The 50,378-nt window shown below is 30.4% G+C and carries 38 protein-coding genes, 1 tRNA gene, 2 rRNA genes and 1 pseudogene; 22 read left to right on the forward strand and 20 right to left on the reverse strand.

Annotation, left to right across the window (positions count from 1 at the left end):
• Nucleotides 1-149 precede the first annotated feature (149 nt).
• Both DRF75_RS02020 and DRF75_RS02025 read right to left on the reverse strand, forming a co-directional pair.
• Nucleotides 150-824, reverse strand: a complete 675-nt coding sequence (locus tag DRF75_RS02020) for a hypothetical protein (RefSeq protein ID WP_045170898.1) — start codon at nucleotides 822-824, stop codon at nucleotides 150-152.
• 345 nt (nucleotides 825-1,169) lie between these two features.
• Complete coding sequence (locus tag DRF75_RS02025; RefSeq protein WP_129992570.1) at nucleotides 1,170-1,484, reverse strand: hypothetical protein; 315 nt, start codon at nucleotides 1,482-1,484, stop codon at nucleotides 1,170-1,172.
• Between the two features lie 808 nt (nucleotides 1,485-2,292).
• On the opposite strand from DRF75_RS02025, the gene DRF75_RS02030 reads away from it, so the two are divergent.
• The 3 genes from DRF75_RS02030 (at nucleotide 2,293) to rsmD (ending at nucleotide 4,337) form a co-directional block, all read left to right on the forward strand.
• Nucleotides 2,293-2,365 (forward strand) — tRNA-His (locus DRF75_RS02030).
• 269 nt (nucleotides 2,366-2,634) lie between these two features.
• Nucleotides 2,635-3,783 carry a SurA N-terminal domain-containing protein gene (locus DRF75_RS02035; RefSeq protein ID WP_240729879.1) on the forward strand — a complete coding sequence of 383 codons (1,149 nt, stop codon included), beginning with the start codon at nucleotides 2,635-2,637 and terminating at the stop codon, nucleotides 3,781-3,783.
• Nucleotides 3,784-3,788: 5 nt separating this feature from the next.
• Nucleotides 3,789-4,337, forward strand: coding sequence for a 16S rRNA (guanine(966)-N(2))-methyltransferase RsmD (gene rsmD, locus DRF75_RS02040; protein ID WP_045170918.1), 549 nt, complete (start codon nucleotides 3,789-3,791; stop codon nucleotides 4,335-4,337).
• Between the two features lie 941 nt (nucleotides 4,338-5,278).
• Here the strand turns inward: rsmD and DRF75_RS02045 are convergent.
• Together DRF75_RS02045 and DRF75_RS02050 are read right to left on the reverse strand one after the other, a co-directional pair.
• The gene (locus tag DRF75_RS02045; RefSeq protein WP_045170917.1) at nucleotides 5,279-6,196 is read right to left on the reverse strand and encodes an AEC family transporter; all 918 of its coding nucleotides are present in this window, start codon (nucleotides 6,194-6,196) and stop codon (nucleotides 5,279-5,281) included.
• Nucleotides 6,197-7,049: 853 nt separating this feature from the next.
• Complete coding sequence (locus DRF75_RS02050) at nucleotides 7,050-7,343, reverse strand: ETC complex I subunit (RefSeq protein ID WP_045170916.1); 294 nt, start codon at nucleotides 7,341-7,343, stop codon at nucleotides 7,050-7,052.
• Nucleotides 7,344-7,409: 66 nt separating this feature from the next.
• Between DRF75_RS02050 and xseB the strand changes: the two genes are divergently transcribed.
• From xseB to DRF75_RS05190, 3 genes are all read left to right on the forward strand, one after another.
• The gene (gene xseB / locus DRF75_RS02055; protein ID WP_045170915.1) at nucleotides 7,410-7,598 is read left to right on the forward strand and encodes an exodeoxyribonuclease VII small subunit; all 189 of its coding nucleotides are present in this window, start codon (nucleotides 7,410-7,412) and stop codon (nucleotides 7,596-7,598) included.
• A gap of 525 nt (nucleotides 7,599-8,123) precedes the next feature.
• Nucleotides 8,124-9,359 (forward strand): tRNA (N(6)-L-threonylcarbamoyladenosine(37)-C(2))-methylthiotransferase MtaB, encoded by a 1,236-nt coding sequence (mtaB, locus tag DRF75_RS02060; RefSeq protein ID WP_045170914.1) that lies wholly within the window; start codon nucleotides 8,124-8,126, stop codon nucleotides 9,357-9,359.
• A gap of 642 nt (nucleotides 9,360-10,001) precedes the next feature.
• Nucleotides 10,002-10,127 (forward strand): hypothetical protein, encoded by a 126-nt coding sequence (locus tag DRF75_RS05190; RefSeq protein ID WP_276318947.1) that lies wholly within the window; start codon nucleotides 10,002-10,004, stop codon nucleotides 10,125-10,127.
• Nucleotides 10,128-11,349: 1,222 nt separating this feature from the next.
• Here DRF75_RS05190 and trxA read toward each other — a convergent pair.
• The 4 genes from trxA to DRF75_RS02090 all read right to left on the reverse strand — a co-directional run bounded on the left by trxA (nucleotide 11,350) and on the right by DRF75_RS02090 (nucleotide 15,743).
• The gene (gene trxA / locus DRF75_RS02075) at nucleotides 11,350-11,670 is read right to left on the reverse strand and encodes a thioredoxin (RefSeq protein WP_045170913.1); all 321 of its coding nucleotides are present in this window, start codon (nucleotides 11,668-11,670) and stop codon (nucleotides 11,350-11,352) included.
• A 453-nt stretch (nucleotides 11,671-12,123) separates the two neighbouring features.
• A complete protein-coding gene (locus DRF75_RS02080; RefSeq protein WP_129992573.1) occupies nucleotides 12,124-12,912 on the reverse strand; it encodes a TrbG/VirB9 family P-type conjugative transfer protein in 789 nt (262 codons plus the stop codon).
• A 776-nt stretch (nucleotides 12,913-13,688) separates the two neighbouring features.
• On the reverse strand, nucleotides 13,689-14,672 hold the full coding sequence (gene pdhA / locus DRF75_RS02085; protein ID WP_045170911.1) for a pyruvate dehydrogenase (acetyl-transferring) E1 component subunit alpha: 984 nt from the start codon (nucleotides 14,670-14,672) through the stop codon (nucleotides 13,689-13,691).
• 219 nt (nucleotides 14,673-14,891) lie between these two features.
• Nucleotides 14,892-15,743 (reverse strand): alpha/beta fold hydrolase, encoded by an 852-nt coding sequence (locus DRF75_RS02090; protein ID WP_045170910.1) that lies wholly within the window; start codon nucleotides 15,741-15,743, stop codon nucleotides 14,892-14,894.
• Nucleotides 15,744-16,017: 274 nt separating this feature from the next.
• Here DRF75_RS02090 and DRF75_RS02095 point away from each other — a divergent pair.
• Together DRF75_RS02095 and rrf are read left to right on the forward strand one after the other, a co-directional pair.
• Nucleotides 16,018-18,809 (forward strand): 23S ribosomal RNA (locus tag DRF75_RS02095).
• 71 nt (nucleotides 18,810-18,880) lie between these two features.
• A 5S ribosomal RNA gene (gene rrf / locus DRF75_RS02100) occupies nucleotides 18,881-18,996 on the forward strand.
• Between the two features lie 1,495 nt (nucleotides 18,997-20,491).
• On the opposite strand, the gene guaB is transcribed toward rrf, so the two are convergent.
• The 3 genes from guaB to rpmE all read right to left on the reverse strand — a co-directional run bounded on the left by guaB (nucleotide 20,492) and on the right by rpmE (nucleotide 23,177).
• The gene (gene guaB / locus DRF75_RS02105; protein WP_045170909.1) at nucleotides 20,492-21,949 is read right to left on the reverse strand and encodes an IMP dehydrogenase; all 1,458 of its coding nucleotides are present in this window, start codon (nucleotides 21,947-21,949) and stop codon (nucleotides 20,492-20,494) included.
• A gap of 172 nt (nucleotides 21,950-22,121) precedes the next feature.
• The gene (locus DRF75_RS02110; protein WP_045170908.1) at nucleotides 22,122-22,913 is read right to left on the reverse strand and encodes an NAD kinase; all 792 of its coding nucleotides are present in this window, start codon (nucleotides 22,911-22,913) and stop codon (nucleotides 22,122-22,124) included.
• Nucleotides 22,914-22,949: 36 nt separating this feature from the next.
• Entirely contained in the window at nucleotides 22,950-23,177 is a 228-nt protein-coding gene (gene rpmE, locus DRF75_RS02115) for a 50S ribosomal protein L31 (protein ID WP_045170907.1), read from the reverse strand.
• Nucleotides 23,178-23,347: 170 nt separating this feature from the next.
• Between rpmE and DRF75_RS02120 the strand changes: the two genes are divergently transcribed.
• From DRF75_RS02120 to DRF75_RS02130, 3 genes are all read left to right on the forward strand, one after another.
• Entirely contained in the window at nucleotides 23,348-24,319 is a 972-nt protein-coding gene (locus DRF75_RS02120; protein ID WP_045170906.1) for an ACP S-malonyltransferase, read from the forward strand.
• Nucleotides 24,320-24,568: 249 nt separating this feature from the next.
• Nucleotides 24,569-25,177 carry a dTMP kinase gene (gene tmk / locus DRF75_RS02125; protein ID WP_045170905.1) on the forward strand — a complete coding sequence of 203 codons (609 nt, stop codon included), beginning with the start codon at nucleotides 24,569-24,571 and terminating at the stop codon, nucleotides 25,175-25,177.
• Between the two features lie 78 nt (nucleotides 25,178-25,255).
• The gene (locus tag DRF75_RS02130) at nucleotides 25,256-26,479 is read left to right on the forward strand and encodes an MFS transporter (protein WP_240729880.1); all 1,224 of its coding nucleotides are present in this window, start codon (nucleotides 25,256-25,258) and stop codon (nucleotides 26,477-26,479) included.
• 1,014 nt (nucleotides 26,480-27,493) lie between these two features.
• Here DRF75_RS02130 and DRF75_RS02135 read toward each other — a convergent pair.
• Nucleotides 27,494-28,129: a Tim44/TimA family putative adaptor protein gene (locus DRF75_RS02135; protein WP_129992574.1), complete on the reverse strand. Its 636-nt coding sequence runs from the start codon at nucleotides 28,127-28,129 to the stop codon at nucleotides 27,494-27,496.
• Between the two features lie 114 nt (nucleotides 28,130-28,243).
• Here DRF75_RS02135 and secB point away from each other — a divergent pair, with 114 nt between their 5' ends.
• Nucleotides 28,244-28,777: a protein-export chaperone SecB gene (secB, locus tag DRF75_RS02140; RefSeq protein ID WP_045170919.1), complete on the forward strand. Its 534-nt coding sequence runs from the start codon at nucleotides 28,244-28,246 to the stop codon at nucleotides 28,775-28,777.
• A gap of 86 nt (nucleotides 28,778-28,863) precedes the next feature.
• Nucleotides 28,864-29,583, forward strand: coding sequence for a DsbA family protein (locus tag DRF75_RS02145; protein ID WP_045170903.1), 720 nt, complete (start codon nucleotides 28,864-28,866; stop codon nucleotides 29,581-29,583).
• A gap of 452 nt (nucleotides 29,584-30,035) precedes the next feature.
• On the opposite strand, the gene DRF75_RS02150 is transcribed toward DRF75_RS02145, so the two are convergent.
• A complete protein-coding gene (locus DRF75_RS02150) occupies nucleotides 30,036-31,301 on the reverse strand; it encodes a M16 family metallopeptidase (RefSeq protein ID WP_045170902.1) in 1,266 nt (421 codons plus the stop codon).
• A 549-nt stretch (nucleotides 31,302-31,850) separates the two neighbouring features.
• Between DRF75_RS02150 and DRF75_RS02155 the strand changes: the two genes are divergently transcribed.
• The gene (locus DRF75_RS02155) at nucleotides 31,851-33,254 is read left to right on the forward strand and encodes an NAD(P)H-dependent flavin oxidoreductase (protein WP_129992575.1); all 1,404 of its coding nucleotides are present in this window, start codon (nucleotides 31,851-31,853) and stop codon (nucleotides 33,252-33,254) included.
• A gap of 154 nt (nucleotides 33,255-33,408) precedes the next feature.
• Here the strand turns inward: DRF75_RS02155 and DRF75_RS02160 are convergent, their stop codons facing one another.
• Complete coding sequence (locus DRF75_RS02160; RefSeq protein ID WP_045170946.1) at nucleotides 33,409-34,017, reverse strand: riboflavin synthase; 609 nt, start codon at nucleotides 34,015-34,017, stop codon at nucleotides 33,409-33,411.
• Nucleotides 34,018-34,238: 221 nt separating this feature from the next.
• On the opposite strand from DRF75_RS02160, the gene DRF75_RS02165 reads away from it, so the two are divergent.
• From DRF75_RS02165 to DRF75_RS02195, 8 genes are all read left to right on the forward strand, one after another.
• The gene (locus DRF75_RS02165; RefSeq protein ID WP_045170945.1) at nucleotides 34,239-34,730 is read left to right on the forward strand and encodes a hypothetical protein; all 492 of its coding nucleotides are present in this window, start codon (nucleotides 34,239-34,241) and stop codon (nucleotides 34,728-34,730) included.
• Nucleotides 34,731-35,451: 721 nt separating this feature from the next.
• Nucleotides 35,452-36,153, forward strand: a complete 702-nt coding sequence (locus DRF75_RS02170; RefSeq protein WP_129992576.1) for a hypothetical protein — start codon at nucleotides 35,452-35,454, stop codon at nucleotides 36,151-36,153.
• A 529-nt stretch (nucleotides 36,154-36,682) separates the two neighbouring features.
• On the forward strand, nucleotides 36,683-36,808 hold the full coding sequence (locus DRF75_RS05195) for a hypothetical protein (protein ID WP_276318948.1): 126 nt from the start codon (nucleotides 36,683-36,685) through the stop codon (nucleotides 36,806-36,808).
• A 110-nt stretch (nucleotides 36,809-36,918) separates the two neighbouring features.
• Entirely contained in the window at nucleotides 36,919-37,230 is a 312-nt protein-coding gene (locus DRF75_RS02175) for a hypothetical protein (protein ID WP_129992577.1), read from the forward strand.
• A 313-nt stretch (nucleotides 37,231-37,543) separates the two neighbouring features.
• Nucleotides 37,544-37,873: a hypothetical protein gene (locus tag DRF75_RS02180; RefSeq protein WP_129992578.1), complete on the forward strand. Its 330-nt coding sequence runs from the start codon at nucleotides 37,544-37,546 to the stop codon at nucleotides 37,871-37,873.
• 554 nt (nucleotides 37,874-38,427) lie between these two features.
• Nucleotides 38,428-38,700 carry a hypothetical protein gene (locus DRF75_RS02185; protein ID WP_045170941.1) on the forward strand — a complete coding sequence of 91 codons (273 nt, stop codon included), beginning with the start codon at nucleotides 38,428-38,430 and terminating at the stop codon, nucleotides 38,698-38,700.
• A gap of 210 nt (nucleotides 38,701-38,910) precedes the next feature.
• Nucleotides 38,911-39,450 carry a hypothetical protein gene (locus tag DRF75_RS02190; protein ID WP_129992579.1) on the forward strand — a complete coding sequence of 180 codons (540 nt, stop codon included), beginning with the start codon at nucleotides 38,911-38,913 and terminating at the stop codon, nucleotides 39,448-39,450.
• 626 nt (nucleotides 39,451-40,076) lie between these two features.
• A complete protein-coding gene (locus DRF75_RS02195) occupies nucleotides 40,077-40,376 on the forward strand; it encodes a hypothetical protein (RefSeq protein WP_045170940.1) in 300 nt (99 codons plus the stop codon).
• Nucleotides 40,377-40,604: 228 nt separating this feature from the next.
• On the opposite strand, the gene mfd is transcribed toward DRF75_RS02195, so the two are convergent.
• The 6 genes and pseudogenes from mfd to DRF75_RS05040 form a co-directional block, all read right to left on the reverse strand.
• Nucleotides 40,605-43,976: a transcription-repair coupling factor gene (mfd, locus tag DRF75_RS02200; RefSeq protein WP_129992580.1), complete on the reverse strand. Its 3,372-nt coding sequence runs from the start codon at nucleotides 43,974-43,976 to the stop codon at nucleotides 40,605-40,607.
• An 857-nt stretch (nucleotides 43,977-44,833) separates the two neighbouring features.
• The gene (locus DRF75_RS02205) at nucleotides 44,834-45,112 is read right to left on the reverse strand and encodes a hypothetical protein (protein ID WP_129992581.1); all 279 of its coding nucleotides are present in this window, start codon (nucleotides 45,110-45,112) and stop codon (nucleotides 44,834-44,836) included.
• A 1,396-nt stretch (nucleotides 45,113-46,508) separates the two neighbouring features.
• The gene (locus tag DRF75_RS02210; protein ID WP_129992582.1) at nucleotides 46,509-47,165 is read right to left on the reverse strand and encodes a hypothetical protein; all 657 of its coding nucleotides are present in this window, start codon (nucleotides 47,163-47,165) and stop codon (nucleotides 46,509-46,511) included.
• A 484-nt stretch (nucleotides 47,166-47,649) separates the two neighbouring features.
• Nucleotides 47,650-48,318 (reverse strand): hypothetical protein, encoded by a 669-nt coding sequence (locus DRF75_RS02215; RefSeq protein ID WP_129992583.1) that lies wholly within the window; start codon nucleotides 48,316-48,318, stop codon nucleotides 47,650-47,652.
• A gap of 377 nt (nucleotides 48,319-48,695) precedes the next feature.
• On the reverse strand, nucleotides 48,696-49,283 hold the full coding sequence (locus DRF75_RS02220; protein ID WP_129992584.1) for a hypothetical protein: 588 nt from the start codon (nucleotides 49,281-49,283) through the stop codon (nucleotides 48,696-48,698).
• Nucleotides 49,284-49,697: 414 nt separating this feature from the next.
• Nucleotides 49,698-50,378 (reverse strand): annotated as a pseudogene (locus DRF75_RS05040) (hypothetical protein); the annotation flags it as partial.

Genomic DNA, 50,378 nt, shown 5'->3' on the forward strand with positions numbered 1-50,378 from the left:
GCTGTTGATGTAGTTGATATAAAGTAACGTGTATATACACTTCTATAATGCAGTAACTCTATTTTGTGACTTCAAGTGCAAAATAATTTGTTGATCACAGAAAGTACTTAATAACAGCATTAATGATAAAAGGCCGAATTAAATATAAATTACCTATCAAATACTCCATGTAATCTAAATCCGGGATTCTTCTGATGACGATTAGGATTTAGATGCTGGTGTATTAATAACAAATCAGTATTATCTGGTGTAGGCTCCTCATTTTGATTGCTGTTACTTTCTTGAGTTATTGAAACTAGATCTAATTCAGTGTGTTCAATATCAGGGGGAGGTCCATGCTCTCTCAAATATCTTGTCTGTGCTCTCCTGCGACGTCTATTTCTTTCCAAATGCTCGTTCATAATCAAAAAAGATATCCACAGAAATGCAAAGATAAAAAGAGCTGCAATTATCACCCCCACTGTAATAGCAGTACTGTCACTTTGCTGTGTAGTAGTATGAGTGGTTACAAGATTCGACGTTGTCTGTGTTGTAGCGTTATTATTACCTGTCACAGCATTTGTAATATAGTTGTAAACGCTTGTCGCTATACTAGTAGCACTGCTGCTATTTTGCTGTGTAGTAGCAGAAGTATCAGTAGTTGTATGAGTTGTTGTCTGTGTTGTAGTGCTATTATTACCTGTCACAGTATCTGCAATATAAGTGCAAGCTCTAGACAAAAGATTGTTTATAGTAGAAGTAAGAGGATTTGTTGTAGTGGTAATGTTATTTGTACTACTTGTTACATTGTTAGTATCAGGAGTAGAGCTAGGTGTAGTAGGCATAGTATTTGATTATTATAAATTTATATGGATGATAACACTGTGAGTCATGATAAACAAATATATTACAATAGGTTAAAAAAATAATTAAATGTATTATTGTCTATGACAACCAAAGGTTTTTTATATAGTGGTATAGGGTATCTTTTTTGTTGTAAGCATTGAGTAGATGTTTGTAGGAATGACGTATTACTGTGGTTGTTACTTCTGTGGTAAGGTAAATTGTGTATAAAGTTTTATAATGCAATCTATAACTGTAAAGTTAATATAGGATAAATGCATTAATGATGATAAAAAACTTAACAGAGTATAAATACTAAAAGTTTCTGTTAGGTTATTGAATGTAAATCACCTATCAAATACTCCATATAATCTAAATCCAGATGTCTTTTGACTTGTATTATCTTGTTGGACACTGTTATTGTCACTTTGGATTATTAAGTCTAATTCCATTTCAATATCAGGCCTTGGTCCATTTTGTTGCAAATATCTTGTATATTCTTTATTCGCTGTGAGACAATTTATCATAATATACAGAAATATAAAAACAAAAATAACACCTAACAATATTGTAGTCGACATGCTATTATCTACAGTAGAATTAAGAGAATCTAGATTATCTGTTACATTATCTCCAGTTACATTAAAAAAAGAGCCGTTCATATTAATATTATTATACATCATATTAAATTATTATAAGAATTATTAATATAGATATTAACACTATTAGTGCTAATGGTAAATATATTATTAATAAATTTAGGCATTATTAGTTTAAAAGTTAACAATTATTATCTAAATTTTAAAAAGAGTTTTTTATGTAATATATCTTTTCATTTTTATTGTGAACACTAACTTAGTCTCCTACATGATTAGGTTTGTACGTTATTACTATTTAATTGATAAGACAGAAGGTATACGTGTGTGTTGTTATCATGTAATACAGTCAATAATGTTATTGCATAATGTAGAATAATTAAGTGTGGCATGTAATATGTTTAGTAATAATGTTCTTTTTTATTGACGTTAGCTGTATTGCCACAGGTTTAAACTTGCTTAGCTGTAATCATTGATGGATTGTATATAAGTGTTGTTATATGATATAACATGTCAGTAAGACTGCCTGCAATATGAAATAGTTTGATGTTGCGTATTACATTGTTTTTGATCATTTTTGTACTTTCTTATAATTTGTGGTAACTTATTAGTATTTCAGGATGCTTGTATCGTAATATTCTATGATATAGTAATGATAAAAAACATAATTATAATATTATCAATTTGAAACATAACATTTATAAATCATGTAATTTTAGAAAGTTATATCTTTAAAGATTTTTATTAGATAATTAGATGTTGTACATGTAGAACTTTTTATTCTTTCGATTGTGTCATTTATAAATTATAAAGCATTTCTATGTTGTATTTGATCATTTATTATGATAAAAGTACAGGAGTTCTTTGTTATATGGCGGGTGTAGCTCAGTTGGTAGAGCATCAGTTTGTGGCACTGAGGGTCGCCAGTTCAATCCTGGTCACTCGCCCGTATCTTAAGACTTCATCTATTATATAAAAGGCAATAATATTTAATTTATTTTCACTTATTATGCACATTATATAGGAGATTTTTAGTCAAAGTTTTTATTATTGTAACGTATATGTTGGATTTATTTTTGAGATAACTTTTGTAAGAATGCTACACTGTTAAAGAGTCTTTGACATTGCTGTATTTTTATATAAAGTTGAAGGAAGAACTTGTTAAATGATAATTCATATGTTTAATCATGCAGTAAGGTTATTGATTTTGTGTGTTATGTTATTTAGTAATACTGTTTTTGCTGATGTAAAAATAGTTGCTGTAGTAAATGATGATTTGATTTCTAATTTAGATTTAGAAAAGCGTGTTGCTATAAACAAATTTTTTTATAAAGTTGATGGTGGTACAGCAGAAGAAATAGCATTAGATGCTTTAATTGATGAGTCTATATGGAGACAAGAGGCTAAAAAACTTAAAATTACAGTTACTGAAAGAGATGTTGCAGAAGCTATTAAACAATTTTTAGTGATGAAAAATTTAGGAAACATTGATTTTAAGTCTTATGTTGAAACACAAGGATTGGACTATAAAATGTTTATGGAACATATGAAATCTAAACTACTTTGGAATAAAATACTAATGCTCAAAGTAATACCTTATATTATTATTAGTGAGAAAGAAATACGTGATAGTAGGGATTGTACTGTTACTAATGGAGTAGATACATCTGTACATATTCAAGAAATAATAGTTCCAGCTAATGTGAGTGATAATGAATCTATAATAGATAGTATCATGACTGATTTGCAAAGTGGGGTAAGTGTTGAAAATATTAAGGCAGATAAAAAGGATGTATTAGTTGAAGAGGCTAGTATTAGTGTTAAAAGTATTGATGTGGATTTAGCAAATAAATTGCTTAATGCGGAAGTTGGAGATATAATAGGACCTATAAAAAACCAACATGGTAGTTTTGTTATAAAACTTCTACATAGAGCCGACATAAGTCGCGAGTTTGCAAGTAGTAATGTTGATTTAAAGCAAATACATTTAAATGTTGAAGAAGGTAAAGAATATTCAAATCAGATTAGCCAATTGAAGACTAAAGCTACATGTGAAAATTTTAATGATATTGCAAAAGAGTTTGGACTACCTGAGCCATTTAGTTTTGTAATGAAAGTGAAGGATTTGTCTGTAAAAATGCAAAATATGTTGCAATCTTGTGATGTTGGTAAGATAGTAGAAGTTACTGATAATAATGTAGTTGACATTATTATGTTATGTAATGTTACACCAGGTAAAGCTGATGATGTAATAGATAATGCTGATTTTATTAAGCAGAAGCTTTATATGGAAAAGTTAACTATGCAAAGTGAATATTTATTATCCAACTTAAAAAAGAATGCTTTAATAGAAAGATATAATTAATTATTATGTTACGTATAACATCAGGTAAATATCGTGGTAGGAGAATATTTTCTGATAAATTACTAAGTGCTCGTCCTGCTATGTCTATAATTAGAGAGTCTATTTTTAATATCATATTATCTCGTATGAATATTCAAGGCTGTAAAGTTCTTGATTTATTTTGTGGTAGTGGGTCATTATCATTTGAAGCGTTATCCAGAGGAGCAGGGAGTGCTTTATTGATTGATATAAACCACTATAATTTAAGCTTAGTAAAACGAACATCTGAACACTTAGGGGTTGTAAATAATGTCACACTTATGTGTTGTGATGTTGAGAAATTACCTGTTGCTACTGATCAATATGATATTATTTTTGTTGATCCTCCGTATACTAATCCTGCTTTAGTTGATGTAACACTTAGTGTATTAATGAAATTAAATTGGATTAAAAGTAGTAGTGTGGTTGTGGTTAGGATTAGAAAAAAAGTGACTTTTGTATGTCCAGTGGGATATAGAGTGATGGTTGAACGTGTCTATGGAATCTCTAAAGTAATCATATTACAGTGTGAGTAAAATAAAAATGTTTAGATGGTTTTAGTGAGTTTTATATTTTAAAGGTTTATATAGCTATAAGGTTAAGTTCATATTAAATGGTTAAATATGGCAAAGTATGAGAATTTTGTATTTAGCTTATAAAAGTCTTTTTGTATTTCAGTGAATATTAAATTGATACCTTCAAATAATGTTGAAATCATTATGTATAAGTCAGTGTAGTAGGAGTATTTGAATGGGTTGGGTACTTTTTGTATTTGCAATCTTGTGTTGCATAAGATGAGTTTGGTGCTAGGTAGTTAAGTATGAAAAGAATATTGCATTTCTTGTGAAAAGCTTCTTGATATTTCACAGATGTATTGAGATTCATATCTATTGATATTGTGATGTTGCAGTCATTATATTACAAGTAATTGCAATAAGAATATTTAAGTGTGTTTGATACTTTGTATATTTTGAAGACTTATATAGCTATAAAATTAAGTTCATATCAAATAGTTAAATATGTCAAAGTATGAGGATTTCGTATTTAGTTTGTAAAATTCTCTTTGTTTTTCAATGAATATTGAATTGATATCTTATGTACAAATAATGTTGAAACCGTTATATGCAAGTTAATGTAATGGAAATATTTGTAATAGGTTTGATACTCTTTATATTTTGGGAGCTTATGTGGCTATAGGATTAGATTAATGTTGAGTTAGATGTAAGAAGTATAAAGATTTTAGCTGTCAAAGCTCTCTAATAACAATAAATGTTAATATTGGGTTAGTGTATTATGCAATGCATTGTAAGTGAAATGTTATGAAAGTATTTGAATGGTTTTTTGTCTTGAAAAAACTATATGGTTATAATATGGATCTGATGTCAAATAATGAACTGTGAAAAAGTGCAAGGATCTTGAATTTGTTTATAAAAAGTCCTTTATGTTTCAGTAGGTTAATATATTAGATTCATGTCTTTTATTCATATAGTAATATTGAAATCATTAATGGTACATAAAATAGCCCTATAGTTGTGTTGACTAGTAACATAATTGCTGTCTTATCAGGGTTATTGTTTAGCATTGTTGCTAATATTATACCTGTACCTGACATTGGTATTATTGCTAATAGTATTAGTGCCCTATATATGTCGTTATTGTATAACTGTAAGGTTAACTTATCTAAAATGATGAATCCAAGTATTAATACTGGCCAAAATACATATTTTATTATTAATGTAATAAAAATGAATTTCCAATCAATAGTGAAGATTTTAATATTTGCAACTGCTATCCCTAATAACATCATGCCTAATGAAACATAAGCACCTCTAATATTAATTGCAACATCAGATACAAATGGTGGAACAGGTATTTTAAAGTAATTAACAGTTAATGCTATTATGGCAGCGTAAGCTGCAGGTAATGTTGTTAATTTTATTATACATTTTTTTGGAGTATATGCTCCTTGAGCAGCAATATAAAAACCAAAACTATTTTCAAACATTAACATTCCTACATAACAGAAAAGATATATTGATACTGTATGATTGTCAAACATTGCTAATGCAACTGGCAGTCCAAAAAAACCCATACTTGAGCTTCCTGAGCTAAATGCTAATATGTTTCTTGTACTGTCTCTAAAAATGAAAGAAGAAGTATAATATACTACAGCTGACATTATACAACATACAAACCATGTGAAAAAAGGAAGTGATAAAATTTCTGAATTAATGGTTATTTGTGAAATTCCGGAAAACACTACAATTGGGCCCATTATGTAAAAAAGTAATCTTGCTACGCTAGGGCTATCTATTTTAAGAAACTTTCCAGCAATAAATCCCAGAAGTACTGTGATATATAAAGGTAGGATCTTAAATAATAATATAAAAAACATAATTTCTTTAACGTACTACTAGTGTATCAAATACTGTAACATAAGTATGAATTGCTTTACAACTATAGAATCATGAAAAATATGTTTATAAATAGAATTAATAGTAAACAAATTATGTTGTTAAGTTATTATATGATAATCAAATTAGTAAATTTAATAATAGATTGTCATGCTTTTTTATGTATAAGATAGTGTAAAAACTTTTAAAAAAATATGTGTATAGTAGTTTTAGTATAAGATTTTTTAATATTTTAATTTTTGTAGTACATTTTTATATAAGACTTGGGGTATAAAAATGTAGCATCATATAAAGTTGATATGATTTTGTACAAGTAACTATTTGATAATCAAATTTTATTGCTAATATCCTTAGTTTAAGTTTGTATTTTGTACATAGTTAATTTTTTTTGCATGTACATAATTTTAACGTCTGTTAAAAAAGGTTAATTAATATTACTTTATATAAATAACCATTTTATAGTCAATGCTAGCGTTCTTAGTTTGATTATATATTTTATGTTCAATTAAATTTTATTTACATGTGCATGGTTTTAATATCTGTTATGTACTTTATGTATATATTAATCATATAATTAATATTTTCTTCATTTTTTATCAATTCAATGTTATGACTTAATAGATAATTTAAAACTTTTTAATATTGTCTGATTTATACAAGCATAGCTTGTATTAATGTAATATAAATAATTTTATGTCTGTGTGTGAATTTTAGTTAGTGTTTTCTATTAATTTAATACTGTGTGAGTGTTATAGTGACAAAAGTCTTATATTGTTTTATGTATGTTTTAACATGACGTATATTGATATATATAGCATGTCAGTACTTATATCTCTAAATACCTCTAAGCCTTGTAAAGTTACTAGCATAAGATTTTGGAGATGTAGTGCGTGAATTGTTTTGCAAAACAATATAGTCAATATTATGCGCTATTGCATATGCAATAGCTAATTCCTTGGTTTTAAAGAATAAGCGTATCTGTTGTCTTGTATCATGTGACCCTGTCCATTTCATTAATGGTTCTATGTATTGAGTACACGAAGGTTCAAATTCAAGTTTCCATATTTTTGATTTATTGTCACCGGACTGCATTGCACTTTTTGTTGGTTTATATATTCTTGCACGCATATTTGATACTTGTTCTTATCTAAGGAAGCAATTACTATATTAAATATATACAGTAAATAATGCCTTATGTCTATTGATGATGAGTATACTTTTGAAAGTGCTATAGAGCAATTAGAGCTAATAGTTAAAGAGTTGGAATCTAATCAGGTCAGTTTAGCTAGAAGTATTGAGTTATATAGTCTTGGTAAGAAGTTGTATGAGTATTGCAATAAAATTATTGAGGAGATAGAGCTTAAAATAGAAGTTGAAGAATAAAGCTGCTTTCTAAACGTTAGCGCTAATATAAATAATGTAGTGTCTATTTTTTGGATAAGGTTGATTCAAAAAGTAAATGTAATTTGAATAGTTCTCATGAAATTTAACTTAGTGCTGTGATTTTTTGATATGTATGAAAATTAATTGGATTATAAAAAAAATTTTGCTATTTTATAGGAAATAAATAGCTTAATTAATAAAAAGACTAATTAAATGCTTTAAACCTTCTTGTAATGCTGTGACAACTACAATGTAGTTTCTAATTGATAAATTTTACTTTGGTTTTACTTCCTGTTATCATAAGTCATGAAATTCGTGTGGAAAACTGCTTATTTTAAACATGTATGAATAAATTATTGTGCTGTGCAGGATTTATTGTGGTTTCAGTTGTAAGGTTGTGTTTCTATTCAGATAACCTGTGGTGTATGTTAGAAATGTTTGAAAAGAATTTTAATGAGTATTTTGATATTATAATTAAGAATAATTGTTGCAATAGTACTAATTAATGTGGATTAGAGAGTAGAGATGAGTGATGTGATTACTTTTGGGTGTAGGTTGAATTTTTATGAAAGTGAAGTTATCAAAAATAATTTAAGAAAAGCACAATTAGAAGATGTAATTGTTATCCATAGTTGTGCTGTCACTAATGAAGCTGAACGTCAGGTAAGGTCTAAAATACGTAAACTTTACAATAGTAATGCTAATGTAAAAATCATAGTGGCGGGGTGTGCTGCACAATTAAATCCGGACTTATACATTAATATGCCTGGGGTAATTAAAGTATTAGGTAATCAAGATAAATTAAAGTATGAAAGTTATGTTACTGAAGGTAAAGTTGTTGTAAGTAAAATAGAAGATTCAAAAGAAATTGTACAGGATTCAGTAAATAAATTTTCTGGAAAATCTAGGGCGTTAATTGAGATTCAAAATGGATGTAATCATGAATGTACATTTTGTGTTATTACAAAAGCAAGAGGGGATAATCGTTCTCTGAATATAGAAGATATTATCACTAAGGTAAGAGATTGTGTTAACAATGGATATAATGAAGTTGTCTTTACTGGTGTGGATATTAGTGATTTTGGGTTGGATATTTATGGTCAACGTGTACTTGGAAGAATGGTGAAGAGGGTATTAAGTGCGGTTCCACAATTACGTAGGTTAAGATTATCATCTATAGATGTAGCAGAGATAGAAGATGATCTTGTTGATATTATTATAAATGAGCCTAGGTTTATGCCACATTTGCATTTAAGTTTGCAATCAGGAAATAATTTGATTCTTAAGAGGATGAAACGTAGGCATAATAGGGAACAAGTGATAGATTTTTGTGATAAAATACTTAGTAAAAGAAAAGAAGTAGCATTTGGTGCAGATATTATAGTTGGTTTTCCTACAGAAACTGAAGAAATGTTTAGTGATACAGTTAAGTTGATAGAAGAGGCTAATATTTCTTATCTACATGTTTTCCCATACTCGAGGAGGGAAGGTACACCAGCTGCTAGAATGCCACAAGTTATACAAGAAGTAAAAAAAAGACGTGTAAAGTACTTGTTAGAGTTTGCTGAAAAGAGGTTGCATAATTTCTATAATACTCTATTGCATACGAAACAAAGTGTTATTGTTGAAAAGTCAGGTACTGGTAGAGCAGAGAATTTTGCTTTAGTAAAATTTGCTAATGATGATGTTAAGTTACAAAGTGTTGTTGAAGTAAGAATAACAAAAGTAGAAGGAAATTGTTTAATTGCTCAAGTGTTATAATCTTAGATTACTTAGTAGTTTTATATCTATATCTTTCTGAAAGCTTGTTATATATTTTTTAGTGTATGGAGTTCTAATATGGATTTTAAATACAATAAGTACTTTACTGACGCCTAATATTTGTAAAAATATTAAAGCTGCTAAGTTGAGCAAAAGGTATAGGCTATAATGTTTTTTTATTATGTATATGATTTGAGTTTAAAAGGCAGGTAATATGTTATCATACAACACTGTCTGCAAATTTTGAATAGTGCTGATGATTTTGTGGAACATGCTTTTCCTATTGTTGTTAAAAAAGGTGGAATGTTTGAGAAATCTGGATATACAGAAGCAAGTGTTGAAATTGCAAATACAGGATTAGCTCCAGTAGCTGTAGTGTATTAGTTAATGAATCTTGATGGTGCAATGTCAATGATATTTATAATTTTGTAACTGAGCATTAGACTAGAGATTTGCTAGTGCATTTATTATTGTTAATGTTTAATTTACTACCATCTCACAGATTAGTGATTAATTATGTATATGATTTGAGTTTAAAAGGCAGGTAATATGTTATCATGCAACGCTGTCTGCAAATTTTGAATAGTGCTGATGATTTTGTGGAACATACTTTTCCTATTGTTGTTAAAAAAGGTGGAATGTTTGAGAAATCTGGATATACAGAAGCAAGTGTTGAAATTGCAAAATACAGGATTAGCTCCAGTAGCTGTAGTGTATGAGTTAATGAATCCTGATGGTGCAATGTCAATGATATTTATAATTTTGTAACTGAGCATTAAACTAGAGATTTGCTAGTGCCTTATTATTGTTGATGCTTAGTTTGCTGCTGTCTCATGGATTAGTGATTAATTTAAAGAATTTGGTATATTGTAGGTTTCAGGTTTTACACTCTGCAATTGTGTAATTTTTTTACTTATATTGTGCTATTACCGTCTATGGCTACTATTTTAAAAGTATTCTGATTTTTAGTTATGAACCGCGCATATTCTATATTTGTTGTCATTACTCACAGTGTTTCTACTAACTTCCTTACACTGATATAGTAACAATTTGCTAATTGTCAGATGATCGGTGTTGTAATAGTACACTTTACTTAGTATTAGAAAACTATCTAAAATATTTTAATAGTAATGATTATGCTTTATTCTGAAATGCACTTGAACTGATGGTAGGATATTTGTATGTAGTATGCTAATTTTCAAGCAGTAACATATATTTGTGGTGATACGTTTTACTTTCATATTATTAAAAACTGTCTAAAAAATTTTAAATATACTGAGTGTGATTTGTTCTAAGACAAGTTTGAGTTTAAGAAGAGTAAATCCATATTTCTAGGTTATAACATATATACTCAATTTACTGGTAACCTGTATTGATGGTAATGTACTTGGGATTGAAGAATTATCTAAATTAAAGATATTATTTATGATTTATGCTATTACATACTTAAGCTTAAGATAGGTATATCATTTGCAGATTATTTGTATAAGTATTTTTCTGAGTTGTGAGTATCTGTGCAATTTTCTGATAAATTATATTGGAGATAATGAACTGTGATATTAAAAAACTATTTGAATTAAGGATATTACTTGTGATTTATGCTGGTGCATACTTAAGCGTAAGATAGATTTGTCATTTGATAAAAATTGTTTAATATAAATATTTGCTGCTACTTATAAATCTGTGGTCCTAATAAGATAGATAATGGATGTGAATGTCAAATTATTACATACTACACTTGCTAGCTTTGAATAGTGGCAGCGATGTTGTATAGAGCTTAAACAAAACACAATGTACCAGATTTTAGAAAAAATATTCTAATATTAGTAATATCTTATTATAGTGTACTCAAACAGGTTTAATCTTTGATTACTTAAAATCTTATTGCAATTAGTGATATTGATATATCAGTAAATATATACCTAATAAATAGATACAAAAGACGGCATGATGATAAAAAAATCAAATAAAACTTTTGACCTATAGCTCTTTAAATGTGACTGTTTAATTCATTTATTATCTTTGAAATGTCAGCTCCAATAACTTGTGATAGCTTTTTGCCTTTTTTAAACATCAAAATAGTTGGTACTGCACTGACTCCATACTGAATAGCAACATCTTGGTTATCTTCAATGCTCAACTTGTATATTTTTACCTGTTCGGCGTACTGCTGTGCTAACTTTTCAAGTTGTGGCTCTAAAGTCTTACAAGGTCCACACCATGGAGCCCAAAAATCCACTAAAATTAGCATATCTTTATTGCAAGATATAACCTTATTGTGGAAATCACTATCACTAATTTGCTCGATCATTACGATACCATGCTTATAAAATTTACCAATATTGTAAAACAGTTGTAAATTATCGCAAGAATAATGATAAAAAATATTGTTTAAAATATGTATTCTATAATTTATTGAGTTAATGTGCATGTGAAAATATTTTGTTGGGTTTTATATAAAGTATTTTTAAATGTTAAATAGCATAGTTTTGACAATTCAGATGTATATATTCTTATGCAAATAATCAACTTTCCTAATTTAACAAGTCATTACTTGATTTGAATAAATCTATTGTTGCTGCATTGAATAAGCATACATTATGTAAACATTTTAGAAGTTGTTCATAATATCTTAAGTGAGCATGTTATTTTATAATACAAATAAACAGATTTAGGGCAAATAAGTGGTTTTGATACTTATTTGATGATACTATTGTTACTGTATCACAATTACCTTAAATAATATTCTCAATATATTATATCCTTATTGTGAATCTCTACTTTTTCTCTTATATTTATTGTTAAATACACACACTGTATCTGAACCGTAACGTAAAGTGAATACATCACTAACTCGTTCAATAATCACATAATCGCCAGATACTCTAAAGTTAATCAATGACTCATATCCTTCAGAGTCTACAGTAAAGATTGAAGGTAGATCTGCATTAATATGTGCAAACTGCATGTAAGTAAACTGATTATCATCAAAAATCTTAAGTGGTACAATTCTCTGACTTCCTCTATTATGTGATACTAGATAATCAAAATTCAACCCTTTTTTGGCAACTTCAGTATCAGTTAAGTCTGGAATTGCAGGCTGACTAACTGGGAATATCATACCTGAACTATCTTCTCCAACAAGATTTTCAGTGGAAGAATATAGAAACCTAACTTCATAAGCTAATCTTGGATCATCCAATCCTTTTGCTTCTTCTGCAAAAAATTCGAAATAGTACACACGCTTGTTTGTAATAATAGTTGCATTTGTGTCTGCCTTATCGGCTACAGGTTTAATAAATAACCTATTACCTTTTGGCATTAATTGCCATCCAGTTGAATCGCCCATAGATATAGTATCTATGCTCTCGCCTTCTTCAAATAGTATGCTAGACTGATACCCGTAAAACCCTGTGTATTTATGTATAGCATGAGGATTGTAAGTCATAACTTTGATGTGATTGTCCTGTGCTATAGACCGTACTTCTTGTTTAGCAAAACAAATTGCGCTATTAAATAAAATCAAGACAAAAACTATTGCTGTGTTTCTCATCTGTGTATGTAGTAAAATATACAACGTCTCATTGTAACATTAATCTTACAACTTGCAACAAGTCTATGCAAATTTAGTATGTAAAATCATAAAATACGCATGTTAAAAATTGATAAAATTACTATGGAAGATTGTTTGTGTGTTAATCTTAGTGAAGTGTTTTGTATGATTAATAACCCTGTTTAGATAAACTTGCTGATTAAATTATTAATACTCTGTAATCTAGATTAGCAATGTGTTTAAAGGATTACTTTAAATTTGGTATTATGTTCATTATTCTACGTTTGACTAATTTTGAGTGAGTTATCTCAGACAATGTATTTAAAATGTTGCTGTTTTAAGCTGATAATATCATTGTTCTGTATTACTAAATAGTTAGTGACGGTTAGTATTAGGCAGTTTTCTATTAAGTTGTTACGAGTTAGTACTCTTAATTTAAGCTAACAATGTGTTATAAACCATGACTTACTTAAATGTTATATTAGCATTTTATAATTGTTAAAAATTAGTAATAAATGTGCATTAGATAAATTTTGTAATGAGTTGTTGAAAACAATATATTGTTGTGATTTAAGCTTATTGTTGCACTATTGCAAATTATTCAGCTTTATTAGTCTTCTAACCCACACTTACTTCAGTGATTTGTAGTAAAACAGTGCTTTACATTACTTGATAATCTATTTAAAAAGTTTTGAAATTATCAAAGAGTACAACAACCTTAGTTATACTTGTCTAATACATAGTATAATGCAAGTTGTAAATATATTTGACATATATTAGTTTTGATATATATCGGTATACAGCGTATTAATGTCAGGCTCACTACTATTCTGTGAAAAATCTACAGCTTCTTTGACTATATTGCGTATTTCTTTATCATATTTATTACATGCTTCATCAGATACAATATTGTTAGATATTAAATAATTTTTTAAGTGAGTAATTGGATCTTTATTTTCTTTTATTTCTTCTACTTCTTGCTTTGATCTATATTTTGCTGGGTCTGACATGGAATGTCCTCTGTAACGATAAGTTTTCATTTCTAATAGTATTGGACCATTGTTTGATCTGCAGTGGTTTGCTGCATCAATTGCAGCTTGTGTTACAGCAAATAAATTCATACCATCTACTTGATATCCTGGTATACCAAAACTTTCGCCTTTTTTATATAAATCTGTTATATAAGATGATCTAGATACAGATGTACCCATTGCATATTCATTGTTCTCTATAACATATATTACTGGTAGTTTCCATAGTGCAGCAATATTAAAAGCTTCGTAAACTTGGCCTTGGTTAACTGCACCATCTCCAAAACATGTAAATACAACGTTATTATTTTTCTTATATTTATTTGCAAGTGCAATACCTGTGCCTATTGGTACTTGTGCGGCAACAATGCCATGACCTCCAAAAAAATTCTTCTCTATATTGAACATATGCATTGATCCGCCTTTGCCTTTTGAGCACCCTGTGCTTTTGCCCATTAATTCTGCCATTACATATTTTGGATCTGTTCCTACGGAAAGCATGAATCCATGGTCTCTGTAACTAGTAATAATAGCATCTCCTTCTGTAATAGCATTTTGTATACCTGCTGCTATAGCTTCTTGCCCTATGTATAAGTGACAAAAACCTCCTATCAGACCCATACCATAGAGCTGACCAGACTTTTCTTCAAATCTACGCATTAATAGCATACTGTAATAGCAATTTATTAGCTGTTCATTTGTTAAGTTATTAGAATGTTTTTTTGTCATGTATTACCTAAAATGTGATGAACTTAATACGTGATATATTTATCAGTTTATTTTATATCAAAATATTGCTAACTTATTTATTAATACACCGCAACAACTAATTATGTGTTAAATGTGTATATTTATTAATGTAATTGCACTAATAATTTATGATAAGTGTTAATGATTAAAATAATTGTTAATCTACTTACAATATATTATATAATTTACTGTGTTACGCTAACTTAACAACCAATTTTTTATATCCTGTATTTGATAGTCATCCATTAATGCTGGTGCATGGCCTATGTCACGATACTCTATGGAATCAATATTTTGTTTTGAGAGTAGCATTTTTTTTAATGTACTATGTGTTAAAACACCTGACAAACTTCCGTGTATAACTAATATTTTGCTCTGTATTTTGTCCCATGTGTTCCATATATTCCATGTATCACTCTTTATCTTACTGATGTCTTCATTTAAAGCTAGACCTATTTTAGGATCTGATGCTAATGAGTAAGTATTATTAGTATTTTGTGTAATGCTATGCGTAATGATATGTTGCCAGTGATTTTCTTGCTTGATGCCAAAGTTAGTTAGTAAATTTTTTATATATACTGCTGCTTCGTCAATTGTGTTAAATGTTGGGTTAATATTTATGTGTTGAGAAATTTTTTTTAAAGTTGATGTTCTGATAGATGGTCCTACATCATTAATAATGAGTTTATTGATTAAATGAGGGAAGTACGCAGCTAAATACATTCCTATTATTCCACCCATTGATGTGCCTAAAAAGTCTACCCTATCAATTTTTAGATGTCTAAGTAGATAGACTATACTCTTACAGTAGGTTGAGTAAGTGTACAATTGGTAGTCTTGTAACCATGAACTTTTACCTCTTCCTACAATATCTGGACAGATGATTTTATAATTGGATGATAGAGCATTTGCTAAGTAATCAAAATCCCTAGCGTTTCTCGTTATGCCATGTACACATATTAAATAATTATTGCTAGTGCTATTAAAATGATAATAGCACATTGTAAATTTTTCTTTGAGTTGACTTATATTAAGTGTATAAGGTATCATAGTTTGTAAGTATAAATTGACATGTGGTTATGATATTTTTTTATTCATTTTTAAAATAAGATGCAAATAATAAAAAATAAGTGTTGACATAAGATGAATATGTCGTTAAAAATTATATCTCATGGGATACATATTGTGTTATGTATCTTGTTGGTTGACAAGTAAGCAAAAAGATTAATTAAATGGTAAGGTTGATGATATTAATCATCAATCAATTCAATTAGCTAAGAGTATAATAAATAAATGTAGTTTTAATACTGCATATATAGCAAATGAGTAAATAATAAAGAGCATTTGATGGATGCCTTGGCGTTAAGAGGCGATGAAAGACGTGGTAGGCTGCGATAAGCTGCGGGGAATTGTCAGACGAATTTTGATCCGCAGATTTCTGAATGGGGAAACCTAATCAATTTATTGATTATTGCATATTGAATACATAGATATGTAAAGCAAACCTGGTGAACTGAAATATCTCAGTAGCTAGAGGAAAGGAAATCAAAAGAGACTCCGTTAGTAGTGACGAGCGAACGCGGATCAGGCCAGTGGTTTATAGTTAAAAATTAGAATACTTTGGAAAGAGTAGCCATAGATGGTGATAGCCCAGTATAAGTAAAAAGATTATAGATCCTTGAGTAGGGCGGGACACGTGAAATCCTGTTTGAAGATGGGGGGACCATCCTCCAAGCCTAAGTACTCCTTAACGACCGATAGTGGACAAGTACCGTGAGGGAAAGGTGAAAAGAACCCCGGGAGGGGAGTGAAATAGACCCTGAAATCGAATGCTTACAACCAGTTGGAGCCTTATATTTATCTTTGGGAGCAATCTCATCTATATTTATTAGGGTGACAGCGTACCTTTTGCATAATGGGTCAGCGAGTTAATCTATTAAGCAAGCTTAAGCCGTTAGGTGTAGGCACAGCGAAAGCGAGTCTGAATAGGGCGTTTAGTTTAATGGATTAGACCCGAAACCAAGTGATCTAACCATGGCCAGGTTGAAGGTGTAGTAAAATACATTGGAGGACCGAACCTGTTACTGTTGCAATAGTATTGGATGAGTTGTGGTTAGGGGTGAAAGGCCAATCAAACTTGGAAATAGCTGGTTCTCCGCGAAATCTATTGAGGTAGAGCGTTGTACTATATACTTTTGGGGGTAGAGCACTGAATGGACTAGGGAGACTCATCCTCTTACCAAATCCAATCAAACTCCGAATACCAATAAGTAGTTATACAGCAGACACACTATGGGTGCTAAGTCCGTAGTGGAAAGGGAAACAGCCCAGATCGCCGTCTAAGGTCCCGAAATTATGGCTAAGTGTGGAAGGAAGTGAGAAGACCAATACAGCTAGTAGGTTGGCTTAGAAGCAGCCATCCTTTAAAGAAAGCGTAACAGCTCACTTGTCTAAATAAGTTTTCTTGCGCCGAAGATGTAACGGGGCTCAAGCCATATGCCGAAGACGCGAATTCCTAATGAAAGTTAGGTCTGGTAGCGGAGCGTTTTGTAAGCCTGTGAAGGTAGTCCGTGAGGGCTGCTGGAGGTATCAAAAGTGAGAATGCTGACATGAGTAGCGTAAAAGAGTGTGAAAGCCACTCTCGCCGAAAACCTAAGGTTTCCTGTGTTAAGTCAATCTGCGCAGGGTTAGTCGGATCCTAAGGCGAGGCCGTAAAGGAGTAGTCGATGGAAATCAGGTTAATATTCCTGAACCTTTTAAGCGTGACGGATTTTGTGTTAGTGTGGGCCTTATTGGATTGGCTCATGCTTTGAAGAGATCCCAGGAAATAGCGCTTAAGTTTATAAGTCCGTACCGTAAACCGACACTGGTAGGTAGGTAGAGTATACTAAGGCGATTGAGAGAACGATGTTGAAGGAACTCGGCAAATTACACCTGTAACTTAGGGAGAAGGGTGGCCTATATGTGGGCAACCATGTGTAGGTGGCACAGAATAGGGGGTAGCGACTGTTTACTAAAAACACAGGACTCTGCAAACACGTAAGTGGAAGTATAGGGTCTGACGCCTGCCCGGTGCTGGAAGGTTAACATGAGGGGTGCAAGCTCCAAGTCGAAGCCCCAGTAAACGGCGGCCGTAAAACTGACGGTCCTAAGGTAGCGAAATTCCTTGTCGGGTAAGTTCCGACCCGCACGAATGGCGTAACGATTTCCCCACTGTCTCCAACATCGACTCAGCGAAATTGAATTCCCCGTGCTGATGCGGGGTACCCGCGGGTAGACGAAGAGACCCCGTGCACCTTTACTATAGCTTTACATTGATGTTAGGGATGTGATGTGCAGGATAAGTGGGAAACTTTGAAGCTAGAGCGCCAGCTTTAGTGGAGTTGACCTTGAGATACCACTCTTTACATTTTTGATATCTAACTATGCCCCATAGAATCTGGGGTTAGGACATTGTATGGTGGGTAGTTTGACTGGGGCGGTCGCCTCCTAAAGAGTAACGGAGGCGTGCGATGGTAAGCTAGAGCTGGTCAGAAATCAGCTTTTATAGTACAATGGCATAAGCTTGCCTGACTGTGAGGCCGACAGGCCGAACAGAGACGAAAGTCGGTCATAGTGATCCGGTGATTCCGCATGGAAGGGTCATCGCTCAACGGATAAAAGGTACGCCGGGGATAACAGGCTTATGGTGTCTAAGAGTTCATATCGACGACACCGTTTGGCACCTCGATGTCGACTCATCACATCCTGGGGCTGAAGTAGGTCCCAAGGGTTCGGCTGTTCGCCGATTAAAGTGATACGTGAGTTGGGTTTAGAACGTCGTGAGACAGTTCGGTTTCTATCTTCCGTGGGCGTTTGGAAATTTGAGAGGATCTGACTCTAGTACGAGAGGACCGAGTTGGACATACCTCTGGTGTACCAGTTGTTGTGCCAACAGCATCGCTGGGTAGCTAAGTATGGATAGGATAATTACTGAAAGCATCTAAGTAAGAAACCTTCCTTAAGATTAGATTTCCCCATTAGGGCCGTGAAAGACCATCACGTTGATAGGCTGGGTGTGTAAGTATGGTAACATATGTAGCTAACCAGTACTAATAGCCCAATTGATTTACTTATTTTGTAAATATATGTAGTGTTAAAACTGCAAGCTCATCTTTTTGCTTATTTGTGGTTTATAGTTTAATTGGGTTGGTGGTAATAGCAGAAGTGGTACACCCAGCTTACATTTCGAACCTGGAAGTTAAGCCTTCTAGCGCTGATGGTACTTTGTCTTAAGGCATGGGAGAGTAAGTCACTGCCACCCTTGTTAAGCTATAAATCCTTTGTTGGCTTTTATGTAATTATCTTTTTTGCTTACTTCTCTATTCTTAATAATTATTTTACTATAGCTTAGTATTTTGCTTTTAAGGTGATGTTGTTAATGTTTACCTTATGTTATTTAATTTTAAATTTCATTTTATCATATGAGTACATAATTGTTGCTCGTATTTGATTTGTTACTTCTATTGTTTGTATTTTATTTTTGTGTTATGCCTTGTTATGGTATGTTTTGTTAAGCACGATTATAGGCTTTTATTACAATGATTCTTTTTGTAAAGGTGTGTTAGATAATATTCATTAGTATAGTTAAAAGTTTTTTATTTTAAGGTGTTGTAATAAATGTCATATACAGTTCATTTGTGAAATATGTTTTTTAAGAAAATCTTAGATTATAAAATTTAAAAACTTTTTTACTAATTTACTTAAGTTTTAGTTTTAATAAAGTTTGATTTTAAAATATTCTTCTAATCAATGCCAGGTAAAATTTAGTTTTCTAAAATCTTTGTTTGAAACTTATAAATAATTATAGTACATCCTAAACACTTTTTTCACTTGTTAATGTGTATGTTTGGTTTTTTATAGTGTTTAGAATGTTATAAGTAAATATAAGTTTTGTTAAAAAAATCTTTTTTGTGGTAATAATGAATTATATTATTTTGAGAGTTCAGTAATTCTTTATGTGCTTATCTAAAATATTTAATTTTTGTGAGTGTCTTGTATAGGTTGTGAAAAAAATAGTATAATTTACTTTTGAAAGATTTTTTGAATAAGAATTTGTAAACATCTAAAAATTTTTTTAACTTTTGTATTACACAGTAGAGGGTTAGGTGAAAACTATAGTTTAGCATTGCTGGTGTGTGATGTTATCAACAATAAGTTTTATTTCATTTGGGAGTAGGTTATTATACATTGATTATTATGTTTAGGGTTGTGATTTGATGTTTTTCTATGCATTTGCATTATGAAATTTCTGCTGGTGCGGCACTAATGGATGTATATTTATGCCCAAATATTTTTCACATTTTTTATTATCTGTAAGTTTTAATCATGATTTAGGATTAGTTATATCTTAATTGCAACGTGAAAGTTTGATATGTCTGTAGTGATGCTTTATAAATCAATTCCTAAATAATTTTGTAATGTTATTCTGTTGTGAAGGTTTAGTTAGCATATTCAATCTTTTGCATCAATTGGTGCTTTTCAATAGTGATTTTGATATCTTGACTATTCATATGAGTAGATAATGATTTCATGTTTTTGGATAGTTATTGAGTTGTGAATGTTATATTACTGATATAATAATAGTCACTTTGTTTAAATGTTTTTTGTATGTGCTCGTTAGCTTAAAGTTGTAGTATTTTGTTTGTGTGTAGTAAAGTCGTAGTAATAATGATTGTATTGTGAAAATGATGTTAATATGTAACAGTTAGTTTAGTTTCGATGTTTTTTCAGAATACATTGGGTTTGAATATTTATTGTTATGTTAGTGGATCATAGTTTGATGCCTCTCTAGTGATGATTACATCATGAACGTGGCTTTCGCGTAACCCTGCTGACGTGATACTAGTAAATTTACATTTTGTTTTCATATCACTTATATTTCTGTTGCCTGTGTATCCCATTGCAGATTTTAATCCGCCTACTAATTGATGTATTACTCCTGCAACTGGCCCTTTAAGAGGAACTCTGCCTTCTATGCCTTCTGGAATAAATTTATGATTATTTTCCTGAAAATAACGACTTGCGGATCCGTGTTTCATCGCTCCAACTGATCCCATGCCTCTGTATGACTTATATGCACGTCCATTGTAGATTATAATTTCACCTGGACTTTCATCTGTGCCAGCGAAAATAGAACCTATCATTACAACATCTGCTCCTGCTGCTATGGATTTTGCTATATCTCCAGAATATTTAATGCCTCCATCAGCAATGACTTTAATTTTTTTATTTTTACATGCATTTGCAGAATTTAGAATTGCTGAGAACTGTGGTACACCTACCCCAGTTACGATTCTTGTTGTACAAATTGAACCTGGCCCTATCCCTACTTTAACAGCATCTACTCCTGCTTCAATTAATGCTTGGGTTCCTTCTGCTGTTGCAACGTTCCCTCCAATTATTTGAGCATGTGGAAATACGGACCTGATCTCTTTGACTGTTGTTAAAACTCTCTCAGAATGTCCATGGGCTGTGTCTACAACTATTATGTCAACATCTTCTGCAATTAATGCTTCAGCTCTTTCTATTCCATCTTTTGTACCGGTTCCTACTGCAGCTGCTACTCTTAACCTTGCACCGCTGTCTTTGCATGAGTTTGGGAATTGATTGAATTTTTCTATGTCTTTTACTGTAATAAGACCAACGCAACAATAATTGTTGTCTACTACTATAAGTCTTTCTTTCCTGTATTGGTGTAGTAGTTTTATTGCATCTGATCGCTCTATGCCTTCTGGAACTGTGATCAAGTGGTCTTTAGTCATTATATCAGCTACTTTACAGCCTTTATCTTCAATAAACCTTACATCACGATTTGTTAATATGCCAACTAGAAGTTTACCATTTTCTGTATCTGTTACTACTGGTATTCCGGAATAGCTATATTCTTCCATTATTGAAAGTGCTACTGCTAAACTATCATCAGGAGAAACTGCAATTGGGTTGTATACTATCCAACTTTCATATTTTTTTACTTTCCTGACTTCAAGCAGCTGTTTATCTATAGATAGATTTTTATGTATGCAACCTATACCTCCGTGTTGTGCTAATGCTATAGCAAGTTTTGCTTCTGTCACTGTGTCCATTGCTGCAGAAATAAGAGGAATTTTTAGCTCTATTTCATTTGTTATGTAAGTTGTAACATCTGTTTCTGCAGGCAATATGTCGGACGCTGATGGAATGATTAATATATCGTCGAAGGAATAAGAGAGTTCCACTTTATTTGCCGTAAAAGATTTCTCATAGAGTATATTAATTTTTAATTATTCTTGCAATAATATTACTAAAAATCTAATTGTTACGTATTACCATATCTGGTTGTTGACATAATAAGTAAATCTGATATAAGAGTTTTCTTACTTAAAGTGCTTCCAATAGTTATCTATATACTTAAGCAGAGAATTGTTCATTAATAATTCTTTCCTCTAAATTGTGTCCTTTATCAAACAGTAGTGTAATAGTGATATCATTATCTTTTTTTATCTTGATGTTTGTAATATTATGAAATTCTGTATAGTCAGCAACTGCTGATACAGAACGTACTTTTGGGTTAATAACATCTATTTCTATTATTGTGGAATTTGTTAATATAGCCCCTCTCCAACGTCTTGGTCTGAATGAATTGATTGCAGTTAAGGATAAAACATTGGAACTTAAAGGTAATATAGATCCTCCTGCAGAAAAATTATAAGCTGTGCTGCCAGCTGGTGTTGACACTAATATACCATCTGATACTAGTTTTTCCATTACTAGTCTGCTATTGATTTTTATTTGTAGATTTGCAGCTTGATGAGTACTGCGAAATAAGGAAACTTCGTTTATAGCAATAGCATTATGCTGATTTTTATCAGTATCGATAGCAATCATGTTTAACACTGTTAATTGTGTTGAGACAGATTGATTAATACGATCTATAAGGTTATGATCTGAATATTGATTTAATAAAAAGCCTACAGTACCATAGTTGATACCATAAACTGGTATGTTATTATATTTATTGACTATGTAGTTATGTAAGCTATGAAGCATAAGTCCATCACCACCTATTACTACAAGTAAATCAATAATTGCATTTTCATTTTTTTTGATATCTATAAAACCATATTGCTTCTCTAAAGCAAGAGCTGCACTCTCATCAAAACCATCAAAGAACAGATATCCAATGTTTTTGTATTTACTCATGTGCAATTACAAGAAAAACACGCGTATGAATTAATTTTATAAATCTAGATCACCAAATTTACTCATAAATTTTGCAGCTTTACTATTTTTTTTGCTAACAGTCCTCAAACTTGGATTCCACGCTGGGTGGTTAAAGCAGTCACTTTCTAGGTGAATTTTTATTAATTCTCCCTTTTTACCTAAGGTGGACTTCATTTTTCTTTCTTCTCCGTTAGTGAATATAGTCAATATATCATTGACTTCTGGATGTATCCCTTTTTTCATTCTGTAAACCTTTTCAAATATTTGTAACTAAGTATTGTAACCTATGTTTGTAGCATTTATACGTGTCGTTTGTCAATTATATTGAGGGACTTTAATGATACGTAAATTCTTTTGACTAATTTACTATAACAGGATATTATATAGCTGGTAGATAATCGAGGATATATACGATGATTTTGATGTTCCCTGGTCAGGGCTCTCAGTTTGTATCTATGGGGAAAGATGTATATGACAACTTTGCTGTTGCTCGTTATGTCTTTCATGAAGTGGATGACATATTGAATAAAAAATTATCAAAAATAATGTTCGAAGGTTCTATCGAAAATTTAACTTCAACTGATAATGCGCAATTGGCATTAATGGTCACTTCTATAGCAACATTGCGTGCTATAGAGTATGTTCTAGGTAAGCCAATACATTTGTTTAATAAGGTAAAGTACATGGCAGGACATTCAGTAGGTGAATGTGTAGCATTATGTGCGTCTGGCGCATTAACTTTGTATGAGGTTACACAACTTCTGCTGGTAAGAAGCCAAGCTATGTATGATGCGGTACCCCTAGGATATGGTGGAATGTCTGCATTAATAGGTGGAAGCTTAAAGGATGTAGAAAATGTTGTAAAAATGGCGCAAGAGTATGGGGTTTGTGAAATTGCTAATGATAACTGTGATGGTCAAGTTGTTGTTAGTGGTGTTAAAGCAGCTCTTGAGCAATTACCAGACTTAATAAAAGATACTGGTATAAAAAAAGTTATAAAGTTACAAGTCAGTGGACCGTTCCATTCATCATTGATGAACTCTGCATGTGGTAAATTACAGGAATTTATTGAGCGTATTGAAGATATGAAAATGCCGTTAGTCAAAGTTGTATCTAATGTATCTGCGACAGAATATACTGATTGTCTCATGATTAAAGATTTAATAGCTAAACAGCTAGTAAATAGAGTTCGTTGGCGTGAAAGTATTTTGTATGTGATAAAGCAAGGATGTACGTGTTTTATTGAGGTTGGTGCTGGTACTACGCTATCTGGTTTGGTGAAAAGGATTAATCCAAATGTTTCTGCTGTTAGTGTTAACACGGCAAGTTGTATTGATTCCATAGTGCAGCATTTTGCTGTAAATGCCGATTTTGTTGATGCGTAGAATGTGGTATATGCTTGTAACTATCCTTTGTTATTTTTCATTGTAGTTTTTTGTGCATTGCTACCTTAGTTGATAGGTTTTTTTATATTGATAAAATCTTCTCTATGATGCTTGCAAGAATGTAGTAAAAAACTGGTATATTCATACTTAGCTTATATAAATGTAAATAACTTAGGTATTCTTACTTGCATATTACTCAATTAATAAAATAATAAAGTGTTTTTATCTAAATAAGGTTAATTGATTATTATGTTCATTACTTTTGAAGGTATAGATGGTTCTGGTAAAACTACTCAGTCACGATTGTTAACAGAGTATCTATCTAAGATATATGGTGTTAACAATGTTGTGTTGACTAGAGAACCGGGAGGCACTTTATTAAATGAGACAGTGCGTGACTTATTATTTCAAACTAAAGGTTTAGATAATCTATCGGAATTATTGTTTTTTATTGCTATGCGTAGAGAACATTTTATGAAAGTAATAAGACCTTCTTTAGTACAAAAAAAAATAGTCATTTGTGATAGATTTATTGATTCAACAATTGCATATCAAGGTTATGGCCAAGGAATTGATTGTAATTTGATATGTCAGTTGAATGATCTTGTTGTTGATATGTACCCTGATATTACATTTGTTATTGATGTTGATGTTCATGAGTCATTATCTAGATCTTGTAAGAATGGATATGAATTTGTTGAACTAGAGTTTTATTATAGGGTAAGGAGTGGTTTTTATAATATTGTTGAAAAGAATCCACATCGTTGCCATATAGTTACTGATAACAATGAGATTTGTGATGTTGATGGTATCAATCTTATACATCTGAAAATAATAAAGGTATTGCAAATGTCATAAATTGTGAATAGCATGTGAGTCTTGTTTTTTTATAGCTTTACTAAGTTTAACGTTTTTAAATTAATTATAGGTGATGTTTTGAGTAGAAAATTTTTAGCATGGTTTTTAGTATCAATATTTTATGCATATCAATATATATTGAGAGTACTTCCTAATGTTATTGCATCTATATCTATAGAAAAATTTAAAATTAGTGCTATAGCATTTGGTCAGTTCTCTGGATTGTATTATATTGGATACACGTTAGCACATATACCGATAGGTATTTTTTTAGATAAATATGGCCCCAGAATAGTATTACCAGTTTGTGCTGTTTTGACATTTATTGGGTTGGTACCATTGTTAATATCTGATGTGTGGCTATTTGCCCAAATTGGGAGAATAGTAACAGGTATCGGTTCAGCTGGATCTGCACTTGGCCTTTTTAAGGTTGCTAATATGTATTATAATAATAGATTTGCTAGAATGTCTGGTATTTCTATTATAATAGGACTATTAGGTGCAATGTATGGTGGATTGCCAGTTTTATCTTTATTGGATAAAGTGGGATGGGAAACTTTATTCCTCATATTTATTGCTATGGGTGCTGTGATGGCATTGCTGTTATACATCTTTATTTTGCCTTATGATAAGAGTGGTATTGATGAAGCTGGTAATAGCATCTTGAGTAATGTTAAGTTGGTTGTATGTAATAAGTACATTATTATAATCAGCTTGCTTGCTGGTTTCATGATAGGACCTTTGGAAGGTTTTGCTGATGGATGGGTAACTTCGTTTTTAAGAGTGGTAGGTAATATGGATAAAGAAACATCTGCTTTACTTCCATCTACAATATTCATTGGTGTGTGCTTCGGTGCATTTATTTTACCTTATATGTTAGAGAGCATGTCATTTAATGGCTGGAATTTGCTTATCATTTGCGGTTTTGGTATGCTGATCTCTTTCTTAATATTGTATATCAATAGCTCAAATGCTGTATTGGTAACATTATTATTCTTCCTTGTAGGCTTCTTTTCAGCATATCAGATCATTACAACTTGTAAGGTGTTAAGTTATGTTAATGATAGTGTAGTTGCGTTAGCTACTGCTGTAAATAACATGATAGCTATGGCTTTCGGTTATTTCTTCCATACTGCTATATCTTGTGTAATAGATATATTGTGGGATGGCAAAATTATAGATTCAGAGCCAGTGTATACTAAAGCATTGATGCTGAAATCTATGTTATTTATTCCTGGTGGTCTGTTAATAGGAATTGTAGGATTTGTATATCTTAAATATACAAGTAAGGAGAGTAGGTAACTATCTACAAATACAGTTGTATGTAATTTTGTCTATAATAAAATATAGGAGTTATGTATAACTGTGTTTTCCTACTTAAACTATAGAACTTGTTAACAGTACTTGAGCTGTGCTATTTAACATACGTATTAGTTATGATTTACTTAATTGATAGATAAAGCTAATAATGTCATGCTGTGACTTGAATTTGTTTGTTTATGCTCTTAGTTTTGCGTAGTGCAGTCTTAAGTGTAAATGTGGTATCTGTGTTGATCTAATAATGTATTGTAATTATTCTTTCCATTTATTGTGAATTAAATGTAGTTCTGAATACTTAATTTTGTATGTTTATGATCATGAAAGAAGTTGTTATTGCATATATGTTTTCATGTTATTTTGTAGTAATCTGTTATGAATTATTATCTATCTCTGCTGTGTATTTAAAACAGCATTTAATTATATGGGTACCTCAGTAATGTGAGTGTAGACAGTTTTGTATACTGTGTATTGCTTTGTTAACTTCAGGTTTTATAGGCAAATTGTATCGGTGTGTTGTTAAATTATTTTGTCATTAATATGTATCCTAATGTTACATTTATTATTGATATTAATGAATCATGATTTCTTTTTTTAAGGATAGTATAAATTTGGCTGTTTATTATAGTGTCAGAAATGATTTTTATGGTATTATTGGAAAAAATTCACATTGTTGCCATACCATATAATTAACAATTGTAAAATCTTAATGTCTGAAAATAATCAAGATATTGTAGGTGACATAAATTTGTGTGGATAGTGTGAGCTTAATAAATTAAAAAGATGGATTAATATTAGTCAGTTTTTGTGTGAACTATATGTCAGGTTTGTTTAAGATTATTCTGCTTGTTGAATGACAAAGGTGCTATTTTTAAAGGTATTTTAAGTTATATGAATTTGCAGCATGTGAGTCTTGTTTTTTATGTATTTGTAAACTTAACAAATTGATTAGTGATGTATAGATTTTTTATATAGACTGTTAAAGTCTAGTTGGAATTATTATGATTGAATAGCATTAAGGTACCATTTTTTATTGGAAAGTGTAATATCCTTCCTGAAAGTCCATACATCTTCAATCTTATTGATCTTTGATGTGCTGCCTTGTATTATATTATCATCTTTGTCTTTTACGAAGTTTATTTGTTCAGTGATAAACTTTACTGTGATGTATGCAATGTTTCCTGAAAGATCTAGTTTTATTATTTTATGAGATATTACTGATACAATGATATCTTCATATACATGATTGAGCTTTTTTCTATTTTCTATTTCTTCTGAAAATGAGTTATATAAATTGGCATCTAATAGCATAGACAATATATGTACATTACCTTCATTAAAGGCCTTTATTATGATTTCAAATGCCTTTATTGATCCGTTCATGAAATGTTTGAGTGAAAATTCTTTATCTTTCTTTTTGATTTGATTGATTATTGATTTTTCATTTTTATCACAAGTATCCATTACGGATTCTATTTCAACTTCAACATCATCGTATTCTTGTGTGTCTTCTACTACCATGCTTATAGTTTGTGAGTAGTTGTTTGGTTGTAGTCCTGAAGTTTTTCCAAGAGAGTTGTATAATCGGAAAAAAATGAATGCTGCTAACAATGCATATATTGCTAATTCAACCATATAATCCTAATTTTTATTGACAAAAGTATATACTATGTATACTCAATTAATATTATAGCTTAGTGTACGTTAATCAATAATTAATTACATTATTTTACTTTGGAGCTTATTAGTATGTCGTATAAATTGAAAGTTAAGGGTCAATATATTAAGGATCTTTCGTTTGAGAATCAAAATTCTCCTCAAATCTTTGTAATGATTAGTAAAACTCCACCTGAAATTAATATTTCTGTTAACGTTAGTTCTGTAAGTCTTCCAGTAAAAGCACAAGGTCAAGAAAATGAGCAATCTTTAGACAATAAAGTAGAACCATTGTATGAAGTTACGCTGCAAGTTAATGCTGAAGCTCGTGTTAGTACTACAGTAGCATTTATTTGTGAGGTTAAGTATTGTGGTGTGTTTTCTATTGAAAATAGTGATACAAACAATGAAGAGGAATTAAGCCAGCAAGATATGAGAGATATGTTATTAGTTTCTGCTCCAAGTATTTTGTTTCCATTTGTTAGAGAATTGATTTCTAGGGTTACTGCTACAGGTGGATTTCCTCCGTTAATGCTTGATGTTGTTGACTTTAAGGCAATGTATGAATCTCAAATAAAGCAGAATGCTGATGGACAAAATGATAATGGTCAACATACTGAAAAGTAGTTTTGTTAAGTATAATTTAATTTGTGATTTAAGACGACTTGTAGTAATTTGTAGTTAAATTAAATTAACTACAGGTTTTTTATATTATGAAATTTTTAATACTAGGGAAGCTATTTTGTTTGTTAGCAGTGGTGTCCTTTTTTAGTTTTGCTTTTTGTTCTGATAGTCAGAAAGAGCTTATAGAAGAGTTTTATTCTGATACTCTTGTTAAGTTAAGTGACGATATTACTGCTAAAGAATTATTAAGTTTATTACCTAATGATCGTTTTGTAGGTAATACAAAGGCTCCAGTTGTAATAATAGAATACGCCTCGTTTTCTTGTATGCATTGTGCATATTTTACATTGAATGTATTTCCAGAGTTAGAGCGTAAGTACATTAAAACAGGAAAAGTGCTGTATATTTTTAGGAATTTTCCATTAGATTATATTTCATTAAAGGCTGCTATGTTAGGTACGTGTTACAATACTGCTAATAGATTTTTTACTTATGCTAGAGCCGTATTTAGTTCAATAGAAGCACTAGTGACTAACTATAAGGATTTAGGTGTGTTATCCAATATTGCAAAGATTAGTAATATAAGTGATGAAAGGTTTGAGAAATGCATTAGTGATGAAGATATCATGAATTATATTATTCAAGAAAAATTTGTTGCAAATAGAAAATTACAAGTAAATGCTACTCCTGTATTTTTTATTAATGGAAAGAAGTATGATAAATCTCATGATATTGAAAGCTTTTCCGAAGTAATTGATGAATTAATAATGTTACATCCAAATTATTCTCTAGTTAGTGGGAGATCTTAACTATTAATAAAATTGATCAAGCACGTATCAAGGTGTACTTTTAACTATAAAAATTTTAAGTTAAGTATTTACAGATATATATGTATTGTGTGTGAAAGTCTTATATTAATATAATTTTATAGGATGCGTAGTGCATCTATTAGTAGTAAACCTTATACAAGTGTTTGCAATTATACATTATATTTTATATATGATAAACTTTGAGTTATATAATTACAATAAAGATGTGTGATGCGTTTGTGTTATAATTAATCTGTTAATATATTCTACTGTATAATTTAGTGCCATATAGTTCTTGCCACTTATTTTGAAGTAAAGATACATAATACAGCTATATAACCCTATGGTATTTCGAATTAATGTCTAAGAATAGATATACTCATGTATAAACTTTGTAATAATTTCTTAATAATAAGCCTATTTGGTTTTATAAGTATTAAATACTGCATCTGTTATATATGAAACATTTGCACTATATCACTATAAGAAGGTAAATTCTCAATCTGGCCTATAGCTGCTAATGTTATTTTATTATTGCTACCTAATAAGTTATGGATACAATTTTGAAGATCTATAAGTGTAATTGCAGAAATTTTCTTTATGAGTTCTTCTTTTAAAATGTATCTGTTATAGTGAGAGTAATAATATCCTAACGATTCAGCACGTGCAGTAGTGCTTTCTCTTGACATTAGTATCTCAGAAATTAATTTACCTTTTGCTCTTGTGATCTCATTTTCTTCTAGATTTATGGTAATGTTTTTTACTTCAGAAGCTATTGTAGTAAGTAATTGAATTAAGTTGTTTTTATCTGTTGCTGCGTATATGGAGAAAATACCATTATCACTGTAACTGGAATTGAAAGATGATATTGTGTATACTAATCCTAGTTGTTCACGGATTTTTTGAAAAAGACGTGATGACATGCCATTTCCTAATATTGAATCTAAAATTTGTACAGTATAAAACTGATCATCTTTATATGAAACACTAGGAAATCCTATGACTAAATGTACTTGCTCTAGGTTTCTTATTTCTCTATATTCTCCACTATAGTAAACTGATGGTGCTGCTGTTTTAGGTGCTGATTTTTTCATTTTAGAAAAATATTGGGATACTAAATCAATGACTTCTTCATGTGTGATGTTCCCAGCTACTGATAATAACATGTTTCCAGCATGATAATATTCACTCATATAAGTCTGGAGATCTTCTTTGGAAAGGTTAGTAACTGATTCTGGAGTACCTAGAATGGATTTCCCAAATATTTGATTAGGGTAAGCCGCCTCTATGTACTTATCAAAAATTATACTAGTAGGAGAATCATTAGTTTGATATATTTCCTGTAATACTACTCCTTTTTCTCTATCTATTTCTTCTTGTGGAAATTGTGAGTTTAGTATTATGTCTGCAAGAACTTCTATAGCTATTTTAATATCTCTTTTTAATGTTTTTACATGATAAACAGTATGTTCTCTATCTGTGTGTGCATTAAAATTTCCACCAATGTCATCAAAGGTTTGTGCTATATCAAGTGCAGTACGAGTTTTAGTCCCTTTGAAAGCCATGTGTTCTAAGAAATGTGATATGCCAGTTATGTTTGTATTTTCGTATCTGCTTCCAACATTGATCCAAATATTAATAGATACAGATTCTACATGTGGCATTGTATCAGTTATTATCGTAAAGTTATTTCTAAACTGTGTAATACTTGGTGACATGACTTTAAAAAAAATAAGAAATTAATGTGTTATAGTGTATACAGTTAATGATATAACAGCAACAAATATAATAAAATATTGGTATGTGGGAATTATGATTTGTAGTAACTTTGAAGAATTTTCAAAAAGTGTTTTTTCTAATAATTTTACAAATTTTGATTTACAAATATATTTTTCTGTACAGAAAAATATATTGGATAGCTTTTGTACAGTATGTTTGTTATAATATTTGTTGATTGAAAATATTATCTATGCGGTGTTTTTAACATTTAATACTCAGTAATAATATGCAATATTTATATTCTAGTAAAATAGTTTGGTATCATTGACTAATAGTAAGGATTTAGGATTTGCTAGTTCTTTTGTTAGGATATATGGAATTTATAATAAATATCTATCGTTTTTCGTATAAGAGAGGAGAAATTGAATGGTTTATTGTGATATTGATATTGCTTGTTAAATTATGAAAAAGGTGATAAAAGTAACAGATTAATTTTCTCACCTATAGTAGAAAGTATATAGTTATTGTTAATGGATTAAGGTTTAAATTTGCGTAAAAAAATTAATAAGGTATTAATTTCTGGAAAAAGTGTTTGGCCAATAATAGAAGGTGGTAAAGGTATAGGTGTGAGTGATGGTAAAAGTTCAGGTGCTTTTGCTGCTGCTTCTGCTGTGGGGACTTTTTCTGGGGCATGCGCTAGATTAATTGATGATAATGGGGAGCATATTCCTTTGATATATCGTGGTAAAACCAGATTAGAACGTCATAATGAATTAATAAACTATAGCATTGATGCAGCAGTTAGTCAGGCTAAGATGGCTCATGAGATATCGAAAGGGTTAGGAAGAATACATATGAATGTACTATGGGAAATGGGAGGTGTGCAGCGTGTACTTCATGGTGTGCTTGAAAAAGCAAGAGGGTTAATTCATGGTATTACTTGTGGTGCTGGTATGCCATATAAATTAGCTGAAATTGCTTCTCAATATCAAGTTTATTATTATCCAATTGTGTCGTCAATGAGGGCATTTAAAATTTTATGGCAGCGTTCTTATCAGAAATTTTCTAAAACACTTCTTGGTGGTGTTGTGTATGAGGATCCTTGGTTGGCAGGTGGGCATAATGGACTTAGTAATAGTGAGTCTCCTGATAGTCCGCAAGATCCTTTTGAAAGGGTTGCAGCAGTGCGTACATATATGAATGAAGTTGGGTTGTCTGATGTTGTGTTAATCATGGCAGGAGGTGTTTGGCATCTAAAGGATTGGGAAGCATGGTTGGACAATAGTGCAATTGGACCTATAGCATTTCAATTTGGAACAAGGCCTTTGTTGACTCAAGAAAGCCCAATCTCTGCTGAATGGAAGAAGAAATTAATGTCTTTAAAGCCTGGTGATGTATTTTTGAATAAGTTTAGCCCTACAGGGTTTTATTCTTCTGCAGTTAAAAATGAATTTATAAAAGAATTACAAGCACGTAATGAACGTCAGATTGCGTTTGAAAATGAAATGACTGAAGAGTGCAGCGCGGAACTCTCTATTGGTAGTAGAGGAAGAAAAGTGTATGTGCATCCGTGTGATAAGAAGTTATCAGAATCTTGGATTGCAATGGGTTATACAGATGCTTTGAAAACACCAGATAATACTTTGATATTTGTTACGCAAAGTAAGTCACGAAGCATTAGGGAAGATCAAATAAATTGTATGGGATGTTTAAGTCATTGTAAATTTAGTAATTGGAAAGATCATGGAGACTACAGCACTGGTATTAAACCAGATGTTCGTAGTTTTTGTATTCAGAAAACCTTACAAAATATTATTGCTGGTGCAGATCATGAACATGAGCTTATGTTTTCTGGCCATAACGCATATAAGTTTATACAGGATGAGTTTTATAAGGATGGTTATATTCCTACAGTACAGGAGCTTGTTGATAGAATTTTAACTGGATATTGAGTATTTATAGTTTTAGCATTTATAATTTTTATAACAATGTTATATGTAAAACTTTCATGCTTTATTATATTGGATAATTATCAGCATATGTCTTTCATTTAGTATTTATTAATAAAAGTTCATTTATAGGTTTATATTATAGTAAATAATATAGCTATGTTTTGGTATTATATGCATACAATTGTTCTAAGTGTTTTGCGAGTATATCTGCTTCTATGTTCACAATATCGTTTACTTGACTATATTGAAAAACTGTCTTTTCCCAGGTATGAGGAATAATGTTTACTGATAATACTCCATTAGATATAGCATTGATAGTCAATGATACTCCGTTTATTGCAATTGATCCTTTTACTATCATGTATTTTAGCAAAGTATCTGGCACATGGAACTCTATATTATGAGAGCTATTTACTTTAATGATTGATGTGATTTTTCCTACGCCATCAACATGCCCTTGTACAAGATGCCCATCTAGTCTATCAGTTATTCTTATCGGTAATTCTAGGTTAATCTTAGTTCCTTCTTCCCAATGTGTAGCATTGGTAATAGATAAAGTTGCATCTGAAACATCAGTAACAAAATAATTATCATTTAACTCTACTACACTTAAACAAATACCAGAACATCCTATAGAATCGCCTAGTTTTGTTTCACTTAAAAACCTAAAATTACTTGGTTTAATTGAAATTCTCCTATCACGGTTTTTTGTATTGCATACTTGGACAACAGTGCCGATATCCTCGACTATACCTTTAAACATATTGTATGTATAGAATGGTAGAATTCAACATCCTAATGTACTGAACAAAGAACGTCAATGATAAAAGTTTAAAAAGATTATGTGTTAAAAATAATTAAAAGATTAACTTGCTTTTTTATAAAGTTAGCAATATTGTAATAATTTATTAATAAATATATTTTTATTTATAAATGTATATTAATTTTTTTAATGATATTGTTTAATAGAAAAGGATTGTTTATATGTTCAGTGATTTAAAATCTTCAACCTTCAATGTTGTAAATTCTAGTGATGATTTTGGATTAAATTTCTTTGATCAACTTTTTAATGATACTGATGTCAATCGGACTGGTTTAATGGATAGTAGTGTTAATAGTAATGGAAGAACTCAAGATGATATAATTGCCATTGCTGTGATTATAGCTGGGATTTTGATTGCAGTTGCGATAGGAATATGTATGTTTTGGCTTAATCTTAATGAGACTGTGTTACGGGAAAGGTATATGAGGTGTTCTCGGAGTCCTAATGCATTAAAGATGGATCAATCTGCTGAACCTAGTACTTCTGGCACAGCTGCTTGTAATACTGTTACTGATGAAATAGAACTACAACAAATAGATGATGTTGAACTGCGAGAAAAAAGAATAGAAGAAGTACATTTTCCAAAAACATTAATTAGTTCTCCTAGTAATAATAGAGAGTGTGTAGTGTATTCTGCTAATGATCTTAATTAAGTATGGTAATATTTGTTAGAAAAAGATGGTTTATGTTAGTAGTATTTTTCTATTATAGCTTACATTTTTCTATGTTTTGTGGATGTTAGGCATAATTTTCTTAGTACAAGGGAATATATCATTTAATCTTGAATATGCATTGGTGCAAATCTTACTTTAATGATTATTTTGTCAATGCTGTTATGTGTGTTTAAGTCGATGATTCTCTTAGTACAAGAGAATATGTAATTTCATATTAAAATGAAATATTTAAATAATTTTGCTTAGTGTTTGGTAAATTTCTGTGGTTGCTTCATTTATCAGTTTTGTTGATATATGTTGTCTCAACAGTTCTTTTGATACAGGAGAGTTGTATAGTACCGATACTGATATGTACTATATACTGTATAGGTTGTTTATATCAATATTTAATAGATATTAATTGTTTCACATTTCTTCCTATAAAAGTATAAATGTTGATTATTGTGGAGAAAAATGTTTACGAATATGTATTAAGTATTGATAATATGTTTTTATATTTGTAGGTTGTTGATTAAGGTAATGATGTAGGTAGAATTCGTTAAATATGATACATGTTATTGTTTTACTGTGTTTATATATTGTATGAAAGTATTTTATAAAGAAGAGATGGGTTTTAACTTTGTAGTATTATTTAAACAAATGATCTCTTATAAATATTATGCTATAATCAATGATTGTTGTGTCATTATAATTTTTACTGATGTCATTCCTAGGTTCTGTAGGGAATATATTTTCTTCTATTACTTCAAGTCTTTTTAATAATGCTGCAAATAGTACACTAGAAGTAATACGTAGTAATGCAACAGTAGTATATAATGCTGTGGTTAATTATGTTATTCCTTTTTTCAGTAGTAATACACATGCAGTGACAGAATCTAGTACATTACATGATACATTAACTACAACCAATAGTTATACTACTTATGTTGCAAATAGTACTGTTGATAATGTGCTTATAAGTACTAATAATAGTGCAATTGATTCAAGTCATGGTTTGAATGTATTTATCTATTGTATGGTTGCTATTGGGTTTGTTTGTGTAATGCGTCATATTTGTTATCACTTTATGCGTGGTTTTCGAGAAGAAAGAAGTCGTGATCTCATGCTACGTAGATTTTTTAGTGAAATAGAAGGTCAGAATAATGGTATTAATTGTAAAAATGCATCAAAAGCTGTCTGTCGTAATGTTGTGAGAGATATAGTAAGGCAACAAACTAATATTGATATAGGAGAAGGTGGGAATTTTCCTGTTAGTAATATTAGTGAAGAATTACGTAGTGGGGTGGTACCTAATGTATGTGGTTCTTCTTGTAGTATTGATTGCGAAGAAATGTCTTTAAGTACTATATCTAAAAATGTTGTTGTTGAAGAGAAAGTGACAGAGAAAAGTGCATTTTTGTAATATTTCTGTATTTTACAAATTGATATAAATTACATTAGAATTATGTTAAGTTGGTTTTTACTAATCACTTAATGTTGTCACTTGCTATGCATGATATATTAAGTGAGGGATTTGTTAGTGTATTATATAACCTGTCATTGATTATATTGCAGGTAGCAGAATAGGTAATGGTTAAGCAAGAAAATGGTAATGGTCTGGAAACTTTGCACAGAGTAGTGCTTGAATACCTTGAAAAAGTTGTGTTAGATAATCAAGTAGACAACATCTAGATGAGAGATAACAACAAGACTAGAGAAAAATGGTGGTGATGGTGTAACGAGTACAAGATTAATGCAGTAACCAAGGTATAGGAGTGGGTCGGGAATAAATTACATGGTAAAAGAATATATTTAGATGTTTTGAAATATTTGTATGAAAAACAATTATGAAATTTTTGCTGTGTACATGATGAGGTCATAATTAATTGTAGTGATATCTTGTATGTTGGGAATGACTCTGGATTGTTGTAATATGTGGGAAGGCTGACTATGTGGTAAGTGATGATAACGAAAGAGTAAGATGTGAAAGCCAGAAATCGATTGTAAACAACTTATGGTTTGTTGACTTGAAGAGTTTAGATAATCAGATTTTGAAGGAGATAATAGGAGTAGTATGATGATAGAATAACAGTGTGACAGTAAGGACTACTGTGTATTTTATAGCCGTATACTTGTTAATTGAAAAATTAAGTGATATAATTGTTTATGAAAAGTTTAGTGTGTGTTTTTGAGTATTCGTGTGTGGAAGACTGATAGTGCATTGACTATTTCTATGATTATATTGGGGATAGTTGTCATTAGTGTGTTACTTGCGGTAATAGTTTTTGCTTGTTTACAAAAAATTGGTAGTAAAGTAATACATGATATTGATATAGAAGACGCGTCATTAGCTGATGAATCTCAAGGTCTTGATGATGATGGACAAAATGAACGGCAACTAAGCAGAAATAGAGTGCAGCAACTTGTTTTAGGTTTTCATGACATGGTAGTAGAAACAGTACAGTCTTCGCGCTCAGGACAGATAGTAGGTGGTGGATAGTTGTTAATTAAAGGATTAAATAGCATGAATATAAGAGTTTAGTGTATTTGAATTTATATGTGTATCTAGTATTATAGTTCTTGTAGCAGTCCTTGTTTTGGCATGGATGGTTTTAATGAAACTCTATTCATGTATTAAAAAAGGTAATGATAGTATGAAAGTAAACTTTAGCTATCAGTTTTAGATGTAGACCTATTGAATAGGCTGTTGTTTATATGATTAGCTAAACAATTTCATGTAAAAAAATGGTAAGGCAGTGGTTCTATAATAATAGAGTAAAAGAGAAATTTAGTGTGTGTTTTTAGGTGTTTATATGGATAAAAAGGGTGAAATTGTTATAGGCATTTTTATTGCTATTATAGTTTTATTAGCGATTCTTATAATGATATCGATGTGTCAAGAAGTATTATCTCGCGGTAAGTACGGTCAGCGTGGACCTGGTGATGGAAGTCATGATGATAGAAGAGGGCAGCCTTCAGCTCTTGCTTCTTGTGGGTTTATGGGTCTTGAAAAGGAAATGGATAGAATACGCATTGAAGAACAAGTAAGGAATCGGCTGGGACAAATGCATGGAGATCATCGACAAGAAGTGCAAGAATTGAATTTACAACAGCTGAGTAGTATATACAATCAAAAAGGTTAAATGGCAATTTTGGTCTGTAGTTGGTATATTACAATAAGCAAAAAATGCAGAGAATTGTATCCATAATTTGTAATGGTCAATGGTGAGTCAATTTTTGACCGTTCTATGAGTGGAACTTCCAATATTTTAAGGTTGTGTTAAAGTACATAGAAAACAATATGCTATGTGCAATTTTATGATTTAAAAAAACATTAGTGTGTGGTTTATGTGATTGTTGAAATTGATAACATGTTTAAATGTGTATTTGCATTGATAAGGTGTATTTGTGTACTATTTTCTTCCTGCTTTAAATTATTAGAAGTAATTTGATCTTAAAGTGTGTGTAGTTTTGTTATTAGAATTTTTTGGATTATATAGCAGTATGGGTGCATAACAAATAACATGACAAAGTAAAAGTTCTTAGCAATAAGAATGTCACTCTTGCATTGGTAGAATACCCTGTTGGTAGTATATAGTTATGTTTCCTAAATGTCCTTGATAAATGTGTTTTTTTATCTTATGCAGTTTGCGTGATACAATTTGTTACTTAAAGTAGTTTTAGTGTATGTGTTTATATGAATAATAATTGTGTTGGTATAATTATTGGTGTTGTCTTTGTACTTATGATAGTGATGGTGCTTGTTAGCATGTTTCAAAGGAACATTAGTATCTTAAATTGTGTTAATGGCGAACAGAGTAAAACAGATGGTACTGATCACGAAACAAATGATGATGCATCTGCCCAAGGTAAAGGTGCTAGTGCTGATGATTTAATAAATGAAGGTCATCGCGAAGGTGTAGATTTAAGTATAGAAAGTGTGGTATCTCAACAATTGAGCCGGAGTTAAATTAGCTGTTTATAGTAGTTGTTATTTTGATGTTTTAACTATTTTCTTGTACAATTTTTTATTGTGGATTACTTTGATGTAATAAAATACCAGTTAACCATATAGTGTTATCTATTTTAGTTACAATATTTTTGATAAATCAGCTAGTGTTTGTTTCTTTCTAAATAGTTTATATTATTTAATTATTTATGTTAATTGAAGGTATTGTGTATGCTATTTCCCGTGGAAGATTTTATTGATGATCCTGAAGGAGACGCTCATAAAGGTTTGATTATGGCAGTCTTTTCAGCATTTTTATTTTTATGCGCTGTTACTGTGTGGCTTTTAGAGGATATGAGACTACGTGAAGAGGTACTTATTGGCATAGATAATGAGGGCTTGGATAATGCAGACCTAGATGGTGGAGGTCCGGATAATGGGGACCTGGATAATGAAGACATAGATGGTGAAGGTCTGGATGATGCAGACCTGGATGGTGAAGGTCTGGATAATATAGACCTAGAAGGTATAATTGCTGACATTATAAATGGTGAAGATCTAGATGATGAAGGTCCGGATAATGGAGACCTGGATGGTGAAGATTTAGATAATGTAGAACTAAATGATGAAGGCCAAAATAATGAAAACCTGAATGTTGAAGGTGCGAATGTTGGAAACATGGATGTTGGGGGGGGGGGGATGCCAGATGCAAATATGGATGATCCAGATGCAGTAAGATGTTTTAGACTGGTAAACCACTTTTTATGCTAGAATGTTCTTACTGTATTTTTTAATCAAAAAACAATGGTTAAAAGATTTGGTTATATATCCTAATTAGTAACATGTAAATTTGTTCTAATGTTAAGTTATTTTGATGCAACAGTGGATGGAGCTCTTATGCTACATTATTGATAGTAGATTTAATAATAAACATTCATATCTTTTGATATGTTTTAATATGTTAATACTTCAGACATGTTCCTGTATAAGTCAAGAAAATTAGCAACTTACTATTGTGCTTTTAGAAAATATAATGTCACTGCTACATAGTATTATTACAAGTTATATGAGTGCAAGACTGAGTCTTTATATATAATCTTGCATTAGGTAGAGTGATTTAACGGTATTTATTCCTATGTGTTTTTATAAAAAAATGAAAAATAAGTTTTTATATAGTTGATCGTTCATATGTTATATTATTTGTTGCTAAACTATTCTGCTTACAATATTTTTTAGAATGCCTGATAATACAATTAGTTATGTAGCATATTTCTGGTTAATCACGATAACTTTGTTAATCAATGAGTATATAGTTTTTTATTGTTGAGTTAGATGACTTATACTACTGAATTATTTATGTTATAATAAATGTGTTATGCTGATTGTAAGTATTGTTCATGCTATTTCCTAGAGATGATGATGGTAGTAATGAAGTGCAAGTTGACTTAAATGCTATAGTTTTTGCATATTTAGGTTTGGTGTTTTTGTATTTTATTATTAGTTGTGTTTTAGAGGATATTGGGCCGCATAATGGCGATATAGATATTGAAGGCCTAGATATAGAAGCTCTAGAAGTTGAAGATCGAAATTTTGGATGGCCGGGTCTTGAAAATGCTGAAAATCTTGAAGCACAAAATGAAAATATGGAAGAGATAGTGGTAGACCTTATTATGCTATCAGGCTATTTTTTATGGTAGAATATTCTTAATGGTATTTTTTAATCAATAAATAATGATTAAAAAATTTGGTTATATAATCTATTAGTGAACTATAAATTTATTCTATGTTAAGTTATTTTTATGTAGTAGGGAATGGGATCTTATGCTTCATTATTTAGTTGCATAGTGTAATTATAGTGGCTAATGCATAGGTTGTTTATTATTATTTATTTTATCCTGTGATAAATGTATGAATAAAGATTATCTTCAGTTTAATGCATTTATTTTACTAAGATGGTGTATAATAAAACTTGTAGTGCAATAAAAGCTATTGTTGATTAGCATTAATATGCTATTGTTTTGTATCTTGAAAATCAGAGGGTTATTGATAAAATAATTCAGTACTTCTTGTTTGAATGTTGTATTACTCTGAATCCTTAAGTAGATAATGTTCTTTACTTGCTCAATTTCATAGATGCCAATATTTGCACACAGTTGCTTTATATATATAGTGTTTAGTAAATTTTCTACTTCATTTGGTAAATTGCCAAACTTGTTGATTAACTCTATATGATAGTTATCTATATCTTCTTTTGTCTTAAGATTGCCAATTTTTTTGTATACACGCATCCTTAGTCCTATGTCTTTAATATAATGTTCAGGAATTCTGATGTTAACATTTATACTGATATTTATATGGTCAAAATCTTTGGTATTTTCATTGTGAATATTAAGTTCTTCTTCTAGCATTTGTTGATATAATTCAATCCCTACATCTTTTATATTACCGGATTGTTCTTCTCCTACTAAATTTCCAAATCCTCTGATATCCATATCATGTAGTGATAAAGTAAATCCTGAATTTATAGAATTTATTGATTGTATAATTTCTAGTTTGGTAGCAGATTTATTTGTTACTTTTTCTGATAATATAAAATATGCAAAACCTTTTGTGTTGCTACGTCCTACTCTGCCTTTTAGTTGGTAAAGTTGAGCTAGTCCAAACATGTCTGCATTATGTATTATGATTGTATTAGCAAATGGAATATCTAATCCGCATTCTATGATTGATGTAGTGAGTAGTATTGTAAATTTACCATCAAAAAAATTATTCATTATTGTATCAAGCTGTGCTGATGGAAGTTGTCCATGAGCAGTATTGATTTTAATTCCTGGTACTAATTTTGTTAGGTTATCGCTAATGCTTTGTATGTTGCTAATTTGTGGGCAAACATAGAATACTCTACCTCCTCTATTATATTCACGTATTACGGCATCTTTTATTATCGTTTCATCATAATATGTTGTGCAAATTGTTACTGGCAATCTGTTTTTTGGAGCTGTTTTTATTAAACTTAAATCTTTTATTCCACATAATGACATATATAGTGTGCGTGGTATTGGAGTTGCAGATAATGAAATTACATGAACGTTTGTTTTTATTTTTTTTAATGATTCTTTTTGTTTTACTCCAAACTGTTGTTCTTCATCGATAATTAACAAGCTTAAATTAGCAAAAGTAACATCCTTTGCTAATATAGCATGTGTTCCTATTATTATGTGTACTTGACCGCATGATAAACTTTCTTTTGTTTTCTTGATTTCAGATCTTTCAACTATTTTAGATAGTTGTTTGATTTTGATATTTGGAAATTTTTTAAATCTTTCGGTAAACACAATAAAATGCTGCCTGCACAATAAAGTTGTTGGTACTATAACTGCTACTTGGTAATTCTTGTTTGCTACTAAGAATGCTGCACGTAGTGCTATTTCTGTTTTTCCAAAGCCTACATCTCCACAAATTAATCTGTTCATTATTTTGCCACTTGATAGGTCATGTTCCATGTCTTTTATGGCTTGTAGTTGATCTTCTGTTTCGGTATAGGAAAATTCGTTACAAAAATGTTGATAATTTTCATCTTTGCAAAAAATTTGACCTGTAGATAATTTCCTTGCTGCTTCTATAGCTAATAATTCTCTTGCAATTTTTTTGATATGATTTTTTATTTTAGTTTTACGTTGTTGCCACGATGTACTACCCAGTTTATCTAGTACAACATTAGAATTTTGTTGTTCATATTTAGATATGAGATTGATATTTTCTACAGGTAAAAATAATTTGTCATTATTATGATACTCTATTTTTATGAAATCATGATAACTATCAAGTATTTTAATAGTTTCAAGTTCTACTATCTTTCCAACGCCATAATCTTTGTGTATTACTATATCACCAATGTCTAAATTGGTAGTATTGTTAATCAGATTTGAAATGTTACTCTTATTTGTCACTTCTTGTTTATGTAGTAAGTCATGTTCTGCTATCACAATAGTGGATTTTGTTATGAAGCTCTGATTGATTGGTAATATAGTGATATTATGTAAATAACGGATCTCTTGGTAGTGATTGATTTTATATAGTTCAATACCTAATGTTTTAAGTTTATTTTGTATGTATTCTAAAGAGCCAATAGAATTACATGCTATTATTAATTTTTTTGTCTGACATGTGGTATTTATATATTGTGTTAGAATTGTAAATATATTGACTTGTTTATCTTGTGCTAAAGCTTTGAGGTTTGGAACATGTTGAATTTTTGTTGTAATATTAAAACTTTGTGTGCTTGTAGTTACTAAATTCTGAGTAGCATTGTCAGATTGTGAAAATATGATCTTATGCTGGGTTATAGCTTTGAAATCTTCAGGATTAATGTAAAGTTGATGTGGAGGTACTTGATAAAATAATTGGGATTTATAATTTAGATATATTTGGCTGTTATACTGCTCTATTTCTTTAATGATTCTATCACTAAAAATTGCTGTAGAGTGCTCTGGTATATAATTGAAAATATTTTTTAACTCTTCCTTGTAAAATAAGGGTAAGAAATTTTCCTCTCCTATATGTTTCTTGCCAGAAATTATTGTATCTAGTAAATTTTGATCTTGATTTGTTTTTGTTTTGTAGATTCTAGCAAAGAGATCTATAGTTGCTTTTTGTTTGATTATTTCAGAAGTTGGGTAGATCAAAATCTCATCTAAAAAGGAGTTGCTCTCTATTGATTGTGTAGTGTGATCAAAATAATTAATAGATTGTATAAAATTATTGTGTAGATGAATTCTTATAGGGTTTTTGTAAGTCATTGGGAAAATGTCAATACTGTTATTGCGAATAGCAAACTCGCCTATATCCTGTACTGTTGAATATTGATTATATCCGTAATTGGTTAAATATCTTTCTATATCATTTTTTGTAGTGTTTTGTTGTAGTGTGATTTTTAGTACTGATTGTAATATAACATTTTGAGGTAGGACTTTTTGCATAATTGCATTAGTTGTTGAAAGGATAATATAAGGTGTGTCGTGACATTTAGTAGTTAGTGAGTATAGAACTTTAATTCTTTCTGCCATTACCGAATTGTGTGGTGAATTTTTTTTGTATGGAATTGAGTTCCATGCAGGGAATGTGATAACTTCAAGGCTTGGAATGTAGAAATTGAATATTGAGGCTAGGTCATGTAATTGTGTTTCTTTATCTACTATATATATTGCAGAACTGATAAGTTTTTTCACATACATTTGTATAATAACAAACGGTTCAAATGTTTGTGAAATGTTGAGAAATTTATTAATATTACTCATAGAATATTTTAATGATTTTAGTAATTGATATTGTAAACAAAAAAATGCAATCTACGGAAATATATTATGTTTAACGCACAGAAATATTTATAATAGTTCATAATAGTAAAGTTGGTAATATAGATTGATATATTACTTATAGAGATATCTTATAGTTGATAGGTGTATTTTAAGCTGTATTTGTTTTGGGGCTAACGTAACTGATCTGACTACAAAATTTTTGTGCTCTAGAGTTTATGCTATTTTATTGTAATTGCTGTTGCTTATATAGTTTTTTATATTACATTTTTATTTAACATACATAATAGGTTGATAGGTTATTGTTGTGTATTATCTATATAATGCTGTAGTTTTGTTCTTTTTGTTTATTAATATTTCATATAGCTTAGTTTTTGTATGATATTTTTAGATAGAGCTAATAGCTCTTTCTGAAGTATGGCATGTACCGTGTATTTTATGTGAATGTATCTTAGTAAAACAGTTCTCTGATCTGTTTTGTTACTTATGTAGTATTTTTCTATAGTATATAATGAATTGCCAATTGCTACAATATTATCTAGAGACAATATACTTAAATTTGGAATGTTATGAAATTATAATACATGCTTAACTTTATTATGTGTACTTCTACTATGGGTTATAAATAAGAACATGCAGTTTATAATATAAGTATAGCTTAATTGCGATATAAATAACCTAGTTGTACTGCTCTGATATTTTATGAAGTGACATCACTGATAGAAAACGTGAGAGACCTAAAATTTTGTAGAACTTTACAATTGAAAAATATCACATTAGGATAAATTTTAAATTTCCATTACCTAGTTTACGAAACACTAGCATAAGCTGGAGTAATATTATTTAAATAATTTTTCTTCTAAAATACCAAATATATTACTTTTTGCTGGTGTATCAAAAGTTGGTGTTGGAATAGTATCACTAGAAGAGTCAGTAGTATCAATAATAACATGATTGTTTGTTTTTTGATTATGTTTGAGTACTGTGATTGTCAAAGTTTTTATCATTATTATGTTGTTGTTTTGAAGTGCTATGTTTATCATTGTTAGCAACAGTATTTCTAATAGTATGTCTTCTAAAGTTATTTGGTTTTTCGTTACAACATTTAAATATCTCACAAATACAGAATAGTATACAAGATAATGCAAGTCCCAAGAGCACCATGAGTAAACCTGTGCCCATAAAACCTGCAGTAGGTTTGTATTAGGTATAAGTTAGATATATCGAGGTAATTTAAATAATTGTTAATTTTTCCTATTTATTTTTAGGATTTTCTTTCATATAGTTAGAACTTTAATTGTATTTAATATTAATTAAGAAATTTTTTAGTATAGTACTTGTAAAAATCGCAAGTTAGTGATTGTATGATTGTAATTAAACTTAATGCATTTATTTATCTTACTATAATGGATATATTGTGACATTACAGATATGCGTTTTGTTTTCATTTTTTGTCTATAGTAGATCCTATTTAGCAATTATGTAAATAGTATGTTTAAGTAAGCTTAAAACGATGTATAGATAATGTTGGTATGACAATATTGTTGAAATGCTTTCTATAATTTTAATATCTGTTGTAATGAACATTAGCTCTGCTGTTGATAGATTTATAGTTATTATTATTTTTTTAACAGTATTTTCTTTATTAGTGATATATCTGTTTTGCTATTAAATGTTTTTATATATCAGATAAGTAGGCTAGCATGGAGATTAAGTAAAAAAAAGCGTAAGAAAGAAAATTAAAGAGAATATGCATCCACTATTTTTATAATGTAGAACGGGAGTAATTGTATAATAGAAAAATACGGTAAACTTCTACTGATCAACTCTATTGTAAAACTTTTTTATAAGTGTAGATTATTTTCTGAACGGAATGGTTTTGCTGTTAATAAACATAACCAAATTATTGCTGTGTTGGTGATAGAATAATATTGTGATGACTTAATAAGTATTTAATTAGAATAATATAAGTTCAATTGTTTTTTCAATACTGATTGTGAATTATAATTTTATGTGTTGCTAGTATTGTAACTTATTGCGTGATAAAGTTAGCATGTATAGTAGAAGATTATACTTTAGTAATTTTCGCATAGTTCAAATCGAAAGTAAATTTTTTGATAGTTGGTGTTTTTTAAGATGGGACATAGTTAACTTGTTATTAGTAGTTAGTGTATTTTGTATGCATTTTGAATAACTATGAATTTATAGTATACAGTAAAATAGGTTACCTAAATTTGTATATGTGTTAATCAAAGGTTTAGTATATAGGTGATAGTTATAAGCATTTTGTGTAGTTATGGCTTTATAGTATATAATTGATTTTAGTTGATGTATAATTCTAAGTTTTTTAGAAAAATTTCATCTAAACATTAGTTCAAGCAGAGAAAACAATGGCTAACAGTATTGTATCTATGAAAGATGCGACATTAATACAATTTGTTTGTCTGAATAATTTTAATAGGATTTGCTGATTAAATAAACACAGTATATAAATAGTGATACATCTTTAAAGTATTATAGAGTGTGTTCATGTCCAGAACAGCAGTGTTCCACACTATCAGTTGGTTGTAAATTTGTAGGTGGCTCATTATCGCTCGATTCTGATCTAAGGCTGGAATAATCATGGTATTGTGGTGCTTCTGGAGTTTGTGGTCCTGAACCGTTATGTTGTTCAGAAGAGCAAGGTTCCACACTATCAGTTGGTTGTAAATCTGTAGGCAGCTCGTTATCGCTCAATTCTGATCTAAAACTGGAATAATCATAGTATTGTGGGGTTCGTGGAGTTTGTGGTTCTAAGTTTTGTTCGTTTTGAGATTGTGTGTTGGATGTAAGTCTTACATTTTTTTTCCTATTAGCAGGACGAGTAGTACCGGTATTATTAAACCGAAATCTACCGCGTAATAAGTATAATAGACAAGCAAATGTCAATACAGCAAATGCAAAAAATATAAAGATGCTGCTGTAGTGATCTTGTTGTGAGTTATTTTGTGTGGTACCAGCAGAGGTTGTGCTATTACTTGTTGGTGATGTTGTAGATTGTGTTGAGTTATTTGTTACAAAATTTAGTGTAGACTGAGTAATATTTTGTGCAAGTGTGGTAGAAGTATTCTGTGTAGTACTCTCTGTAGCATTAGCTGATGTGCTTGTATTTGTTGTAGTATTGTTGTCCATAGTTTACCTGAGTGGGTTAATTGAAAATTTAATATATTAAAAATTTTTATTTAAATTACCATTTGCAGATATAGATTTTTTTACTTACATTACTTTAAATAGTTGAATTAATGAAAATAAAATATACTTTTTTAATTTATATAAATATATTTGCTAATAGTAAGTTAATATTACTTAATTCCTTATGTTTTATATTTAAATGTATTATTTCTGTGAAAGAATTTATATTTGGGTAATGTGTTTATCTTATTCAGTTCTGTAGGGATGTTACTATTTAATATGACTTTGTTGTGTTTAAAAGTGTAAAATTTGCATGTATTACTGCAATGTAATTATTAGAGATAATTTTTTGATTAAAGAATATTAATTAGAAAAAATTGGCAACTAAGAATTGTTATATTTTTGATGTACTGCGTGTTTAGGTTTTTTAATGCAGTTGAGTAGACAATTAAGTAAAATATAGAAAGTAGCTGTATTTTGGTTATTATAATTTAGTTGTCTGATATGCTCCCTCCGGATTTTCTACTGTATCAGATGATATAGATAAAGCTGTACTTGGAACTGGTTCATAGTTTGTTTGTATAGGTGAATCACTTTCAGTTTCTGATGTTTCAAACACTGAATCAGAGAGAGAGTCATCCATAATAGATCCTAGTAATCCTCGTGGGTATTCAAGATCTTCTTCTATTACGGTTATGTAACCACCAGTGTTACGGTTATTGCGATAATAGTTTCTATAGACATAAGCTGCAAACATAAAAAGTAATGCACAGAATAGTACAAAACCTAAAGCGATGAATCCTGGTGTAGAACTGCTTGTATCTTGAGTAGTATTTGTTGTAGAGTGTGTTGTGTGGTTAATAACAGATGATGTGACATCGTTTATTATTGAACTTACTGTAGAGTTAATAGTAGAAGCTGTATTTGTGAGTGCAGTAGAAATATTTTCTGCAGTTTGTGTTACAGTGCTTACTGTATTATTAATAGCATTTGTGACTGTATCACTGACTGTTGCAGCACTGCTAGTTGTTGTATCTACGATAGTACTCGTTATATTATTTACAAGCTGAGATGTGCTATTTTCTGTAGGGGGGGGGGGGACAGATGATGCATTTGTAGTATACCCTGTAATGTTTGTATGGTTAGTAGGCATTTTTACCTGATTGTTAAATTCTTTATTAGTGAGATATAACTTACTAGCAAGTGCACATGTTGAACGATGGACTTTACCTAGTTAATGTGAACACGCTTAATAATAATAAGTTAATTAACACATTAGTCAATATTTCTATTATGGATTGGTATAATTTGAGTGTAATAATGTTCTTGTCATATATGATATTTCAGTGTTTTACACTTTAACTATGTTTAAAAATTTGACTATTACTGATGATTTTTTAATCAAGTGCAGCAATCAGAGAAGATAATAATTAGAAATTATTATATCTCTGATATGCTTTGAAACTTTAATATGATCTACTACATTTACAATGTAGAAAAAAATCAGCAAAACTCGGCACTAACTTATGGTTATGTATTTCTAGACTGCGTATTGTTAGATTGAGGTGTTTCATTAACAAAAATATTATTGAGCCTAACCATGGATTCTTGACGTTCTAAATGATGCTCTGCTTGAAGCCCGGAGTAATCATGGTATCCTAAGAGAGAGACATCAGAACTATCAGAACTTCTTTGTTGTTGCCTTTTGTTTTTTTGTTCATTAGCATGCTTGATATTAGCAGCTGTTCGACGTGATAATTTATACTTAAAAAATATCATACCGCCAATCAGCATGATAAAAATTACTACACAAACAGCAACAAGAGTATAAGTGCTGCTCTTATCATCACTACTACTGCTGCTAGTAGTATTATTAGATGCTGTTCTGTTAGCAGAACTGGTGAATATTGACCTTAGTGCAGAAGTAGCATTATTTACTATACTTGATGTGGCATTTGATACATTAGTTATTATACTACTTGTTGTTGAAGGTGTTGTAATGCCAGTTGTAGTTTCTGTAGATAAAGTAGTAGTATTGTTTGCATAGGTTGTTATATTATGACTAGTGCTGGATAACATACTTGGATGTGTTGTACTAAGACTACTATTACCTGGCATAGCTTACCTCCTGAATTAATTAAAAACTTTATCTGTAAGATTTATATTTAACCAGTTGTGTAAAATGATTTTACTAATCTTAGGTAGAGAACCCTTATTATTATAATTATAAAATTACTAAATTTGTTAGTCAATTTCTTTAATATTTTATGGATTGGAGTTAGTTACACAAAGAGATTTATGCTTTATATTTTACTGCATTAGAGGACTTTTAAAGGGTGTATTATATGTATTGTTTGTATTAATATGTACCTCGGATTTCTTGTACTAAAAGTCTAGATAGATAATCAATTAATCAGAGGAAACAATAATTAGAAATTATTGTATCTCTGATGTGATATTAAGAGGTTAATGTACCCTATTCTTATACAATTTAATATAGTTTGCTAAGACATGTAAGAAATAACGTATGTTTTATTGTGTCTTATCATGATCTTGTGTGTTTGTCGTGTGTTCTGTGACATTTGGTGAGAGCAGAGATGTAGTTGGTGACACTTCATTTGTTGGTGTTACAACTCGTACACTTCTCAAAGGCTGCATTTCAATATATTCCTGCTGTATACCGTTACGTGTTCTTCTAACACTATATGCATTATTATAGGCCGCGTTTCTTCGTTGTGCAAGTTCCTCTCTATCATGTAATCTACAAAGATAATATACTATTGAATAAAAGCATATTGCCATTGCTACGACTATTAAAATTGAAAGAGATGCATTAGCGTCAGGTGCTGTAGTAGTTGTTGTAGATTCTGATGCAGTAGTAGTAGTATTAAATGCTACTGAGCTTACTGTTTCTGTTATAGCACTTGTAGCATTATATAGCGCTGAAGTTGCTGTAGAAGCAACAGAGCTTACTGTTTCTTGTGCAGTGCTAGTAGCATTAGATACTACTGAGCTTACTATTTCTGTTATAGTACTTGTAGCATCATATAGCGCTGAAGTTGCTGAAGAGACTGTAGCATTCAATGCTTCTGTTGTAGCTCTAGTAGCATTAAAAACTGGTGAATTTGCTACAGAAGTTGTAGCACTTGTAGTGTTATATAGTGTTGAAGTTATTGTAGAAGCCATAGAACTTGCTGCTTCTGATGCAGTAGT

This window comes from Ehrlichia minasensis (assembly GCF_004181775.1).
GTDB lineage: Bacteria > Pseudomonadota > Alphaproteobacteria > Rickettsiales > Anaplasmataceae > Ehrlichia > Ehrlichia minasensis.

Excerpts from the sequence above, each read along its gene's own strand:
- DRF75_RS02020 (WP_045170898.1), bottom strand. The coding sequence starts at position 824 with ATGCCTACTACACCTAGCTCTACTCCTGATACTAACAATGTAACAAGT.
- DRF75_RS02025 (WP_129992570.1), bottom strand. The coding sequence starts at position 1,484 with ATGAACGGCTCTTTTTTTAATGTAACTGGAGATAATGTAACAGATAAT.
- DRF75_RS02035 (WP_240729879.1), top strand. The coding sequence starts at position 2,635 with ATGTTATTTAGTAATACTGTTTTTGCTGATGTAAAAATAGTTGCTGTA.
- rsmD (WP_045170918.1), top strand. The coding sequence starts at position 3,789 with ATGTTACGTATAACATCAGGTAAATATCGTGGTAGGAGAATATTTTCT.
- DRF75_RS02045 (WP_045170917.1), bottom strand. The coding sequence starts at position 6,196 with ATGTTTTTTATATTATTATTTAAGATCCTACCTTTATATATCACAGTA.
- DRF75_RS02050 (WP_045170916.1), bottom strand. The coding sequence starts at position 7,343 with ATGCGTGCAAGAATATATAAACCAACAAAAAGTGCAATGCAGTCCGGT.
- xseB (WP_045170915.1), top strand. The coding sequence starts at position 7,410 with ATGTCTATTGATGATGAGTATACTTTTGAAAGTGCTATAGAGCAATTA.
- mtaB (WP_045170914.1), top strand. The coding sequence starts at position 8,124 with ATGAGTGATGTGATTACTTTTGGGTGTAGGTTGAATTTTTATGAAAGT.
- trxA (WP_045170913.1), bottom strand. The coding sequence starts at position 11,670 with ATGATCGAGCAAATTAGTGATAGTGATTTCCACAATAAGGTTATATCT.
- DRF75_RS02080 (WP_129992573.1), bottom strand. The coding sequence starts at position 12,912 with ATGAGAAACACAGCAATAGTTTTTGTCTTGATTTTATTTAATAGCGCA.
- pdhA (WP_045170911.1), bottom strand. The coding sequence starts at position 14,672 with ATGACAAAAAAACATTCTAATAACTTAACAAATGAACAGCTAATAAAT.
- DRF75_RS02090 (WP_045170910.1), bottom strand. The coding sequence starts at position 15,743 with ATGATACCTTATACACTTAATATAAGTCAACTCAAAGAAAAATTTACA.
- DRF75_RS02110 (WP_045170908.1), bottom strand. The coding sequence starts at position 22,913 with ATGAGTAAATACAAAAACATTGGATATCTGTTCTTTGATGGTTTTGAT.
- rpmE (WP_045170907.1), bottom strand. The coding sequence starts at position 23,177 with ATGAAAAAAGGGATACATCCAGAAGTCAATGATATATTGACTATATTC.
- DRF75_RS02120 (WP_045170906.1), top strand. The coding sequence starts at position 23,348 with ATGATTTTGATGTTCCCTGGTCAGGGCTCTCAGTTTGTATCTATGGGG.
- tmk (WP_045170905.1), top strand. The coding sequence starts at position 24,569 with ATGTTCATTACTTTTGAAGGTATAGATGGTTCTGGTAAAACTACTCAG.
- DRF75_RS02135 (WP_129992574.1), bottom strand. The coding sequence starts at position 28,129 with ATGGTTGAATTAGCAATATATGCATTGTTAGCAGCATTCATTTTTTTC.
- secB (WP_045170919.1), top strand. The coding sequence starts at position 28,244 with ATGTCGTATAAATTGAAAGTTAAGGGTCAATATATTAAGGATCTTTCG.
- DRF75_RS02145 (WP_045170903.1), top strand. The coding sequence starts at position 28,864 with ATGAAATTTTTAATACTAGGGAAGCTATTTTGTTTGTTAGCAGTGGTG.
- DRF75_RS02150 (WP_045170902.1), bottom strand. The coding sequence starts at position 31,301 with ATGTCACCAAGTATTACACAGTTTAGAAATAACTTTACGATAATAACT.
- DRF75_RS02160 (WP_045170946.1), bottom strand. The coding sequence starts at position 34,017 with ATGTTTAAAGGTATAGTCGAGGATATCGGCACTGTTGTCCAAGTATGC.
- DRF75_RS02165 (WP_045170945.1), top strand. The coding sequence starts at position 34,239 with ATGTTCAGTGATTTAAAATCTTCAACCTTCAATGTTGTAAATTCTAGT.
- DRF75_RS02170 (WP_129992576.1), top strand. The coding sequence starts at position 35,452 with ATGTCATTCCTAGGTTCTGTAGGGAATATATTTTCTTCTATTACTTCA.
- DRF75_RS02180 (WP_129992578.1), top strand. The coding sequence starts at position 37,544 with ATGGATAAAAAGGGTGAAATTGTTATAGGCATTTTTATTGCTATTATA.
- DRF75_RS02185 (WP_045170941.1), top strand. The coding sequence starts at position 38,428 with ATGAATAATAATTGTGTTGGTATAATTATTGGTGTTGTCTTTGTACTT.
- DRF75_RS02190 (WP_129992579.1), top strand. The coding sequence starts at position 38,911 with ATGCTATTTCCCGTGGAAGATTTTATTGATGATCCTGAAGGAGACGCT.
- DRF75_RS02195 (WP_045170940.1), top strand. The coding sequence starts at position 40,077 with ATGCTATTTCCTAGAGATGATGATGGTAGTAATGAAGTGCAAGTTGAC.
- mfd (WP_129992580.1), bottom strand. The coding sequence starts at position 43,976 with ATGAGTAATATTAATAAATTTCTCAACATTTCACAAACATTTGAACCG.
- DRF75_RS02210 (WP_129992582.1), bottom strand. The coding sequence starts at position 47,165 with ATGGACAACAATACTACAACAAATACAAGCACATCAGCTAATGCTACA.
- DRF75_RS02215 (WP_129992583.1), bottom strand. The coding sequence starts at position 48,318 with ATGCCTACTAACCATACAAACATTACAGGGTATACTACAAATGCATCA.
- DRF75_RS02220 (WP_129992584.1), bottom strand. The coding sequence starts at position 49,283 with ATGCCAGGTAATAGTAGTCTTAGTACAACACATCCAAGTATGTTATCC.